This is a genomic window from Paraburkholderia sp. GAS348 (genome assembly GCF_050434205.1).
In the GTDB taxonomy this organism is placed as follows: Bacteria; Pseudomonadota; Gammaproteobacteria; order Burkholderiales; family Burkholderiaceae; genus Paraburkholderia.
Genome location: NZ_JBNPVT010000007.1, coordinates 228,195 through 285,646, shown reverse-complemented (window position 1 = coordinate 285,646; position 57,452 = coordinate 228,195). Strand labels below are relative to the sequence as shown.

The window sequence follows — 57,452 nt, the reverse complement described above, 5'->3', positions numbered from 1 at the left end:
CTCGGCCGCATTCTCGCGGCCATCGGCTATGCCGGCGTGGACGATCTCGACGTCGGCAAGATCGATCTGTATCTGGACGATGTGCTGGTCGCCACTGCCGGCGGCCGCAATCCGGCCTACCGTGAGGAAGACGGCCAGCGCGTCATGAAAAAGAGCGAGATCGGCATTCGCGTGGTGCTTGGCCGCGGCAATGCGCAAGCCACGATCTGGACTTGCGATCTGTCGCATGACTACGTGAGCATCAACGCCGACTATCGTTCGTAACTAGGTTCATTACGCGGCGCTTTGGCCGCTTATCTCTCAGCCATGGACAAACTCGAACAGTTTCTGACCCGGGCCGAAGCCGTGCTCGTCCGCCTCGAAGCGATGCTTCCGCCCGCCGAACCGGAGATCGACTGGTCGGCGGCGGTCGCCTTTCGCTGGCGCAAGCGCCAGGGGCGCGGCTACCTTCAGCCCGTCCCCGCCATTTCGTCGATCACGCTCGGCGACCTGCAGAACATCGATCGCCAGAAAGGGCTGATCGAGCAGAATACGCGTCAGTTCGTGCACAAGCAGCCGGCCAATAACGTGCTGCTGACGGGCGCGCGCGGTACGGGCAAGTCGTCGCTGATCAAGGCTTGCCTGAACGCCTATGCGAAAGACGGCCTGCGCCTGATCGAAGTGGATAAAGACGATCTCCACGATCTCGGCGACATCGTCGATCTGATCGCGCAGCGGCCGGAGCGCTTCGTGGTGTTCTGCGACGACCTGTCGTTCGAAGACGGCGAGTCCGGCTACAAGGCGCTGAAGGTCGCGCTCGACGGCTCGATCGCGGCGCAGTCGGATAACGTGCTGATCTACGCGACGTCCAACCGCCGCCATCTGTTGCCCGAGTACATGAGCGACAACGAGACGTACAAGCACATGGCCGACGGCGAGATTCATCCGGGAGAACTGGTCGAAGAAAAGATCTCGCTGTCCGAGCGCTTCGGGCTGTGGGTCAGCTTCTATCCGTTCAAGCAGGACGACTACCTGTCGATCATCGGCCACTGGCTGCGCTATTTCGGCTGCGACGACGCGGAAGTCGAAGCGGCGCGCGGCGATGCGCTGGTGTGGGCGCTGGAGCGCGGGTCGCGCTCGGGGCGTGTCGCGTGGCAATTCGCTCGCGACTGGTCTGGCCGGAAGACTTCGGCATGAGCGACGCGCAGAAGAACGCGGCTGGCCGCCCGGTGACCGAGGTAGCCGTCGGTGTGCTGATTCAGCCAAACGGACACTATCTGCTGGCGCAGCGCCCGGCCGGCAAGCCGTACGAAGGGTACTGGGAGTTTCCGGGCGGCAAGCTGGAGGCGGGCGAGTCGGTCGAGGCTGCCCTGGCCCGTGAGTTGCACGAAGAACTGGGAATCGACGTTAAGGCGAGCCATCTTTGGCACACGCTTGAACACGACTACCCGCACGCCTACGTGCGGCTGTTCTTCTGCAAGGTGACGCAGTGGTCCGGCGAGCCGCATGGCCGCGAAGGCCAGGCGTTTGTCTGGCAGACGCTGCCGGCGGATGTCTCGCCGCTGTTGCCGGCGACGATTCCCGTGCTGGAATGGCTCGCAGCTGAGAAAAACTAGAAAATTGGCGCGCGGTTGCCGGCGGCGCTGCGTGAGAAGCGTCTGCCGGTGCGGCTGCATTGCATCCCCGCGTGGGTCTGCAGCCTGTCGCGCTCAGTGTGGGTCGTAATCCGCACCAGGCGATTCATCCGCCTGAGCTTCTTCACTCGTGCCGCCTATCTTGTACTTCTCAGCGGCCCAGGCGCCGAGGTCGATCTGCTTGCAGCGGTCGGAGCAGAAAGGGCGGAAGCGGTTTTCAGGGGTCCAGCGGACATCCTTCCCGCAAGTGGGGCATTTGACGACGGTAGGCATACGGTCAGGCAGTCGATCGAAAACGGAATAAGTAACGAATATAGGGGCATTTTTCGCGGCTTCAAAGGTGTAGCCCCGCGATTCAGTTCTTCAAGGTGCGCGTGTCAGGCTGGCTTACAGGCTGCACAACGTGAGTTGGAACGGCACGTCGACATCCACCGCGCGTGGACGCAGATCGCCGTCCTGCACAGTGAATCGCACCCAGAGCATGTACTTGTTAGCGCTGGCCTCCGGAATCACCCGCAATTCAGGTGCCACCCGTACTTGCATCAACTGGTATGAACGGCCTGACAGCATCTGCTGATAGCTGCCCTGCATCGCCATGACTTTGGACGCCTGACCCGATTCGCGCGCGAGGCGCAGCACGATTGTCGCCGCATCGCGCAACGGCAGCAGCGGCGTGACCCATTTGGCGATATCCTGCCGACGCTGATCGGGATGGATCTGCTGCCATGCGTAGTACGAAGGCAAATCGAACTTGCAGGTGCCGCCCGGGATGATTGCGCGGCTGCGGATGCTGGCGAGCCACTCGTTGTCCGCCAGATGCTGGCCGGTCTTGCCCTGCATCTGGGAAAGCCCCGCCAAGGTTTGCTCGATTTCTCCCAGCACCGCCTCCAGCGCGTTCTGCTCGATGCCCGGATTGCCCCGGAACGGCGCCAGGGTTTGCCGCTGGCGCTCGAGTTCCTTCATCAGATCGGACTTCAGATCCGCGCGACCCGCAACCTCTGAGATTTCGAACAACGTTGTCAGTGCGACGTGATGTTCCTTGGCATCTTCCTGAGTCAGAAAGAACGTGAAGCGCTCGAACAGATCTTCGAGCCGCAATAGCGTCCGGATTCGCTCGTTGAAGGGATACTCGTAAAGGATCAAGCGGGCTCGCCTCGGGCGTGGTCGGTGACGGGAATGCAGAACATTCTAATGCCGTGAGACTACCCTAGCAATCACGCACTTTTTCGGCGCGCTTTCACAACTTTTTTCTCAAGTTTCGGGTGGTTTTCCGCGTGCCTTGCGTGCGTGCCGCTGCATGGCTGAGCAAACCACGCCGCAAGCCACGGTCAGCGTATTCTCACGCGCCGGCTAGCGACAGATAGACGCGATGCTGTGCGTCGACTTGCGCCTTGAGGGCATCGAGCGGCGCGTTGTCATTGTCGATGACGTCGTTGGCTGCGGCGAGGCGGGCTTCGCGCGTCGCCTGGCGGGCGATGATCGCCAGCACCTGTTCACGGCTGAACCCGTTGCGACTCATCACGCGTGCGATTTGCGTCTCGACGCTGCAATCGACCGTCAGCACGCGGTTGACACGCGTCTTCCAGCTACCCGACTCGACCAGCAGCGGTACCACGATGATCACGTACGGCCCTTGCGCCTCACGCTGTTCGCGCTCAGTCTCCGCACGAATCAACGGATGCGTGATGCCTTCGAGGCGTTTGCGCGCGCCGTCGTCGCGGAACACCAGCGTACGCATGCGGGCGCGGTCGAGCGAGCCGTCTGCCGCAACGAACGAAGCGCCGAATTCCGCAGCGATCTGCGGCATCGCAATGCCATGCGGCGCCGTGATGCGGTGCGCGATCAGGTCCGTGTCGACAAGCGGCACGCCGTGCGCGGCGAACAGGTCCGCCACGGTCGATTTGCCGCTGCCGATGCCACCGGTCAATCCCACAGCAAACATGCTTCAGCCTCCCAACCCCAGATAAAGCGGTGTGCCGAGAAATAGCGTAACAGCACCGCCCGCTGCGAGAAACGGCCCGAACGGCAGCGGCTCTGAGAAGCGCATGCGGCCGCGCCACGTTGCCGCGAGACCGACCACCGCGCCGGTGACCGCCGCGATCAGCACGATCTGCGGTAGCGCCGCCCAGCCGAGCCAGGCGCCGAGTGCAGCCAGCAGTTTGAAATCGCCATAACCCATACCTTCAACGCCGCGCACCAGCCGGAACAGCCAATGGACGGCCCACAGCACCAGATAGCCGAAGATCGCGCCCAACACGGCATCGTGGAGGCTCGCGAACATGCCGTTGAAGTTGACGATCAGGCCCGCCCACAGGAGCGGCAGTGTCATCGAGTCCGGCAGCAGATGGGTGTCGATGTCGATCGCGCTCATCGCGAGCAGTGCGGCGCATAGTCCGAAGGCGGCGAATGCCATGCCGGTTGGCCCGTACAGCGCGAGCGCCCCGGCCGCGCAGCCGGCGCTCGCGATTTCGAGCAGCGGGTAGCGCAGGCTGATGCGTGTCTTGCATGCGGAGCAGCGCCCGCGCAATAGCAGATAGCTCACCACTGGCAGGTTTTCCCACGCGCTGAGCACATGGCCGCAGTGAGGGCACGCGCTGCGCGGCACCCACAGGTTGTAGCGGGCGGGCAAGCCATCGCCTTCGAGCGGTTCTTCGATGGACTCGCTGACCTCTTCGCGCCACGCACGCTCCAGCATGATCGGCACCCGATGCACGACCACGTTCAGGAAGCTGCCGATCACCAGACCGAAGACGACCGCGAATGCGATCTGCAGGCCGCTGGGCAAACTGCCGAACGCGAGCCCGAGACCGGTTGCGACGTGGCCGGGCAGCAGGCCCGAAAGCAGGTTGGAAGGAGTATCTGGCACGAGCGGAATGGTGGCCTGCATATATAAAGGGTGGGATTCGGCTGCGATGCTACACCACGTTGCCGAGTTGAATAATGGGAAGATACATCGCGATCACCAGGCCGCCGACCAGCGTACCCAGCACGATGATGACAAGCGGCTCGCACAGGCTCGAAAGCATGCCGATCTTTTCGTCTACCTGACGATCGGCGAGCGACGCTACGTCGATCAGCATCGTGTCGAGCGCTCCAGACTCTTCGGCAACCGCCACCGGTTGGACGACCTCCGGTGGAAAGCAGTGCGCCGCGCGCATGGCTGCGGCGAGCCGTTCGCCGCGCCGCAGCCCGGCGGCGATCCGCACGGTGGCGCGATCGAAAAAAGCGTTGCCGGTGGCGTGAGTCAGTGAATCGAACGCGTCCGCGAGCGGTGTGCCGGCCGACAGCAAGGTCCCGAGCGCGCGGCTCCAGCGCGCCGCACACAAGGTGCGCAGCAACGGACCGGCGACCGGCATTGTCAGCGATACGCGTGCGAACCGGATGCGCGCTGCTTCGGAACGTCGTAGCAGAAATGTCACAGCCGAGCCCGCTGCGAAGACCATGACGACCAGCGGAATGCTCCATCGCGCTGCGCCTGCGGACAAGGCCAGCACGAACTGCGTCGGCGCGGGCAGCTTCGCCCCGAAGCCGTCGAAGATCTGCTTGAAGGTGGGGACGACCCAGATCAGCAACGCCGCGGTAATCGCGACGGCGAGCAACAGGATGGCCACCGGATAGGTCAGCGCCGCGCGCACCTTGGCACGCTGCGCTGCGGTACGTTCACGGTCGTCGGCGAGCCGGGCGAGGACCGTCGCCAATGCACCGGCTGCTTCGCCGACCTCGACGAGCTGGCAGTACAGCGCATTGAATTGCGCCGGATGCCGCTGCAATGCCGCGGAGAAACGCAGGCCGCCGGTGATATCGCGCGCCAGCGCGCCGACGATTCGCGGCATGCCGGGCTGGCGCGAACTCTGCGTTTGGGCGAGAAGATCGAGCGCAGGTGCAAGCGGCAAACCCGCGCGCAGCAGACTGGCGAGCTGGCGGGTGAATGTCGTCACATCGGTGGCGCGGGTTTTGGGACGCGGCGCCGGCCCGCTGGCCGCCAGTTCGACGATGAACAGATTGTCGCGCTTGAGCATCACTCGCGCGGCGCTGGCATCCGGCGCGATGAGCGCACCGCTTTTTTGTACGCCGTCGGCGTCGACGCCGCGCCATCTGAAGCGCAAATCGGCGGCTGCTGACTGTGCCGGTGTCGCGGTGTTCATGCGACCTCGGTGGCGGCCAGCGCCTCGGCAAGGCTCGTCGTACCGTCGCGTACACGCGCCAAGGCTGCGTCGCGCAAGGTGGCGACCTGTTCAGTTTGCGCGAGCCGGGCCAATTCGTGGGTGCCTGCGCGTGCCACGATCATCTCGCGCATCGCATCGGAGACAGGCATCACCTGGTGAACGCCGACGCGGCCGCGGTAACCGATGCCGTGGCAAGCTGCGCATCCGGTGGCGCCGAATGGTTGCCAGCCGTCGAGGTGATCGTCGGCGAAACCCGCTGCGCGCAGCGCCGCCGCCGATTCCGGCACGGGTGCGCGGCACGCTGCGCAAAGCCGCCGCACCAGCCGTTGTGCCGTCACCATCCTTAGCGCGGCGGCCAGATTGTAGGGCTCGACGCCGATGTCGAGCAGACGCGCGACGGCAGCCGGTGCGTCGTTCGTATGCAAGGTGGACAGGACGAGGTGGCCGGTTTGCGCTGCCTTCACGGCGACATCCGCGGTTTCGTCGTCGCGGATTTCGCCGACCATGATCACGTCGGGGTCCTGACGGAGAAATGCACGCAGCGCCACCGCGAATGTCAGGCCGGCCTTTTCGCGCACGCTGACCTGATTGATACCCGCCAGCTGAATTTCCGCCGGATCCTCCACCGAGCACAGATTGCGCGCCTCGTCGTTGAGCATGTGCAGGAAGCAGTACAGCGATAGCGTCTTGCCGCTGCCGGTGGGCCCGGTGACCAGCACGAGGCCGTGCGGCGCGCGAATCGCCGCATCGACGGCGTCACGTTGTTGTGGATCGAGGCCGAGCGAGTCGAGCGAAAGATCGGTGGGCAACGCGTCGAGCCTGCGCAACACCAGCTTTTCGCCGAACAGCGTAGGCAGCGAGTTGACGCGGTAGTCTTCGAGGCGGCCGGGCGACGTGGCAATACGCAGCCTGCCGTCCTGCGGCACGCGCCGCTCGGCGATATCCATGCGCGCCAGCACCTTCACACGCGTGATGAACGCGTCGCGCAGATGCGCGGGGGGCTGAGGGATTTCATGCAGTACGCCGTCGATGCGCAAACGCACGCGCCAGCCATGCTCCTGCGGTTCGATGTGCAGGTCCGACGCATTGCGGCGGGTTGCCTCTTGCAACGTGTCGGTCAAGAGGCGTACGGCAGGCGCGTTGTCGGAATCGGCGAGACTCGAGTTGAGGTTGGCACTGACCTTGGCGCCAGCCGCAAAGGCGTTGTGCCTGGGTTTGGCTGGGCTTTCGCTATCGACGGCAACAGGCCGCAACGACGCCGCGCGTTGAGAAGAATCTTGCATGAGAGACCGGTGATGAGCCGCCTGTAGAACACGACGACGCCATCATCCGGTAAAGCCGCGGACGGCACCATTCAGCCGATCAGCTAATGGCGCGCGCGGCGGCCGTGTGCGATACGCATGCGATGCGATGCGATGCCGTGCGGTGCGCAGAGCTTAGCCGCGCGCAGTCTTGGCGGCTTTCGCGCCCGCGCGAGTGGGTGGTTTGAACAGCTTGACGGTGCGAATCGCCTGATCGTCGCTGCGCATCACTTCGAGTTTCATCTCGCCGATCTGCACGCACACGTCGCCATCGGGAATCTCTTCGAGTATCTCGAGAATCAGTCCGTTGAGTGTTTTGGGTCCGTCGGTCGGCAGTGCGAGATGCAGCCAGCGGTTCAGTTCGCGCAGCGGCATGCTGCCCGCAACGATACATTCGCCGTTCTCGTTCCAGCCGCCGCGCGAATTGGCGCCGCGTGGAATCGACGTGGTGAATTCACCGATCAGCTCTTCAATGATGTCTTCCGGCGTGACCATCCCTTGCAGCTCGCCGTATTCGTTGACGACCAGCGCCGTGCGGTGACGGCTCTCCTGGAAGTACTGCAGTTGCTGGAATACCGGCGTGCCGCTCGGCACGAAATACGGCTCGGCCAGCAACTCGCGCAGCGTCTCACGCTCCAGTTCCTGGTTGTGCAGGGCCGCCAGTGTCTTGCGCACGTGCAGCACGCCAAGCACGCGATCGATGTCGCCTTGATAGACGATCAGCTTGTTGTGATAACAGGTTTCCAGCTGATGCAGGATCTGCTCGAACGGCGCGTCGAAGTCGAGCGCTTCGATCCGGCGGCGCGGGATCATCACGTCGTCGACGGAAATGTTTTCGAGGTCGAACAGATTCAGCAGAATGCTGCGGTGCTTGGTGGGCATGAAGCTGCCCGATTCGAGCACGATGGTGCGCAGCTCTTCGGTGGAAAGCCGCTGATCGTGTGCGCCTTTGGTGTTGATATGCAGCACGCGCAAGATGGTGTTCGCGAACAGATTGACGAACCAGACGAGCGGCTTGCCAACTCGCATCATCGGTGCGATCAGCAGGCTGGCCGGCAGCGCGATCTTCTCCGGGAACGTCGCGCCGACGATTTTCGGCGTGATTTCCGCGAACACGATAATCAGAAACGCGACAATGCCGGTCGCGATCGACAGCACTACATTGTTACGGCCAAAGGTATGCAGCGCGATTGAGGTGGTGAGCACCGGGATGATCGTGTTGAACAGATTGTTGCCGATCAGGACCACGCTCAGCAGCTGGTCGGTGTGCGCCAGTAGGCCCTGAGTGGTTTTCGCGCCGAGCGTATTCTGGTTGGCAAGGTGTTTCAGGCGATGGCGGTTGATCGCCATCATCGCCGTTTCGGAAATCGAAAAGAAGCTGGAGCAGATAAGCAGCAGAAAGACGGCGCCGATCTGCGCCCATAAGGGAAGTTGTTCCACGCGTTGTGAAAGTAGGGGACGGGATGGAGAGAATATAGCAGAGCAGGCTGGGCGAGCCGCCGCGCAGGCAGTCCCGGGATTGAAAAGCCTCGAATCACGTGACTTGCCGTTTGAGAACGCGGACCAGCGTGCCGAGCGTGTGCATCAATTCAGGCGACAATTCTGTGTCGGCCATCGCGTCGGGCGTCGCGCCAGCGCCTTCGAGAAAGGCCTTGATGAGCGCGGCGGGCGCTATCGATGATTCTTCTGCCGGCGTCGAGGGTGGGGCGGAATGGACTGGCAGCGCGAAGGGCTCCCGCAACTTGACCGGTCCGTCGTTGCGGAGGGTGTTTTCTGTATGAAATCTTCCGCTGTAGTCCGGTACGGCTGTTCGCATGACGCGGGCGGGTGCTTCGTGCGTTTCGCCAAAGGCGTCCCGATACGCGGCGGGCTGGTTTGGGGATGCAGGCAGCGAGGGTGATTCCGCGGGAGGCGAAGCCGCGGCCTCCAGCTCGGTCGGCTCCGGCGTCTGCGCACTATTCGGTGGCGACGCAATCTTCAAACGCAGGTGGCCGCCGAACTCCGGCACGTTGTCGCGGATTGCATTGCCCGGCGAGCGATCGGGTTGCAGCGCCGTGAAGCCGTTGCTGGGAGGCGCCTCCACCAGGTCGGCGAATAACCCCCCGTTGGCCGATTTGTTCCAGCCCGAGTCGTTCCAGCCCGAGTCGTTCCAGCCCGAGTCGTTCCAGCCCGAGTCGTTCCAGCCCGAGTCGGCCGTTGTTGGGCCAGGCATGCCGAATAGCGCAAGTGGGTCGAGCGGCGTATCGAGAAGGTCGTGGAGGCTGGTGGATAGGGCTGCACCGCTCAGCGGATCGGCGGAATGGCCGGCGGGCAGCGACTTCGTGTGCAGCGACTTCTGCAGAAGATCGGGACCAGCGGCGGCTGGAGATGATCCAAACGATGACCCAATGGGGCAAGCCGCGTCGGCCGGTGGACTCCAGCCTGGCGTCAAAGCACTCGCCTCGGTCTGCAGGACGCACGCACCGATATTGAGGATATCGCCGGCGTTCAGGCTGGCCTGCGCGCCCGGCGCGAGCATCTTGCCGTTAAGCGCAATCGCGGCATGTTCGCTGGTGTTCAGCAGTTGCCAACCGCCCGCGAGCGCCTGTACGGCCGCATGGCGTGGCGCCACCACGCCGTCGTCGTCGGGCAGGACCAAGGTGTTGCCGGCGTCGCGGCCGATCGTCCCGCCGGATGCGTCGAAGACTGCGCTCGCGCCACTTGCGAGCGCTTTGCCGTGACAGGCAATGAGGGTCAATTTGAGGCTGAAGGAGGGCACGAAGAGAGGCTCCTGATGGCAAGCGGCGCTCATGACGGACACGAAAATGCGTTCATTTGCGCCAGCTGGAATGGGTTATAGCTGTTGCTGGCAGTGACGCGCAGCGCCAGCGTTTTTCCGTTGACGTCGAAACTCGCGACAAAGCTCTCGGGCGCCGCGCCCGGCGTGATGCGCGCCTTGTCAAACAGGCGGTGCAAAGCCCAAGGGCCGTGGGTTTGCAGGCTGTTGCTGCCGCTTTGCGTATTGACCAGCAAGCTGACCAGATTGGCGCCGCCCGCGTTGGGCCACTTCACGGTCGCCGGGATTTGCGGGCCGTGTGCATAGCGGATTGTCTGGCCATCGACGTCCAGCACGTACTGCGTGATGCCGGGATCCATTTCGAGCGGCGTCAATTCGATTTGCAGCGACGGCGCCGTCGCGTTGCCGGGGAAGAACACGGTGCGGATCGTATCGGCGTTCTGAAACGAGCCGGCAAGGCGCGCATCGCCCGGCGCGCCGCCGGCCGCGTCACCCCTGAAGGTCCAGCGGCTACGGCTGACGTCGATCTGCGAGGCCAGGTTCTTCTGAAAGAAGCTGTCCATCAATCCGCCGGCGGCGAACAGCCTCGCAAAATCGTCGAGCGCGACGTCGCGAGGCGAGCCGCGCTCGAATGGGTAGCGCCCGGCGATCATGTGCCGGCATTGGCGGCCGATGCCGCCTTGCGCGTCCTGTGCGATGTTGGCCCGTGCGGCGCCGCTGACCTGCGCTGAACCGGTTTGCGACAGATCGCTGAACATCTTGCGCAGGGGCATGGGCAGGCGCCCCGCATCCGCCTGGAGTCTGTTGAATACATCCGTTTGCGGAGGCGTGTTGCCGCTGCTTAACGCAGCGCTCGCGGAGCTCAGATAGCTGTAGAACTCGTCGATCACCCGCAGGTTGCTGTCGAGCGGCCCGCCTGCGGGCGAGGCCGCCAGACGTCTCAGCGGTTCGAAATGTTCGTCGACGATGGCTTCGGGTTTGTCGTCGCCGGAGGGCGGCGGCGCGCCGCGTGCACCGCTGCCGAACAACGCAGTGAGCGATTGCCTTGCTTCGCCGATACGCTTTTGCAATCTGTTTGCAGTCGGCTCCTGCACCGCGCCCGCGCGCAGTAGATTCGTCTCATTCGCCGCGACCAGCAGAAATTGCCTGAGCGGCGAATCGGGCGCCGACAGTGTGCGTGCGATCTGCATGCTCTGTGCAATGGACGTGCTGTCCATCAAGGCCAGATCGTTGAGGTAGCTGTCCCAGACATTGATGTAGTCATTGAAATAGGCGCGTCTGATTTCCCGGGCGAGGCGTGCGCTGTCGCTCGTGGCGTTTGCAGGGATGCCTAGCACCCATGGATCTTCGTCCTTGAGTTTCGCGGCGGCGCCGTCCACGCGTTTTTCAAAAGTGTTCCAGTAGCCATGGGAGGTGTATAGGCTGCTGACGCCGTCGGTGAGCGGCCTGCCGCTTCGACGTCTGAAGACGAGCGCGGCCTGGGGACCGCCGGCGCTCGCGACGCTGACCGGCGCGCCTTGCATCGTCGCCAATAGTTCGCGGCGGAGCTGGTGGTAAGCACGCAGCGCGGGCGAAGCGTGTCCGAGACGTTCGCGCACGCTTTCCACCAGCGGCGCATTGCGCGCGAACGGCGAAGCGACCCTGCGCGACTCGAACAGATTGGCGATGTGCGCTTCGAGTCGTGCGCGCTCGTCCTGCGTCGTATTCGACGGCAACGCCTGCTCGGTATCGAGGATCAGCCATGCCGCGAGGAAGCCGGCGTCGTATCGCGTCGCGTCGTGGAGCATCAGATAGGCTTTCAACGCATCGTACGAATACTCGAGGTCGGTGACCGGTGCATCGGCGAGTATCGATTCGATGCGGGCGGCCGCCTGCGGCAACAGTTTTTCGTCGAGCGCACGATGATAGACGGCCTCGCCTGCATCGCTGATTCGTTTGCCTTGATACAAGCCCAGCCCATACCGCCACAGCGGTGGCGCGTCGACATCGAATTGCTCGCTGTGCGGCAGGCTGTGCAACGCATCGAGCATCGGCGAAAGCGGGGCCACGGCGTCCGGATGGGATACGACGGGCCGGTTGGCGTACAGATTGAAGGCGGCCACATGCGCATTCACTTCGTCGAGATAGGCGCGGTTGTTCAGATAGCTGATCGTCCAGCCGGTGAGGAGCGCCAGCAGAACGCCGCCGGTCAAGGTAGCCACTGCGGCGTGTGCCATCAGGCGGCGGCGTCGCAACGCGCGGCTCACGCCGGCAAATCCTGCGTCGGCGAATACGGCGTCTTGCAGCAGTTGCTTCAGAAAGTAGCTTTGGCTGTGTTTCGGCGCGACGCGTGCCGGCGGCGCAGCCGCCATCTGCAATTGCTGTCGGATCGGCGTCAGCACACCGTCGATTGCCGGGCCGCTCTGCAGCGCGCTGGTGAAGTAGATGCCGCGCGCCACCAGGTTGGTTTCCAGGCGCGACGGCCGAAATAGCGCCACGAGGAAGTCGTCCAACGTTTCCTTGAGGCTCGCGAACTGCTGCGGAAACAGATAGGCGAGCGCACGGCTGTCGGGATCGGGATCCGCGATCAGCACATCGTCCAAGGCGGCGTTCAGCCGCTGCGCCAAACGGTCGAACGCGCCGCCGGGGGCAAAACCGGCGGCGTCGCTCGATGCCGGGTCACCCGCCGCAAAGGTCGTGCCCCATACCTGCGCGCGACCGTCGCGGTTAAGGCCGGAAAAGTACTCGGTAAAGCCGCTGATGCGGTCCATCCGGGTGAAGCATAGATAGACCGGCACGCGGACGTCGAACTTGGCCTGCATCAATTGCAACGGCTTGCGCAGCCGCGTCGCGTAGGCTGCCCGATCGGACTCGCTCATCGCCAGCAGTTCGTCGACGCCGACCATCAACAACGCGCCGTTGACGGGCTGGCGCGGCCGGTATTTGCGCAACAGCCCCAGCAGCTCGCCCCATTCGGCGCCGCGCCGTGCGTCGGCGTCGGCCGCTTCCAGATAGTGACCGGGCGTATCGACGGGCACGGCATGGTTGCTGAACCACCACTCGCAGTGGGGCGTCGGTTCAATGCGGCCGCTGGCGGCGCGCGCGGCTTGTTCTGCGATCGACAGTTCAAGTCCGCTATTAGCGAGCGCCGTGGTTTTGCCCGAACCGGCGCTGCCAACCACGAGATACCACGGCAGCCGGTAGACATACTGACCAGTGAGTCTGTCCAGCCACGCGGCAAACCGGCCTGTGGGGGCGCCCGCGTGACGCAACAGGTGCAGCGCCTCGCGAAAGCGGGCACGCAGTTCAGCAAGCGGTTCGGTGCGGTCGTCGGAGGCAGGGGGGGCGGGCTGGCTAGCCTTGAGTCGGCGCAAAAGCTTGCGCAGATCCTCACTGTCCGCGTGTTGTCGCCAACGCCAGGCAAACCTTGCCCACCAGACGAATAACAGGAACGCGATCAGCACGAGGCGTGAGATGTCGCTTTCCAGCGGCCGCAGTTCTCCGATCGATAGCAATGGCCCGATCATCCAGATCAGTGCGGCGATGACGATCACGCCCACCAACAGCCATAACGCCCTGGACCACAGAAGTCCCCACAAACGCTTTAAAGAATTCATCGGTTGGTCGCTTGCGAAAAGTCCTGTCTGCTTGCAGCGCCGTGAAACAGCACGATTTCCACCCGCCGATTGTGGGCGCGGCCTGCGGCCGTGCGGTTGGTGTCGACCGGCTGTTCGTCGCCGCGCCCCGCCACGGTGAGCGCACGGGTTTTGTCGAAGCCCGCTGCGAGGAGCGATTGCCTGACCGCGGCGGCGCGGGCTTGCGAGAGCGCGAGGTTCGATGCGAATCGCCGGTCGCGGATCGGCTGGTTATCCGTATAGCCGGTAATCACCACATCTGAGCGAAGCCGGCTCAGGACCCCGGCGACACGCGCGAGCACGGGCAGGTAAGCGTCATTGGCGGTGGCCGAGCCGGAATCGAACAGGCCGTCGCCGCGCAGCGCGATCACACTGCGATCCGCATCTTCGCGCACGACAAGCGAGCCGCTGCGTATGTCTGCGTCGAGCAGGCGGGTAAGGTTGACGGGCGGCGCGGCGGCCGCGCGAAACTCGCTTTCCGGAAAATGAATCGCGTTGATCGCCGCGTAGGTTCGATCGGCTTGCGCGTTGGATGCCAGCAGGAAGCCGATGAAACTCGCGCAGCCGATCAGGCCGGCGAACAGCAACAACGTCCACGGCGGCAACCAGCGGCGCGCGCTGAACCCCTGCGTGCGGTCGGTGGCACGCCAATCGGGCGATAGGGGTTGTGCATAACCGCCGCCCGTTTCGTGAAGCAGTTTATGCAGCCGGCGCGTGAGCGTTTCAAGCTGCGCAGCGCCGTTCTGAACCACGCGATAGCGTCCCTGGAAACCCAGCATGAGGCAGAGGTACTGAAGCTCGATGATGTCGCGATGTTCGCGAGGACTGCCCGACAAGCGCGCGAGCAACTGGAAGAACTTCTCACCGCCCCAGGTTTCGTTATGAAACGCGACCAGCAGGCTGTGCGTCGACCATGCGCTGCCGCCGCTCCACGGCGCGAGTGCCGCGGCTTCGTCGAGGGCCGTGCACAGGCAATAGCGCGCACCGACGATGGTTTCGATGGCGACGGCCGCCTGCTGCGCGCGCGCCTGGAAACGCCTGATTTCATCGACCAGATATTCGCGCAGCCGCTCCGGCGTCAACGTCGTGCTGGTGCGGATCTGCGTAAGCGTAGCGAGCAGCGGATTCGCTGCGGCGACGAGCGGGTTGCCGGCGCTAGAGGTTTGTTGGTTTGTCCGCATAGGCTCAGCCGCGAATGGCCCAAAACTCCATCGTCAGGCCCGGCAGATCGCCGGCGACGTGCAAAGCGAGGCCGCTGGATTTCTCCAGTTGCTTCCAGAGTTCGCCGCTCGTATCCAGTTCGAAGCAATGGCGGCCGGCGTGATACGGAATCTGTCGCGGCGCGACCGGCAGCAGGCGCAGCGCAATGCCGGGAAGATGCAGATTGACCAGATCGGCCAGCCGCTCGGCGGGCCCGATCTTGACCTGCGCGGGATAGCGCGTGCGCATGGTCTCGGCGGGGAGATCGGCGTGTACCGACAGCACGAAGCCGGCGCTGCGAATCAGTTCGGGGCTCGGAATCCGTGCAACCCACACGCGATGCGCGCGCTCCTCCAATTCGATCGCAACGGCGTTCTGTTCGAGTACCGTCGACAACGCCCGCCGCAACTCAACCATCAACGGTGCGAAACTGCCTTGCAGATCGTCGTGCCGGTAGTCAGGACGGACCGTCGGCCGGCGCTCGCTGCTCGTGTAAGTGCAGAGATCGAACGCGAGCCGCAGCCATTGACGAAAGAGCTGCTCGGGATGCACGTGGCCGAACGCCTGGGCATGCGAAGTATCGGCTTGAGCGCGGTTGATCAGCGCCAGCAGCAGAAAGTCGCTGACCTCGGCGACGCCGCCGCGCCCCGGGCGTGACAGACGCTGTGCCAGCGCGTCGCCGCGCTGTTCGAGCAGGCCATGCAGTTCGCTGAGGTAATGGCCGAGCACCGAATGCTGTCCGGCTATCAGCATCGGCGGGATGTATTGCTTGTCGAGCACCAGATGGTTATCGCTGCGCCGCTCCACCACCCGCAGCAGGCCGAGCGCCTGCCATTCGCTGCGCAGTTCGGACGCGAGTACCAGCTTCAGGCGCGCCCGGGCGATCTGCACGGTTGCGGGTCCCAGCGCGACCGCATTGCTGTCGGCAATTTCGCGCGTGTGTGCGCTGTACCGGGCGAGCGATTCGACCTGTTCTTCGAAGATCGTGTCTTCGCCGTCCGCACGACGGATTGGCAACGCGAGCACGACGAGCTCGTCTTTTGCGTGAGCGGGGATGTCGAGTGGCGCGGGCAGGTTGTCGGGACCGCTCAGAAGGAAGGGCGTACCGTCGGGGAATACGCCTTGCGCCGTCGACAACGCGACCTTGCCCAACGTGAGCGCACCGGGATCGATCTCGAGACTCAGAAACCCCCAGAATGCCCCCTGCAATCCGAGGCTGCGCTGTTGGACATAGTCTTCGATGTAACGCTCGAACTGCTGGAAATGCTGCGGTCGCAGGTACATGCCTTCCGACCAGACGACTTTGCTGCGGGATGCGCCCGAGTCTTTCTGCGGCAAATATGAGTGCTTCATCAATGTGTCCGATTCATGGTTCTGACCACCAGGCCGCCTTCGCCCAGTTCCACTCGCATGGCGACCCGCGATGACGCGAACGGCCAGAACGAAAAGAAACCGCGGTCCGCGTCGGCTGGCGGCGCGAAAGTGGCCTTCCAGACGTATTTGTTCAATTCCCGATAGCCGGCGACCACGCCGAATTGCCGGACGGCCGGATCGTCCGGCTTCGAGATCAACTTGCGCTCACCAGGTAACAGGATCAACTGCTCAAGCGACACGAGGTCGTCGCCCAAGGCCGTCCTCGCGTGGTCCTGCAAGGAGGAGAAGCTGCTCGCCTCGAATGCGGCCGTCGACTTCAGGCTGTAGATGCCGACGAGAATCGGCGAAGGCAGTCCGCGGCTGTCCGGATTGACTCGCGAACTGGCGTAGAGATAAACATCGCAAGAAGTTTCCGCTGTCTTTGGCGTCGCTGCGCAGCCAGCCGCCAGGATCGCCGGAGTCAGCGCAAGCAACACGCGCCGTCGTGTATGGATCATGCGTGGCTCATCCGTGTATCACCCGGCCAGATTCAGAATATGCGTCTGGCTCGGCGAGGTGCCCGTGCCCTGCGCATTCGTCGAGTTCTGCTGGGTCGGGTCGGTCATGCGGGTGGTCGGCATGCCGTGCAGCAGCACGGTGTTGGCGCCGTTGATGTTGCGTGACGTCGAGCCGACGGTGCCTGACATGACGCCCCCCATCGAGCCGGGCGCGTCGCCACTGGTGACGGGAATGACGGTCGCCAGATTGTGGGCGGGGGCTGCGGCGATCAGGATGTTGCTGACGTTGGGAATCGCCTGCGGACGTTGCGCCGTGTTGCCGTACGCAACCGGCACGCCGAGTGGGGGTGTCAGGTTGACGCTGATGGCGCCGTTGGCGCCGGCGGCGCTCGAGTTGACCATGACCATGAGGTTCTCCTAGCCGAGATGAATTTGCTGGGCGTCGATCTTCGACAGACGTTCGGCAGTCAGCAGTGCATGCTTGCCATGCAGCCGGACGCTCTCGTTGGCGGCGTAGTCGATATGCGCCGCGCGCAGATGGTCGACGGCCTCGATCGTGCGAAAGCTCGTCTTGCTGATCTGCACGACGCGGTCGAATACGGATTCGAGACTCTTGCCGATCAGGCGCAGCACGCCGAATCGTCCTTGCAGTTCGCCGCCGTGGAACGACGCTGTGTCGGCGGTGAGCTCCGCTTCGTTGGCCGCCAGTTCGAGCCGGCTGCCGTGCAATTGCAGTTCGCGTTCGCCATGCAGATGAATGTGCTGTGCGGCCCGAAGCCGGACGCTGCAGGTCGATTCCAGCAGCAGGTCGCCGTCGATGCGAATGCGTGCGCCGCCTGTGGCAGACCGTTCGAAGATCGCCAGCACGTACGCGTGTTCGGGATCGGCATGGCTGACCAGCACACGATCGCCCGGCTCCGGCGCGACCAGGCAACTGAAGGCGCGGCGGCATGGCCGCCTGGCGCCGCCGTACTCCACCAGCAAGCTGTCCTCCTCGAGGATCGCAAGCACGGTGCCGAGGGTTTCGCCGGCCGCTGTGGGTGAGGGTCTTCTCAATTCGGCTACGGTCAAATTCATGGCGACTCCGTGGTTCATGTGTGCAGTCAGTGGGTATCCCGTTGTGCGGACCAGGCTTCAGCCGCGCGTAGTGCAGTGTCGTTGCCGATCACGCCTGCGCGCCCTTGCCAGGCTGCGTCACCGGCGCCGCGGCGGGCGTCGGCGTCGGCATGGCAAATCCGGGTTCGCTCTAACCGCGCCTCGTGGAAGTCCGCGCCGGCGAGTTCGGCATACGACAGATCGGCGCCTTCGAGGCGCGCTCGAATGAAGCGTGATTGGCGAGCGTCGGCGCGCTGGAACACGGCGCCAGATAGATTCGCCGCGGTGAAATCCGTCTCCCGGACCCGCGCTTCGACCCAGATGCTGTCAGGAAAGCGGCCGCCACGGCACTGCGCGCCGCTGACATTCGCGCCGAAAAAGTTGGCGAGCGGCGCGTCGACATCGTCCAGCACAGCGGCTTCGAGCGTGGCGCCCTGGAAGTTGCATTGCGCCAGCTTCGCAGACGTGAAGTCGACGTGGCGCAGATCGGTGTCGATGAACTGGCAACGGTTCAGTGTGTGCCCGCGAAGCGCTTGCCGCGCCAGATTCGATTCGGTGAATACCGTGCTGTCAAACTGTGTCCGCGCGAAACTCACCTCGCGCAAATCCAGTCGATAGAAAAGGCTTTTGCGGATGCCCGCCGCCGAGAAATCGGCGCCGGGCATGGGCGTCTCGTCGAAGACACCGAACTCGATATCCGCGGCATCGAACCGGCAGCCGCTCAGATCGCATTTCAGAAAAGCGAGCCGTGCCGCCCGTATGGCTGAAAAGCGCGTACCGCCGGCGCGCGTCTGGAGCATTCGGCAATCGTCGAGCGTGCTGTCGAGGAAGCTTGCATGATGCAGTTCGCACGTCAGGAAGGCGCTTTTCGACAGGTCCGCACCCGCCAGATCGACGTCGATGAACGTGCACGCGTCGAACACGCATTCGCCAAGCGTTGCCTGCGCGAGCCGTGTGCCGTTGAAGGTGACGTTTGCAAAGATTGCGCCGGAAAGATCGCATTGCTCCAGCGCGAGCGGCCCGAGCGACTGCTTCCCGATGATTTCGCCATGGTGGATCATTTGCTGAAGTTGTTCGCGCGTGAGACTCATGCCGACCTCGACAACGGACAAAGGACGGCTTGCTCGAGATACGCACCGTCGAGCTGGGTGCCGCGATCCATCGACGTTTCCGCGAGATTGGCGCGGAACAGGTTGGCTTCGCGCAAGTTTGTGCCGCGAAGATTCGCACGCCTCAAATAGCCGCCGATCAGGTCGGCGCGCGCCAGATTGGCGGCGCTTAAATCAGTGCGCACCATGTAGCCGTTATCGAGCTTCACACCTTGCAGATTGGCGGCTTCCAGACACGCATCGGAAAAATCGCACTGGTTGATTCGGGTACCGCTGAAATTGGCGCGCTGTGCGCTCACCTGACGCAAATTGACTTCCGTAAGCCGCGCTTGCGTAAAATCCGCATCGGTTAGCACGCTGTCTTTCACGAAGCAGGCTTTGCGCAAACTGGCGCGATCGAAATGGACACCCTTGGCGTCGGTTTCGACGAATCCCAGCCCGACGATGTCAGCCTCCGTAAAGCTGGCTCGTTCGAGACGGCACTGTATGAAGGCCAGTTTGCGGATATGCGCCTGATTGAAACTGACGTCGTGGAAAGTCTGCTCCATGAACACCAGATCGGCCAGCTTAGCTTCGCTGAAATCGACCGCGTCGAAGCGGCAATGTCTGAATTGAGCGCGGTGTATCGACGCTCGCGGCAAGCGGCAGCGCAGAAAAGGCGTGTGCTCGAACAGACTGCGATCGAGTGTGGCTTCGCTGAAGTCGGTGTCCTCACACTGTGCGAGCGACAGATTGGCCTGAGTCAACTGCGCGCGCGCGAAGCGTGCACGAAGCAGCGTCGCGCGTACCAGCACGGCGCTCGTCAGCGTGGCTTCGCTGAAATCGGTGCCGGTCAGGTTTGCGCTTTCCAGCAGCACGCCCGACAGTTGCGCGCCGCGCAGATTCATCCCGCTCAGATCCGCGCCGGTCAGGTCGAGGCCGGCCAGCGATTCGCCATTGGCATACATGGCCGCGACGCGCCGGCGTGCGGTATCCGCTGCCGCCGGATCGAGTCGCGGCGCAGCGTCCTGATAGTGAGCGGCGTGCAGGTACGCCTCGCGCAGTTTGTGGTCGGCGGCGCGCGCCATTTCGAGCAGCGCCGGCTGCTCGGTACGTGAGAGGCATGCGCTCGTGATAGAGGACGGCGGCGGTCCGCGTCGAGCCGGTGCCATTGAGAGCGACGCGGCATGCTTTGCTTCGATCTGCTGGCGCATTGTTTCGAGGGCGGCGCGCTGTTCTTCCGCCTGCTGTTCCTGCTGCTGAACGAACTCCGCCAATTCGTCGAGCCGGGGTGGGCGCTTCGGCTCGGCCGCTGTGGCGATAGCATCGAGCGCGAGTTGGGCGGCTGGGCCGTGCGCCGCCGCGGCCTGTTCGGCTCGCAGTTGGGCGCGGCGCAGAAGATTGCGCTGCACGGCGCTCTGCGATGGCGCGTGGGTGGTTTCGTCTTCGCCGCCGGCGTGCACGAGCATCGACACGGGCACGAGGTCTCGATCGCGCAACGCGTGTAACGCGCCGCGTTTGCTATCCATGCGCAGGTCGAAAACGCGCCGGTAATCCATGGCGGACAGCGGCTGCGCGTTCAGTTCCGCTCCGATCATCAAACAGGCGATGTCTTGCGCATCGAATTCTTCGACTTCGGCCGCGCCATGGAAAATCATCACGACCCGCTCCCGATGAGGGATGAACCATGCCGTGGTCAGACGCATCGGGACCTCGGCGAGTGCGTCTTCGCGTTGACGTTGCACGAAGCAGCGGGCGCGCAACGCTGGCAACCTGCCGGCGATTACGGCGCGCTCGGGGTGCATGTGCGTGATTTCATAGGCGGCGCCGTCGGGCAGGGCCGTATGCGCCGACAACTGCTGATCCAGCGGCGCGACGTTGAAATAGCGATGGTCTATCGTGCGGGGGAAGCCGGGGCAATCCGCTTCGCGCCATGGCTGGTCGAATTGGCCAAGGAGCGCGCTGCGTGGCGGCCAGTCCGGCGCGATCGGTGTAAAGCTGGCCGGCTCGATGCGCTGTTCGCGCCGGTGGATCAGATCTGCCGCATATTCGATATTGGGCAGTAGCCGCGGCGTCGCGCGATCGCCAGATGCGGTCGCGAATCCCCGTCCGCGCGGATTGTCCGCATAGCCTGCGCCGCCGTAGGCGAGCGGCCAGTCGATCGGCAGGGTTTCGAACGGTTCAGCGGCCGTGGCCTCGTCCGCCGCTCGGGTCATCCCGCCGGTCCAGTAGCGGTCGCCCGAGACCCGCAACTGCTTGTCGATGCCCGCGAAGCGGATGCCGACGTGGCACACATGGGAGCGTCCGCAGTACTTGCCGTAGGCATGCCCGGAGACGAGGAATTCGGCATGCGGCTTCGGCAGTGCCGCATCCAGCGTGTAGCCTGACAGCGCTTCACCGACCGTGTCCCATAGTTCCGTTTCGCCCACCAGTCGCGGTGTTTCGCCGAGCGTCGCCATCATCGGAATGGCGATGCCGAGATATTCGCGGCCATCCGACCGGTAAGCGCGGGTCAGAATGCCGAGTGGCGTGGGTTTGATGATTTTCAATTGGATTCGCGCGCGTCGCCGCCCTCAGAACGTGACCGACAGGCCGACTGTGGTGTACGACACGCCCGTCGCCGCGACGCTCGAGCCGGTGCTCGTGACCGAGGAACCAGTCGAGGTGACGGTGCTGCCTGTCGTGGAGACATTCGAGCCGGTCGCGCCGACGTTCGAACCGATCGCTACCACCACGGATCCGAACGCGTCCACCACCGATCCGTTGATGCCGAGCCCTGTGCCCAGAACGCTGATCCGGTTCAAAGTCAACGATTCGCTTGTTCCCAGGACCACGCTGCTTGTATTGCCGTTTACCAGGCTGCTCGTATTGCCGTGGACCGTGCTACTCGTATTGCCGCCGACCGTGCTACTCGTATTGCCGCTGACCGTGGTGCTCGTATTACCGCCGACCGTGGTGCTCGTATTGTTGGTAACCGAAGCATCCGAATTGCCGCCGACGCTCTGGGTCGCGTCGTTGGCGACCTTCATGCTGTAGTCCCTGCCGACACTGCGCCTTTCGTCGTTGGCAATCCTCGCCTGATAGTCGTTGCCGACGTTGCGCGTCTCGTTGTTTGCGACCGACGTGTCGTAGTTGCGTCCGACGCTGCGCTTTGCGTCGTTGGCGATCGTGATCGCCTCATTGCGGCCGATGTCATGCGTCGCGTCGTTTTCGACCGAAACCTCGTAGTCGCGCTCGGCGTGCAGGCTCACCTGTTCGGCGCCTTGCCTGTCCTCGAAACGCAACATGTTGGCGTTGGCGCCGGTGCCGCCCGGCGTGCGCGTCACGAGGCCGCTTTGCGTGGCGGCTTCCGGCAAACCGAACGGCGGCATCTGGTCGGCGTTGTAGATGCGCCCGGTGATGAGCGGGCGGTCAAGTTCGCCGTTGAGGAAATCGACCACGACTTCCTGGCCTATCCGTGGGACATGGATGCTGCCGAAGTTGGCGCCCGCCCAGGCCTCGGATACGCGTACCCAGCAGGAGCTGTTTTCGTCGCGCGTTCCGTAGCGGTCCCAACGGAATTGCAGTTTCACTCGACCATACCGGTCGGTCCATATCTCCTGGCCGGCCGGCCCCACCACAACAGCGGTTTGCGGACCGCTTGCTTTCGGCACCGGCGTGGCGCTTGGCGCGCGATAAGGCAGCGCCGCTGGCTGCGCAATGAAATCGAAGTCATAGCGAGCTTCGCTGCTGCCCGTGGCATAGCCGCCTTCCTGCAAACGATAGCCGACGCCGACGATCAGATAAGCACGGTTCTCCGCCTCTCGCGGGCAGTTGTTCAACGTGAACAGATAGCCTGGCGCGATGGCGCGCAGACGAGTGTGCGCGCGAATGCGGGCGTGGGAAGCCTGCTCTTCTTCGAGCCGCACGCGAGCATAGTGTTCGCCCTGCTCGGCTTCGATATAGCGGCCTTGCCATTGGTATTTGCCGTAGCCGCCGTGCTCCGCGTTCAGCGGATTGACGCGCACCTGGGACAGATCGGCTTGCGGTTTCCTGAAGTCGTAGTCATTGACGGCATAGGCGCCTGAGCGGAGTTCCGTCTCCGGATACCATTGGTCGACACCTTCTTCAGCCGGCAGGGCCAACCGGTCGGGCGGCAGGTAGGGCAGCGTCGCGTAGTTAGGCAGCGTGTCGTGAGCGCTCATGTCGTCGGCGAGCACCAGGACCTGCTGGTCCGCTTCGTGGCGAAAATAATAATAGATGCCTTCCTGCTCCATCAGCCTGCTGATGAACGCAAAGTCGCTCTCCTGGTATTGCACGCAGTAGTCCCATTCGCGGTAGCTTGCGAGCAAACGCTCGTCGACCGGGAAGCCGTATCTGGCCAGCGCTTGCCGAAGAATGTCCACCACCGACAGATTCTGGAAGATGCGGCAGTCGGCCGTCCTTGTCAGGTACCACAACCACGGCCGCAGCGTGACCGTATAGACATACGTGCGGGGCGTGTCAGTCTCGCGGCCGCGGAATGCGCATCGCGCGATGTGTCCGCCGAGATGGCGCACACCGCCGTCGGGCGTGACGATTTCCAACGTCAGTGGCTTGCCGAGCAGACTGTTCATGTCGAGCGAGGCTGATTGACTGATCAGCTCCACATTGAATTCGTACAGCGACGACAACGTTTCCTGGCCGTCCAGCGAACGGAACCTGAGCGCCTGCGGATCGAGTGGCGTGTGAGCGGTAATGATGTGGTTCATGACGGGCCTTGTTAGCGATGGGCACGCGGCGTGAAGAAGCGGAACGGGTAGCGCTTAGCACGGGGCGGTTTGCCGCGGCGGATAGGCTTCGGGCGAATAGACGAAGTCGTCGGCGTCGCGCACGCTCGCGCGCGCGCCGAGCCAGCTGCTCCAGCCCAGTTGCTGGCCGCGGCCCAGCGTGTTGCCGGTGACCTGGCCGGCGGCCATGACCAGCCGCACGTCCCACCTCCATTCGAAGCCAAGGTAATGGCGCACCCACTGCACTAATTGCCATGCGCGGCGCGTGCCTGGCAGCAGGTCCAGGTACTGCTCGCGCGCGAGCGGCCCGAGCCTCAACTCGAACTTCGACTGCACACCGCGCACGGCCATGCCGAGCATCGCGCCGCCGCCGAGCGTGCGCGTGGTGCGTCGTGCGCCCAGCCGGAGGCGCTGCTCCGGTTCGATCGTCATCCAGTGCGGAACAAGCTCGACGATCTCCACCGGCACGCCGAGATGCATGCGCAGAATCTGCTGCAGGCCTTCCGGATTGCGCGTCTGTCGGACCAGATGTCCGGCCATGAAGTAGCGCGCATGCGCGGCAAGCTCGTCGCGCTGAAGTTGCGACGGCTGGCCGCAATGAATCAGGCTTGCGACATAAGCGTCGAAGCGTGCGCCTTGCCCGCGGTCAAGACTGACGGTCGGCTGAGCGTCGGCCCACGCGCGGTAGAACAACAGAATCAACCGATGATGGAACAGGTCGGCGAACGCCGTTAGCGCGGGATCGTCGTGATTGCGCGCGCGGTCGCGGGCATATTCGGTCAGATGCAACGGCAATGGACCGTTTGGACCGAACAGGCCGAAGCTATAAATCGACACGCGCGGCGGGGCGCTTTCAGGTCCTTCAGGTGCCGGGTTAGCCGAGGCCAAGGTCGCGGGGGCGAAGGCCAGCGAGGGCTCCTGACCGATCCGCAGTGGTTCGTCGCCAGGATGGATTGCGCGCCCCATGCGCACAGGCATGCCGGCGCGGGCGTCGAGCCAACGTAACAGCGTGTAGAGGTCGTAGGCGTGCGGCGCAGCGGCGACCTGCTGCCAGAAGCTTTGCAGCGATGGGATGGCAGAGGTGTTCATGCTGTCGGGCGGCATCCGATCCGCGGTTGCCATCGGTTGATGTGTCCGCGCTGCAGCGTCGCGACTGCGAGTTCGCTGAAGCTGTTCAATGACACGTGTCGAGCGAAGAACTGTTCCAGCACCGCGCCGAACAGATAGGTGCTGGCGCCCGCGAACGCCAGTTCGTCGAGCAGCAGTGACACGCAGACGCCGCGGGCGAACATGAGTGGGCCTGGCTGCGGCAACTGGTTATAGACGGCATCGATCTGCACGCTGCGAATGCCGTGGATCTGCGGCGTAATATCGACCTGTGCCGCACCGGCATAGAGTTCGAGCAACTCACGCAGCGCTTGCGCGCCTTGGCCTCCGTCCAGATCGGTGAGGGTCAGATAGTTGAGACTCAGGTGGCTGATCAGCCGCCAGGTCAGCGCGTTATCGGCAAGCGCCGGGCGCGGCGGTGTCGGTCCGCGCAGCACCTTGATGGCCGTGACTGGCGCCGAAATGCGCAAGCTGAAATCGCTGCTGCCCTCGAGCGGTATCAATGCAGCGAGATCGCGGTTGGTGCAGAGCGCCTCCACGGCGAGATTGCGCAGGTCGTCGGAAAACGGAGCCTCGTGCTGGTCGACCAGCGACAGGAACACTTCGCCGCCGCTATAGCCATTCGGCAAGCCGCTGCGCCGGTTTGCGGCACTGGCGAGGCGCGGTTCGCGGCGCACCGAGAAGTAGCGGCCGTGGCTCTCGGGGTCATCCGCGACCATGCCGTAGAACGGCCGAAACCGGCAACGCCTGCCGTCAGGCTGCAAGTGGCCCGTGACCTTCTCGATGCTATGGACCTCGTAGTCGAGCGGGCGCGTGCGGTCCACCACCACGTGATGCTCGTGGTGTCGCGTGGAGACCGCGACGCGATCCGCCTGTTTGGGAAACAGATTGATAGCCGGCGTGCAGAAGAGCGCAAGACTACGGCTATCGACCGAACGTTCGAGGTCGGGCACCGTCTGGTCGAGCAGGATGGTCAGCGAGAACGCATTGCCCTCGATCGTTTGCAGCGCACGCCGCAGATTGCCGATACTGAAAAACAGAAAACGCGCCGGAAAGGCGAAATACTCATGCAGCAGCCGGTGACCATGGAACGAGCGCGTGCTGTGGGGCAGAAGTGCCTGTGCGGCGTCGAATCCCTCATGGCGGATTGCCTCGTGATCGAGCAACGAGCAGCTGTGTTCGGGGTTCGACACGGAATGGCACACCACGCCGACGCTACGTGCGAGCACCAGTTCCAGCAGTTGCAGCGCCTGGCTCTCGGCGCCGCTCAGGAAAAACGTCAGCTTGTCGAGCGGCAGGTTCTTCAGGCTCGCGGCCCCGCAGACTTCTATCCGCACACGCAACGCGCCGCGCACCGTGACGTCTGGACTGAGAAGGGACAGCGGCAGATCACCGGGCTCGCCGCCCAACTTGACGTCGGCGACGCGTAGTGGCCAGAGCGTGACCGCGTGCGCGGTGCGAAATTCGCACGCTGTCTGCTCACCCTGCGCCAGGTGGGCGCGCAGTGGTGTGCCTGCCGCGAGCGTATAGCCTTCATGCAAGCTGCCTTCGCGCAGGTTCGGCTGTACGGCGGCGATTGTCATGGAGGGGAGAGGAGCCAGGTAGTTCGGGTAGACGACGTCCAGCAGCCGCTGTGAGAAGCGTGGGAACTCGGCGTCCATCTTCAGTTGAATACGGGCGGTCAGAAAGCTGAAGCCCTCGAGAAGCCGCTCCACATACGGATCGTTCACCTCGGTGCCGTGCATGCCGAGGTGGCCGGCCGTCTTCGGGAAAGTCTTGGCGAACTCGGCGCCAAGCTCGCGTAGATAGACGAGCTCGCGGTTGTAGTAGTCGAGCAGGCGCGGGTCCATCACCCGTTCCCCTGCGAGCGCAGCGCGATATGACCGCTTTCGAGGTCGATTTCGGAACGCAGAAGGAGGGTCTGCGGCGCCAGGCTCGAGCACAGTTGCCCGTGGATCTCGAGCGACAGCGTACTCCGCTGGGGCTCTGCGGAAGACCCGGCGATGCAGCGTACTTCAACGCTTTCTGCAAGAATGCGTGGCTCGAATTGGACAATCGCCTCGCGAATCGCGCTTTCGAGGCTGACCCAGTCCAGCGCCGACACTCGCGCACCGGCCAACGCGCCCAAACCGAAGTTGACGACCGAGCGCCTCACGTGCGGATAGGCGGCAAGGTCGTCCGTGGCTTCGAGGTTGGTGCTGTTCAGGAGCCAGTTCAGGTCGCGCAAAAGCGATTCGCGCAAGCGCGCACGCGGCGACGCGAATCCGCTGTCGGCACCTGCCGCTATTGGCGAATGTTCGCCGCTCAGGCGGTCGAGCAAGCACGGGGAGGCTTCCAATCGGGAGTCGCGCGGTGTTGCCGCCGGGTCTCGTTGTAGGCGCAAGGAATGTGGCTTATTCACTGGGTTCTCGTCGGCTTCAGTCGGTGCAGGCAACGTTGTCCACTTGACCGCACCGCCCACTCAGGATGAAATGTTGCTTAAACTTCCCGGTTTTCCTTGATGTCCCACGCGAGCACGCTTTCGCCTCCGCGGGTGCCCTGGTCGGTCTGCTCCCAGTATTGCTTCCTCACCTTGGCGGCCTGGAACGCATAGGTCACGTTGACCGCTTCGGAGCCTTTTGCCGCACCCTGCTGGACCGACGTCACAAGGACCTCGGACAGCGTGATGCGCAGATACTCGATTTGCGAACCGCCTGCTTTGCACACGGAAATCTCGACCTTCGGCAAGTGCTTGCCATTGGCGCAAAATTTGAGCACTGCGGGCGCCGCCTTGTCGATGAAGGTTTCGACCAGCAGATCGTTGAAGCTGACCTTGCCGATGCCGCCGCCACTGCCCGTTGCCATGCTGCCGGGCTGGGCTGCCCCCCATGAATAAGACTGGATGTCGGTCCATCCCTTGTGATTGGCGTCTTTGGATTCGCCCGTCACCCCGTCTACCCGCATGTACATATCCACTGACATTTTTCAGCCTCCTTGTGAATGAATCGAACTCGATGGTTAAGGCCGGTGCGCAGGCATGTCGCCGTCTTTCAGCGCCGGCAGTTTTGAAACCAGTCTCAGTGAGACGGTTAGTCCCTCTAATTGATAGTGCGGACGCAAAAAGAATTTCGCGCCGTAATAGCCGGGATTGTCTTCAATGTCTTCCACGACGACGTGCGCGGCCGCCAGCGGTTTTCGCGCCTTGGTATCCTGGGACGAGTTGACCGGATCGCCGTCGACATAAGTCATGATCCAGTTGTTCAGCCACGATTCCATTTCGCCGCGTTCCTTGAACGAACCGACTTTGTCGCGCACGATGCACTTGAGGTAATGCGCGAAGCGGCAGCACGCAAACAGATAAGGCAGGCGGGCGGCGAGTTTCGCGTTGTCGGTGGCCGTTGAATCGTGGTATTGCGCCGGCCGCTGCAGCGATTGCGCACCGATAAAGGCGGCGAAGTCGGAGTTCTTCCGGTGCACGAACGGCATGAAGCCGTTCTTTGCCAGTTCGGCTTCGCGTCGGTCACTGATGGCAATTTCGGTTGGGCACTTCATGTCGACGCCGCCGTCGTCGGTCGGAAACGCGTGGGTGGGCAGATCCTGCACGGCGCCACCCGACTCCACGCCGCGAATCGAGGTGCACCAGCCGTAGTGCTTGAACGACCGGTTGATATTCGTTGCCATGGCATAGGCCGAATTGATCCACGCGTAGCGCCGGTGGTTGGCGCCGTCCGTGTCTTCCTCGAAATTGAAGGCATCGACCGGATTGGCGCGGGCGCTATACGGCAGACGCGCAAGAAAGCGCGGCATGGTCAGCCCGAGATAGCGGGAATCGTCCGACTCGCGGAGATGGCGCCATGCGGCGTACTCACTGTTCTGGAAGATTTTGGTCAGGTCGCGCGGGTTCGACAGTTCCTGCCACGATTCCATTTGCATGACCGCCGGCGACGCGCCGGTGATAAACGGGCAGTGTGCGGCAGCGGCGATCTTCGCTATTTCGCCGAGCGTTTCGACGTCAGGCGGACTATGGTCGAAATAGTAGTCGCCCACCAGACAGCCTAGCGGCTCGCCGCCGAACTGGCCGTATTCTTCTTCATAGACTTTCTTGAAGATTGGACTTTGATCCCACGCGACGCCTTTGTAGCGCTTGAGCACGCGCCTCAGTTCCGTCTTCGTGACCGGCATGCAGCGGATCTTCAGCAGTTCGTCGGTCTCGGTGTTGTTCACCAGATAGTGCAGTCCGCGCCATGATGATTCGAGCTGCTGGAAAGCCTCGTCGTGAATGATGGTGTTGATCTGCTGGGACAGCTTGCGATCGATCTCGGCAATGATGGCCTGGATTGTCTGGTAAGCGTCGTTCGAGATAACCACCGCGTTTTCCAATGCCTGCAGGGCAAGCGTTCTGACGGCCCCGTCGATCGCTGTCTGCGTTTGTTCGGTGCGCGGATTGAACTGCTTCATCAGTACAGCTGAAAAAGTATCTGCCGAAAAGGCCGTGGTGGACGATTGCTGCTCGATGGATTCTGCGTAGTTCATAAGGATTCCCGGAACGTACCTGGATGAATGCGTTCGTGCCTGTGCGACTACTGCTTGTCGGCCGTTTCGTTGCCGGCGGCTTCCGGCCCGACGGGACCGGACGGAGCGGCGAGCGTCTTGAGCAGGGCCGGATTCCTGAGCGCCTGGGTGATCAGTTCTTCCGCGCCGCTCTTGCCATCCATATAGGAAAGCAGGTTCGACAATTGCGAGCGCGCTTGCAACAGTTGATCGAGTGCCGGTACCTGCCTCGCGATTGTGGCTGGCGAGAAATCCTCCATGCTCCGGAAGGTCAGATCGACTGCCAGCATGCCTTCCCCGGAGATGTCGTTTGGCACGCGAAGCGCGACGCGCGGCTGGATCGACTTGAGCCGGTCGTCGAAGTTATCGATATCGATTTCCATGAATTTGCGCGCTTCGAGGTCCGGCAGAAGCGTGGTGGATTGACCTGCCAGGTCGGCGACGACGCCCATGACGAACGGGATTTCGACTTTGCGCTCGCTGCCGTAGAGCTCGACGTCATACTCGATCTGGACGCGAGGTGCGCGATTACGGGCAATGAACTTCTGTCCAGTTGCGTTTGCTGGGGTTGCTTTCGATCCGTTCGAAATGGCCATTTCAAGCTCCACTGTTTTCACTGGCTGTGATTTGCGCTGCGTGGGCGCCGCTCAATTGACCGCAACACCTGATAGCCGCTCCGGCTGGCCTGTCAGAACATCAAGTTGCGGCAACGCGGCCGGCGCCAACTCGCGCACGATTTCATAAAAAGTCATATGCATCAGACGCTGAGCCCGTCGCAACAGGAGGGGGACCGGATGGCCGGGTTCCGCTCGCTCCAGATACACGCACGCGTTTTCCAGTGCGGCGATGACATCTTCACGCGTTCGTATCGACATCGATCCGGCAGCCGCTGTGTGAACGTTGCCGGCATGTGGGCGCTCGGTGGGCGTGGCGCTCGCCGGCACTGGCAGCGGCGATTCGGCACACCACGAGGACGAGGCAATGTCGGATGGTTCGCCGATCGCCTGATAGACAACACGCAACGGACCCTCTACCGCGATTGGGTCGGGTACCCAGGAGGAATCGAGGTGTGCGGAGATCTGCCGCTGGATGCGTTCGATCGCGTACAGCAGTTGTTGAATCACCATGGATTCCTCGCGCGCGCCTTTGAGCGTGGCCCGCAACTCCGTTTGCAGGGTGACGTCCGACGCAGGAAATCCGCACACGGTTGCCGATTGTTTCCGTTCGAGAATGGCAGCGGCGTCGCGCAGGGAGAGTTGACCGAACCGCCAGAGCAGCAGCGGGGCGCCGCGTGCACTGCGGCCAAGTGCCTGCTGGTCAGTCAGCGCCGCGATTGCGTTGAGCCGCGGCAACGGATCGAATTCGCCCGCTGTTTCAAGTTGGGGGTGGACATGCTCCCAGTATTGATCGAGGACATAGGCGGCGAGCGACAGGCCTCGGGCATATCCGGCAAGGCCGGTCATCTTCGTCCAGGCAAGCGTCAATAACGCGATGACGCGCAAATCCACGGTGCGGCTGAGCAATGCAACGGCCAATGTCTCCACATGCGGCCAATCCGGCGCGACAGCTGGAATCGGGGCTTCGCCAAATTGCTGCTCGCGACTGCCGGTTGCAACCTGCTGCAACGTGGTGAACGCTGCGTCATATTCCAGGTCGGCACCACACGGCTGTTCAAGACTGATGGGTCCGATTTGATTGCTCAGTACGGTATTCATCTCTGTTTGCTTGGGTCTGGATACTGACTAATTTGGGGGGGCGCGTATTTGGAATTAATCTGATTGATAAATTGGTTATTGGGAATTGTTAAGATGATTTCTCAATTAATCGCAATTTTCCGCGTCTCTTTTAAGAACGGATTGGAATCTTCTTAAAACCCGCTGGGCCGCTTGGGGACGTTTCCCCGCCGAGCGGCGCGGCCAGGCTCAGCTGGCAGGCGACGCATAGGGGTAGCGATGGCAAAAGGTCAATTTAATCAGGATGCGGAAATGGTGTGTGCGATTAAATGTATTGGGGCTGATGTTATTGCGGCTTTGCCAATATGGCAAGCTAATTTTTATTATTTCATAAGGAGGATTTTATGAATTTATTAGGATAGGCAAAAGTTAGCTTGGCGTAGATATTAAGCGCGTGATTCGTCGTCCGGTATTGATGGCTATTTGAGGCTGCGATAAATATGGGACGACAAGGGAATTGGCGCAGCAGTCTGTCCGGTTCGATCGGAATGGTTCGGACTGTAGACGACCCCAGCCGATAGGGGTATGGCCGGGCAGGCCATATGATGTCGGGCGCTTTACTTGAGTAAATGTCGCAAGGTGGGGGTGGGGCCGACGCTGCGTGGCTCGCTTCTGCATCAAGCAACTGATCCTTGCCCGCGAGAGGAGGCATCCCGTTGAGGGTGGGGCGGTGCAAAAAATGCGACCCAAAACAAAAAACCGCCAAGCAAGCTGGGCGGTTTTTCGAGCCTTGAACTAACAGGGCAAATCTGGTCGGGGTGAGAGGATTCGAACCTCCGGCCTCTACGTCCCGAACGTAGCGCTCTACCAGGCTAAGCTACACCCCGATTTGGTACTGGACTCCTACGGTGTTTCAGTCTCGTTCAAGACTGTCTTGCCGTCGAGTAAGAACATAATTCTAGCAGGCTATCTTTGAAAATGGAATCAGGAAATGAAGAAATTGCTGCAGCTGCGGCCAGCGCTTCCTGCTTCGCGCACTCAAGCGTGTGATCCAGTGCCCCGGAGCGCGTGATCGCTTCGAAAATGGTGTCGAAACGGTCCGTGCCGCCTTGCTCGATGGCTTCCCGCGCGAGCGCCGACTGCTCGGGCGTGCCGCGTTCGATCAGATAAATCAGCGGGAGCGTGGGTTTGCCTTCGCGCAGATCGTCACCAGCGTTTTTGCCCATCGATTCAGCTGTGCCCGTGTAGTCGAGCCAGTCGTCCATGATCTGGAACGCGGTGCCGATGCGGCGGCCGAATTCCGCGGCAGCGGCTTCCGTCTTCGCGTCCGACCCGGCCAGCACCGCGCCGAGTTGCGCGGCAGCCTCGAACAGCTTGGCGGTTTTGTAGCGGATCACCTGCATGTAGCGCGCTTCGTCCACGTCGGCGTCGTGCATGTTCAGCAACTGCAGGACTTCGCCCTCGGAGATGATGTTGGTCGCCTCCGACAGGATTTCCATCACGCGCATCTTGCCCACGCCGACCATCATCTGGAACGAGCGCGAATACAGGAAGTCGCCGACCAGAACGCTCGCGGCGTTGCCGAACAGCGCGTTGGCGGTCTGGCGGCCGCGCCGCAGATCGGACTCGTCGACCACGTCGTCGTGCAGCAGCGTGGCCGTGTGGATGAATTCCACCACCGCGGCCAATTCGTGCCGATGCCCGGTGGTCTCGCCCAGCGCGCCCGCCATCAGCAGCAGCAGCGCGGGCCGCAGCCGCTTGCCCCCGGCGCTGATGATGTACTCGGATATCTGATTGATCAGCATCACGTCAGACGCCAGACGGTGCCGGATGACGCGATTGACCTGCTGCATGTCTTCGGCGATCGGAGCGAGCAGGCTGGCGGCGTTGGAGGAGGGGGTGGCAGTCGACGACATGATGGCTGAATTGGGTAGTGCCGCGAATTATAAGGCGAATCGCGACAGTTCCGGGTCGCAGGCTGCGGCACGGCGCGACAGAGGCAGCGGCTGGGCCGCGTACCGGGGCTGGACGGCAAGGCGCCGGGCGGTGCGCGCGGCGCCTCTCAATGAGTTTTGACCGAGCAGCTAACTCTATGTATAATCACGGGTTTCCGCGCGCGGTGCGTGGGAAAAATGAACACAGAGTGAGGTTCTCAATGTACGCGGTCATAAAAACCGGTGGCAAGCAGTATAAAGTTGCCGTCGGCGAAAAACTTAAAGTAGAACAGATACCGGCAGACATTGACGCTGAAATCACGCTCGACCAGGTTCTCGCAGTGGGCGAAGGCGAATCGATTAAGTTCGGTACGCCGCTGGTCAGTGGGGCTTCCGTCAAGGCTACCGTCGTGTCGCAAGGTCGTCACGCAAAAGTGACCATCTTCAAGATGCGTCGCCGGAAGCACTACCAGAAGCATGGCGGCCACCGCCAGAACTATACCGAACTGCGCATCGACGCGATCAACGCGTAAGCGCAACGGTTAAGGAGCAAATCAAATGGCACACAAAAAGGCAGGCGGATCATCCCGCAACGGCCGCGACTCTGAATCGAAGCGTCTCGGCGTCAAGGTTTACGGCGGTCAGGCCATCAACGCTGGCGGCATCATCGTGCGTCAACGTGGCACGCGCATGCACCCGGGCGAAAACGTCGGTATCGGCAAGGATCACACCTTGTTCGCGCTGACGGACGGCCACGTCAATTTCTCGACGAAGGGCGCAGCGAAGAAGCACATGGTCAACGTCGTCCCGGCAGCAGTCTGAGTTTAATCAGGCACGGGCTTCAGGACCGGAAAAAGGCCCCGCGAAGTTCGCGGGGCTTTTTTTATTGCAGCGTTTTTTGTCCGAAGAATTGGCGGATTGCATGGCCATATCGGCGCGGTTAGCCGATCGGCTGATTGCTCACCGCACGGCGAGCGCGGCAAAATAGCGGCATCTGAAAGCATCAACCCAGCAGCACCATCTAGCAGCACACCACGGGACGGAGTTACGCATGAAGTTCATTGACGAAGCGAGGATTGAAGTCATCGCCGGCGACGGAGGGGATGGCAGCGCGTCGATGCGCCGCGAGAAATTCGTTCCGTTCGGCGGCCCGGATGGCGGCGACGGCGGCCGGGGCGGCAGCGTGATCGCGGTCGCAGACCGCAACATCAACACGCTGATCGACTACCGCTACGCGAAAAAACATTTGGCGCGCAACGGCGAAAACGGCCGCGGCGCGGACTGCTACGGCAAGGGCGGCGACGACATCACGCTGCGCATGCCGGTCGGCACGACCATTACCGATATGGAAACCGGCGAGCTGATCGCCGACTTGACCGAGCACAACCAGAGCGTGCAGATCGCGCAAGGCGGCGCGGGCGGTCTCGGCAACCTGCATTTCAAATCCAGTACGAACCGCGCGCCGCGTCAGAAAACCGACGGCAAGCCCGGCGAGCGCCGCATGGTGCGCCTCGAATTGAAGGTGCTGGCCGACGTCGGTCTGCTCGGCATGCCGAACGCCGGCAAGTCGACCTTCATCGCGTCGGTGTCGAACGCGCGGCCGAAGATCGCGGATTATCCGTTCACAACGCTCGCGCCGAATCTCGGCGTGGTGCGTGTCGGGCCGAGCCGCAGCTTCGTAATTGCCGACATTCCTGGTTTGATCGAAGGCGCGGCGGAAGGCGCCGGTCTCGGCCACCAGTTCCTGCGTCACCTGCAGCGTACCGGCCTGCTGCTGCATATCGTCGACCTCGCGCCGTTCGACGATGCAGTCGATCCGGTCGCGGAAGCCAAGGCGATTGTCAACGAGCTGCGCAAGTACGACGAGCTGCTCTATGAGAAGCCGCGCTGGCTGGTGCTCAACAAGCTCGACATGGTGCCCGAAGACGAGCGCGAAGCACGCGTGTCGGCATTCCTCGAAGGCTTCGGCTGGGACGGCCCGGTATTCGAAATCTCGGCGTTGACAGGCCAGGGTTGCGAGAGTCTTTGCTACGCGGTGTATGACCACATCGCCGCGCATTCGGACGCGCAGCGCGCGGCCGAAGCCGAAGATCTCGCCGCTGACGTGCGCTTCCGCGAGAAACCGGAAGCGCCGGCCGCCGCTGCGGACGACGCCGGCGTCGACCCGCAGTAATAACAAGCCTGAGCGCCGGCGCCCGCGAGGGCCGCCGGCATGCATCACGCGTCATCTTGGGAGACCGCGCACAATGCGTTCCGTCATCGCAGATTCACGGCGATTGGTAGTGAAAGTCGGCTCGAGCCTCGTCACGAATGACGGGCGCGGCCTCGATCATGCTGCAATCGGCCGCTGGGCCGCTCAGATTGCCGCACTGCGCGCGCAAGGCAAGGAAGTGGTGCTGGTCAGTTCGGGCGCCATTGCCGAAGGGATGCAGCGGCTCGGCTGGACCAAACGGCCACGCGAAATCGACGAATTGCAGGCGGCCGCGGCTGTCGGTCAAATGGGCCTCGCGCAGGTCTACGAAAGCCGCTTTGCCGAACATTCGATCCAGACCGCGCAAATTCTGCTGACCCACGCCGATCTGGCCGACCGCGAACGCTATCTGAACGCTCGTTCCACGTTGCTGACGCTGCTGCGTCTGGGCGTTGTGCCGATCATCAACGAGAACGACACGGTCGTCACCGACGAAATCAAGTTCGGCGACAACGACACGCTAGGCGCATTGGTCGCGAATCTGATCGAAGGCGATGCGCTCGTTATCCTCACCGATCAGCAAGGGCTTTTTACCGCCGACCCGCGCAAGGATCCGAATGCAACGCTCGTCCAGCAGGCCGATGCCGGTGCACCGGAGCTCGAAGCGATGGCGGGCGGCGCGGGTTCGAGCCTGGGCCGCGGCGGCATGTTGACCAAGATTCTTGCGGCCAAACGCGCGGCGCACAGCGGCGCCAATACGGTGATCGCGAGCGGGCGCGAAGCGGACGTGCTGTCACGGCTGGCCTCGGGTGAGGCGATCGGCACGCAGCTGATCGCGCGCACTGCACGCATGGCGGCGCGCAAGCAATGGATGGCCGATCATCTGCAGGTGCGCGGCCATGTGGTGATCGACGACGGCGCGGTTGAAAAACTGACCGAGGGCGGCAAGAGCCTGCTGCCGATTGGTGTCGTCGGTGTGCAGGGCGCGTTTGCGCGCGGCGAAGTGATCGCTTGCCTGAGCGCGACAGGGCGTGAAGTCGCGCGCGGTCTGACTAACTACAGCAGTGCGGAAACCAAGCTGATCCAGCGGCGTCCGAGCGGCGACATTGAATCGGTGCTCGGCTATATGCTGGAGCCCGAGGTGATCCATCGCGACAATCTTGTGCTGGTCTGACTCCCGGGCAAGGTTCGCACGACAGAAAAAAGCCGTTCCGGCATGTGAGCTGGAACGGCTTTTTCACGTTCGCGGCGGCTTCCACTTTCGAAGAAGTCCGCTCGCGAAAACTGCCTTAGTGAACCAGCGACGTCTGCGTGCGCTTGTAGCGGATGTTCTCGACAATCTGCTTGGCGTTGCCCGTGGGCATCTTGTTCGCACACAGGTAATCCTGATACAGCGCTGCCTGATAGGCGTTCAGCGCGCCATTTTCAATGCGCCTGAAGTCGTTGGCGACGGTCTGGTCCCAGCCGTCATGATCGGCGTTCAGCCCCGCGTACTGGCGCCATTCATACGTATCGCAGCGAATCCCTTCGTAGTTCACGTTGCGTGCGCCGCTTGGGCTCGTTACGACGACGGTGTAGCGCACCACGCCATCGGTGCCGACGGTAAGCGAATTTCTATCGATCGCGAACTGCAGCGGTGTGTTGCCGGAAACATCGAAAGGCAGCAGATTCGAGTCCTGCGGCAGGGGCGGCAACGTATCCACCTTGTTTTCAACCCAGTTGCTCGGCCGGTCCAGCAGGTAGGCAAACGTGCTGTCGTCTTTATTTGAGGGTTTGCTGGCGCAACCAGCCAGCAGGGCGCCAGTGGCGACACACGCCACGACGAGAGCAAGTGCTTTCAATATGGTTTCCTCGAAAGACTGGCGCGGCTCGTCGAGCCGCGCCAGCGGAGGCGGCGTGGACAGCCGCACAGAGTTGTTAATTGCGTACGCCAGGGCGGAACAGCGAGCCTGCGGCGGTTTCGCGCTCCGATTCGTCTTCGTGTTCCGACGCGGAGCCAACTTCGGCTACCGACCCGGAGCCCGGACCGCAATCAGACGCGATCGTCGTGTGAATCGACGTTTCGATGCTGAGAGTGCTCACCGAGGCGGTGACCCTCATCATCGTCGAATCCGGCGGACTTTCCATTGACGACGCTATCCGTGGATAACGCGGCCCATGGTGCCCACCAGGTTTTTCCGCACGCGGCGCAGCCCGGCGCATGAAACGGGATAGCTCCGTCAGCGCCAACTGATACACATCCCGCTTGAACTCGATCACACAGTCGAGCGGCACCCAATACTCGTTCCAGCGCCACGCATCAAACTCAGGGTGGTCGGTGGCGCGCAAGCATATGTCGCAATCGCGTCCAACCATCCGGAGCAAAAACCAGATTTGTTTCTGGCCGCGGTAATGACCGCGTACTTCGCGCTTTATGAACTTGTCAGGCACCTCATAACGCAACCAGTCGCGCGTGCGACCGATCACCTTGACGTGCTCAGGAAGCAGCCCGGTTTCTTCGTGTAACTCCCGATACATCGCTTGCACAGGGGTCTCTCCGTACTTGATGCCCCCTTGCGGAAACTGCCAGGAATGTTCACGGAGCCGTTTGCCCCAAAACACCTCGTTGTGCGCGTTCAAGAGGATGATGCCGACGTTCGGGCGAAAGCCTTCACGATCCAGCATACAACCACCTTCGAATCCTTTAAAATTGCTTTGATTATAAACAGATAACGGACCCGACGCACCGATTCGCACCAGATTGGAACGATTCGCCGCAAAAGGCCCGCGTTTGCGGTAGCCTGTCAGTCTTTCCGTGCCTTATCCCCTGCTGCAAAGGCTTTGCGCGGCGGCTTCAGCGCCGCGGTCGGGCCGGCTTTGCCGGGGTTTTGCCTGGTATGCGCAGTCGTCTGCCGGGGCTGAGCCGGGTCTTGGCCAGACTTTTGGCCGGGTGCTCGGCGAGTCCGTGCCGGCATCAAGCCGGGTCTGTGTCGATTTCCCCACCGTTTTCACCTTTCGGGCGGTCCCTCCGGAGCCGCCGCTTTTGGAAAATCTGAATGAAAGCTTCCCGTTTCTTTATCGGCACGCTGAAAGAAGCGCCCGCCGACGCCGAGATCGTCAGCCACAAGCTCATGGTGCGCGCCGGCATGATTCGCCGCGTCGCCGGTGGCATCTATAACTACCTGCCGGTCGGCCTGCGTTCGATCCGCAAGGTGGAAGCCATCGTGCGCGAAGAAATGAACCGGGCGGGCGCGATCGAATTGTTGATGCCGGCAGTGCAGCCGGCTGAACTGTGGCAGGAGTCGGGCCGTTGGGAAAAATACGGTCCTGAACTGCTGCGCTTCAAGGATCGCAAGCAATCCGATTTCGTGATCGGACCGACCCATGAAGAAGTGGTCACGGATATCGCGCGCGGCCAGATCAAGAGCTATCGCCAGTTGCCGGTGAATTTCTATCAGATCCAGACGAAGTTCCGCGACGAGATCCGTCCGCGTTTCGGCGTGATGCGTGGCCGCGAGTTCATCATGAAAGACGCGTACTCGTTCGACAAAGACGCGGAAGGCCTGCGCGAGTCGTATCGCAAGATGTACGACGCGTACGTGCGCATCTTCACGCGCCTCGGCCTGGATTTCCGCGCCGTGGCAGCGGACAACGGCTCGATCGGCGGCAGCGGCTCGCATGAATTCCACGTGATCGCCGATACCGGCGAAGACGCGATCGCGTATTGCCCGACCTCGGAGTTCGCCGCGAACGTTGAAGCGGCCGAAGCGTTGCCGCTGTACGCGGAGCGTGCGGCGCCGACCGAAGAGATGAAGAAGACCGCAACACCGGGCAAGGCGAAGTGCGAAGCCGTGGCTGAGCTGCTGAACATTCCGCTCGAGCGCACGATCAAGTCGATCGTTCTCGCCACGGAAAACGAAGGCGCCGAACCCACCATCTGGTTGCTGATGCTGCGCGGTGATCACGATCTGAACGAGATCAAGGCAAGCAAGCTGCCGGGCCTCGCCGACTTCCGCATGGCCACCGAAGCCGAAATCATCGAGACCTTCGGCACGCCGCCGGGCTACCTCGGCCCGCTCAACACGAAGAAGCCGGTCAAGGTCGTGGCGGATCGCACGGTCGCGAACATGAGCGACTTCGTCGTCGGCACGAACGAGGTGGACTATCACACCACCGGCGTGAACTGGGGCCGCGATCTGCCGGAACCGGTCGTCGCTGATATTCGCAACGTGAAGAAGGGCGACCCGTCGCCGGACGGCAAGGGCGTGCTCGACATCTGCCGCGGTATCGAAGTCGGCCACGTGTTCCAGCTCGGCACGAAGTACTCGGAAGCGATGAACGCCACGTGCCTCGACGAAACCGGCAAGCCGCGCCCGATGGAAATGGGCTGCTACGGTATTGGCGTCACGCGTATTCTGGGCGCGGCGATCGAACAGAATTTCGACGACAAGGGCATCGTCTGGCCGGAGTCGATCGCGCCGTTCGAGGTCGTGCTGTGCCCGATGGGTTATGACCGAAGCGAAGCCGTGCGCGAGCAGGCCGACAAGCTGTACGCGGAGTTGGTCGAAGCGGGCGTCGACGTGATCCTCGACGATCGCGGCGAGCGTCCCGGTGTGATGTTTGCCGACTGGGAGCTGATCGGCGTGCCGCATCGTCTGGTGATCGGCGATCGTGGTCTTAAGGACGGCAAGCTCGAGTATCAAGGCCGCCGCGACGCAGAAGCGACGCTGCTGCCGGTCGAAGACGCCGCCCAAACGGTGATCGGCAAAGTTCGCGCCGCGTTGGCGGGCTAAGCGGAGCGGACGGTGGAGTACACCTTCGTATCTGCGACCGTCCTGCTGATTCTGATCACCGATCCGCTCGGCAATATTCCGCTCTTCATCAGTTGTCTGCGCGGGGTGGCGCCGAAGCGGCGCACGATCGTCATCCTTCGTGAGGTGGCGATCGCCTTCGCGATCCTGCTGGTGTTCATGGTGGTCGGTGACAGCTTCCTGCGCATGATGAGTCTGACCGACCAGTCATTGCGCATCGGCGGTGGAATCGTGCTGTTTCTGATTGCGCTCAGGATGGTGTTTCCGCATCCGGACGGTGCGTTTGGCGGCGACACGCGTGGTGGCGAGCCGCTCATCGTGCCGCTCGCCATTCCGGCGCTGGCGGGCCCGTCGGCGCTCGCAACGGTGATGCTGCTGACGTCGCAGGCGCCGGGCAAGATGTTCGAGTGGATCGGTGCACTGACCGTCACGATGATCGTCTGCGCGATCGTGCTGATGCTCTCTGAGCGGATTCAGGCGTGGCTAGGCGAGCGCGCGATGATGGCTTTCGAACGGCTGATGGGGTTGGTGCTGGTGGCGATCTCGGTCGAGATGATGCTCGGCGGGATCCGCTCTTTTGTGCATCAACTTTGAGTGAGATCCGGCGCGGCTCCAAACCACCCTCAAGCCCCTTCGGTCAACGCCCGAATAGTCGGCAGGTTGCGCCAGTAGCCCTTGGCGTCCATCCCGCAACCGAACACATAGCGGTCCGGCACTTCGAAACCACAGTAATCCGGGCGCAGCGGCTTCGCCTTCGGAATGATCTTTTCGCACAGCACCGCGCTCAGGAAACGCTTCGCGCCCATTGCGAGGATGCGGTCGCGGATCGCGGCCATCGTCTCGCCTTCGTCGAGGATGTCGTCGAGCACCAGCACGACGCGATCCTTCACCGACTCAGCCGGCGCCACGCGCCACTGCATCTCATTGCCGCCCTTGGTGGTGTTGCGATAGCGGGTCAGGTGGATGTAGTCGAACTCGAGCGGGAAATCGAGGTGCGGCAGCAGCATGCCGGTGAACACCGCCGCGCCGCCCATCACCGACAGCACGAGCGGGAAGTCCTCGCTCATCTCGTTGCGGATGGCGGCAGCCATGCCGCTGATCGACGCGTTGACGTCGTCGGCCGAAACGATTTCTTCGGAGTGGCTAAAAATGTGGAGAGCTTCTTCGCGGTTCATGACGTCTGACGGGCGGTAACTGTATACATAGTGTGGGAGAGAACGACGGTGCGCGGTACAGAATAAACCCGCACAAATCCGGAGTCAGCGCGCGTGCCGTTGTTCATGCACGGAAGCACGCGCACCGCCGTCTTGCTAAAGCTTAGCGCATGCCGGGCATCATGCCCTTCATGCCGCGCATCATCTTCTGCAGGTTGCCCCCCTTCAGCTTCTTCATCATCGTGCGCATCTGGTCGTACTGATTCAGCATGCGGTTGACTTCCTGCACCTGCACGCCCGCGCCGGCGGCGATGCGACGCTTGCGGGTGGCCTTGATCAGCTCGGGCTTCGCGCGCTCCAGCGGCGTCATGGAATTGATGATGCCTTCCATGCGGCGCATCTGCGATTCGGCCATGCCCATATTGGCGCCGGCGGCGGCCTGCTGGAACTGCGCGGGCAGCTTGTCCATCAGCGACGACAGGCCGCCCATGCTCTTCATCTGCGTAAGCTGCGCGCGGAAATCGTTGAGGTCGAAGTCGCCGCCTTTCTTGACCTTGTCGGCGAGTTTTTGCGCGGCCTGGACATCCACGCCGCGTTGCGCTTCTTCGACGAGGGCGAGAATGTCGCCCATGCCGAGAATCCGGTTCGCCATGCGATCCGGATAGAAAATTTCGAGGCCGTCGAGCTTTTCGGCGACGCCGACGAACTTGATCGGCTTGCCGGTCACGTGACGCACGGAAAGCGCCGCGCCACCGCGCGAGTCACCGTCGAGCTTGGTGAGGACCACGCCGGTGAGCGGCAATGCGTCGCTAAAGGCCTTCGCGGTGTTGACCGCATCCTGGCCGAGCATCGCGTCGACCACGAACAGCGTTTCCGCCGGTTTCAGCGTGCTGTGCAGCGCGGCGATTTCGGCCATCATGGCTTCGTCGATACCCAGGCGGCCGGCCGTGTCGACCAGCAGCACGTCGTGGTAGTGGCGCTTGGCCCAATCCACCGCGGCGAGCGCGATATCTACCGGCTTCTGATCCGGTTCCGAGGGGAAGAAATCCGCACCGACCTGTTCCGTCACCATCTTCAACTGCGCGATAGCAGCCGGGCGGTAAACGTCGCACGAGACGGTCAGGACCTTCTTCTTGTACTTTTCGCGCAGGAGCTTGGCGAGCTTGCCGACCGTCGTGGTCTTACCGGCGCCTTGCAGACCCGCCATCAGGATGACGGCCGGCGGCGTGACGGCGAGATTCAGTTCGACCGCCTTGCCTTCATAGTCGCCGCCGATGATCGCGGTGAGCTCGCGCTGCACCACGCCGACCAGCGCCTGGCCCGGCGACAGGCTGCTGATCACCTCCTCGCCGAGCGCCTTTTCCTTCACCTTGGCGATGAACTCGCGCACGACGGGCAGCGCCACGTCCGCCTCGAGCAGCGCGAGGCGCACTTCGCGCAGCATTTCCTGGGTGTTCGCCTCGGTGAGCCGGGCTTCGCCGCGCAGCGTCTTGACGACGCGCGCCATCCGTTGAGTCAGATTGTCGAGCATGGGGAGCGATGAACAGTGCGGCCGGAGCGGGGCGCGATGCAGGAGACGTCGCGGAGCAAGGGCCTAGTGTAAACTTCGAATATGGATATTGTACTGTATGCCCTCACTGCACTCCTCTACGGCGGTCTCGCCGTGGCCGGCTGGCGCTCGCACCGGCACGCCGCCTTGCGCCCCATGCTCGAGAGCGTGCCGCCGGTGCCCGTCGCCACGCGCATGCCGGCCTCGTTAGCCGCCTCGGGCATGAGCACCTCGGGCCGCGCGCTGCTGTTTGTCGCGCTGCTCGCCCACGGCGTGCTGCTGCATACCACCATCTTTCCTCAAAACGCGATGGTGTTCGGTTTCGCGTTCGCGCTGTCGGCGATGTTCTGGCTCGGCGCCGGCATCTACTGGATCGAGAGCTTTTTCTTTCCGCTCGACGGCCTGCGCCTGCTGGTGTTGCCGCTCGCCTGCGTCGCTTCCTTATTGCCGCTGGCGTTCAATGGCGTGCGCGTGCTGCCGTATTCGGCCGCGCCAATGTTCAAGCTGCACTTCCTGATCGCCAATATCGCGTACGGTTTGTTCGCGATCGCGGCGCTGCACGCCATTCTGATGCTGCTGGTCGAGCGGCGTCTGCACGCGATGCGCGGCGGCGTGTCGCAACGGAATGTGGCTGCGGCGGGCAACGGCTGGCTGTCGAGCTGGCTCGACACACTGCCGCCGCTGCTGACGTTGGAAAAGCTGCTGTTCCGTCTGATCGGCGCCGGCTTCGTGCTGCTCACGTTGACGCTGCTCTCGGGCATCCTGTTCAGCGAGCAACTGGTCGACCGCGCTTTGCGGCTCGATCACAAGACTGTCTTCGCGATTCTTTCCTGGGTGATGTTCGGCGCGCTGCTGACCGCGCGCAAGGTTTCCGGCTGGCGCGGCCGTGCGGCATTGCGCTGGGTGCTGGCGTCGTTCGTCGCGCTGCTGCTGGCGTACGTCGGCAGCCGTTTCGTATTCGAGGTGCTGTTGCACCGTGCTGTAGTGTGAGTGTTCTGCCATGCGACAAATTTTCCTGCTGATCCTGTTGTTCATCGTCGGCCAATGGCTGGTCAAGGCGCTGCGTCGTCATGACGCGCAAGCGTCGCAACGCACGGGCGCCGGTGCGAATGGCGCCGCGGGCGCCGGCGGTGCAAGAGGCCAGAGCGGTCCGAATGGCGGCGCGCGTGGGCCCAACGCGCCGCAAGCGCAGCCGCAGCTTGCCGAGCCGATGATCCGTTGCGCCGAATGCGGCGTACACGCGCCGAAGAGCGACTCCGTGGTGGTGGCGGGGCAGCCGTTCTGCAGCGCCGCGCACGCGCAGCGTCACGGCGCGCGACCCACGGGCCGCGACGCTCGATGAGCGTCGCGTTCACCGTCGATGCCGACGGTTGGGTCAGCGCCGCACGCAAACTGCCATCGCCGAATTTCGAAGCGCGGCCCGAAGCGGCCGTGCCGACGTTGATCGTCGTGCACAACATCAGCCTGCCGCCGAACGAATTCGGCGGCACCGCAATCGCCGAACTGTTCCAGAACACGCTCGACTGCGACGCCCACCCGTACTACGACACGCATCTGCGCGGCGTGCGGGTGTCGGCGCACTTCGTGATCCATCGCGACGGCGCGCTCGAGCAATTCGTGTCCTGCAACGAGCGCGCGTGGCACGCCGGCACGTCGAGTTTTTTCGGCCGCGAGCGCTGCAATGATTTCTCGATCGGCATCGAATTGGAGGGCAGTGACACGACTGCTTTCGAAGCGGCGCAATACCGCACGCTCGGCGCACTTGTGACGGCGCTCAAGGCTCGCTATCCGGTAGAGGCGCTCGCCGGCCACTCGGACATTGCCCCCGGCCGCAAGACCGATCCAGGGCCTCATTTCGAGTGGCGGCGTCTGCAGCGCGACACCGCGTTAGCCGATCAGTACTTCCCCTATCTCAAGTTTTCCAAAACGCCGTAACGACCCTTCGCGCGACTTCGCGTGATGCGAGGAGAACAAGGCGCTGCCTTGTTCTCCGGGGAGTCCGCTTCCGGCCGCGCGATGCAAAAGTCAAGACTTCGAAAGCAAATAAATCGATTTGACCTGTCTCGAATCTCCACTATACTTGGTGCCACAAATTCAGTTTCGCACTATATCTTGTGGTGTGCTGTGCATAACCATGTGAATAACTGAGTGCACAACTGGGTGCATAAGTCAGCGGCGCCCCGCTCTCCGAGCATGGCGCCGCAAGCATTCCAGGCAACGAAAAAAATTCCTGTGGCGCGGCCGGAGAGACCACCGGCAGCATCCAGAAGCATTCAGGAAAGGGGCTCGGCTAGTGATCGCGACATACATGATGAAGACCGTTATCAATTCGAACCAGACTTCATCGCTGTCGTATCCCGCCACCCGGCTCAGCCGGCCTTTTTCCTGCACCCCATCGCTTGCGCACGCGGCGGCGCAGCGTTCGTTTTAATCCGCGGCTTTCTCCGCAACATTTCCAAGACCAGGAGCTTTGCACATGCAAACCACCGACAACGTGACGACCCGGTATGAGGGCTCACCGACTGGCCAGGCCTTCGGCCAGGCACAAGGCGCACAAGCGCTCGCGCCGCAAGTGAGCTACGCCGACTACAAGGTGATCCGTCGCAACGGCAGCGTGGTGTCGTTCGAACCGTCGAAAATCGCCATCGCCGTGACGAAGGCATTTCTGGCCGTCAACGGTGGTCAAGGCGCGGCGTCGGCGCGCGTGCGCGAACTGGTCGAGCAACTCACGCAGAACGTGGTGCGCGCACTCGTGCGCAGCCGTCCGAACGGCGGCACGTTCCATATCGAAGACATCCAGGATCAGGTCGAACTCGCGCTGATGCGCGGCGGCGAACACAACGTCGCGCGTGCGTACGTGCTGTATCGCGAGAAGCGCACCCAGGCACGCGGTCATGACGACCAGATCGTCGCCAACACGCCGGGTCTGAACGTCACCGACAACGGCGTGACGCGTCCGCTCGACATGGCTGCGCTGCGCGGCATCATCGAACTGGCTTGTTCGAACCTGGGCGACGCCGTGAGCGCCGATCCGATCATCGCGGAAACGGTGAAGAACCTGTACGACGGCGTGCCGATGAGCCAGGTCTACGACTCGGCAATTCTGGCTGCCCGCACGATGATCGAAAAGGACCCGGCATACAGCCAGGTCACCGCACGCATCCTGCTGCACACGATCCGCCGCGAAATCCTCGAAGAGGAAGTCACGCAAACGGAAATGGGCGAGCGCTACGCCGAGTACTTCCCGCAGTTCATCAAGCGCGGCGTGCAAGCCGAACTGCTCGACGACAAGCTGCTGCAGTTCGACCTGAAGCGCCTCGGCGCCGCACTCGACAATAACCGCGACCTGCAATTCGGCTACCTCGGTCTGCAAACGCTGTACGACCGCTACTTCCTGCATCACGACGGCGTGCGCATCGAAATGCCGCAGGCATTCTTTATGCGTGTGGCGATGGGTCTGTCGCTGAACGAGATCGACCGCGAAGCGCGCGCGATCGAGTTTTACAACGTGCTGTCGAGCTTCGACTTCATGTCGTCCACGCCGACGCTGTTCAACTCGGGCACCCGCCGCTCGCAACTGTCGTCGTGCTACCTGACGACGGTCGACGACGACCTCGACGGCATCTACGAAGCACTGAAGGAAAACGCACTGCTGTCGAAGTTCGCCGGCGGCCTGGGCAACGACTGGACGCGCGTGCGTGCGCTCGGTTCACACATCAAGGGCACCAACGGCAAGTCGCAAGGCGTGGTGCCGTTCCTGAAGGTCGTCAACGACACGGCTGTCGCGGTCAACCAGGGCGGCAAGCGCAAGGGCGCGGTCTGCGCGTACCTGGAAACGTGGCACCTGGACATCGAAGAATTCCTCGAACTGCGCAAGAACACGGGCGACGACCGTCGCCGCACCCACGACATGAACACGGCGAACTGGATTCCCGACCTGTTCATGAAGCGCGTGCACGAAGGCGGCGACTGGACGCTGTTCTCGCCGTCCACCTGCCCGGATCTGCACGACAAGTTCGGCGCCGAATTCGAAACGGCTTACACGGCTTACGAAGACAAGGCCGCGCGCGGCGAGATCAAGCTGTTCAAGAAGCTGCCGGCGGCGCAACTGTGGCGCAAGATGCTGGGCATGCTGTTCGAAACCGGCCACCCGTGGATCACGTTCAAGGATCCGTGCAATGTGCGTTCGCCGCAACAGCACGTCGGCGTCGTCCACTCGTCGAACCTGTGCACGGAAATCACCCTGAACACCAGCGACGCCGAAATCGCCGTCTGCAACCTGGGCTCCGTGAACCTCGTCGCTCACCTGAAGGAACAGGCCGACGGCACGCTGGCGCTCGACCACGACAAGCTGAAGCGCACCATCAGCGTCGCGATGCGCATGCTCGACAACGTGATCGACATCAACTACTACGCGGTCGCCAAGGCGCGTAACTCGAACCTGAAGCACCGTCCGGTCGGCATGGGCATCATGGGCTTCCAGGACTGCCTGCACCTGCTGCGCACGCCGTACGCGTCGCAAGAGGCTGTCGCGTTTGCCGATACCTCGATGGAAGCGGTCTGCTACTACGCTTACTACGCGTCGACGGAACTGGCGCAAGAGCGCGGCCATTACTCCAGCTACCGCGGCTCGCTGTGGGATCGCGGCATCCTCCCGCAAGACTCGGTGAAGCTGCTGGCCGACGCGCGCGGCGGCTATGTCGAAGTCGATTCGAGCGAATCGATGGACTGGACCGAACTGCGCTCGCGCATCGCCACCTACGGCATGCGCAACTCGAACTGCGTGGCGATCGCGCCGACGGCGACGATCTCCAACATCATCGGCGTGTCCGCCTGCATCGAACCGACGTTCCAGAATCTGTATGTGAAGTCGAATCTGTCGGGCGAATTCACGGTGGTCAACGACTACCTGGTGCGCGACCTGAAGGAACGCGGTCTGTGGGACGAAGTGATGGTCGCCGACCTGAAGTACTTCGACGGCACGCTCTCGCGCATCGACCGCATCCCGGCCGACCTGCGCGCGATCTACGCGACCGCGTTCGAACTCGATCCGGTGTGGCTGGTCGAGGCGGCTTCGCGCCGTCAGAAGTGGATTGACCAGGCGCAGTCGCTGAACATCTACATGGGCGGCGCGTCGGGTAAGAAGCTCGACGAGATCTACAAGCTCGCATGGGTGCGCGGTCTGAAGACGACCTACTACCTCCGCACGATGGCGGCGACGCACGTCGAGAAGTCGACGGTGGCGCACGGCGCGTTGAACGCGGTGAGCTCGGGTGGCGGCGAAGGGTCGGGCGGCGCTGCGGGTGGCGCAGCAGGCGGCTTCGGCATGAGCGGCGGCGCAGCTTCGGGCGGCATCCGGGCAGCGGCGGCAGCGCCGGCAGTTGCAGTCGAAGCAGCGCCGGAAGCGGATGGTCCGGTATGCATGATGCGTCCGGGTGATCCTGGCTTCGACGAGTGCGAGGCTTGCCAGTAAGAGCCCTGGTAACTGCCAGGTGAGCACGAAGCAGGCGGCAGGATCGCTGCCTGGCTGAGGGTTGTAGGTAAAGACCCGCATGCGGCGATCCGCAAGCCTGATAGAAGTGATGCAGAAGTGAAGTAGACGAGCGGCGCAACGTAACGAAATCGGAAACGAAATCGACCTTGTGCCGCTCATCGAAAAGCAGCGAAGCATGGCAAGCAACTGAAGCCGTGCAGCGGCAGGCAAGTAGTAGATGAAGCAGTCAGCAGTCGGCAGCAAAGACGAGGCGCTCGACATGAAGCGCTCAGCAAACGCTCCGGCCGATGGTCGATCGACACAGCCGGCCCGATGCATCGCCCGACATTGCATTGCACTTCACCTCGCTAACACTGACGACCAGGCAACCGCGAGGCAACCGCCACGTCGGCGAGGCAGCAGGAAGCAATCGCAAATCACTGCAAGCACGCTCCGCAATACAGATAGATAGAGCAGCGAAACGTCGCTTCGACACATTGCTCTTCGAGCTCGCGAAGCACCTCGACGACACACGTTCAACACGCTTCACATGAGGCGTCGCACACAGTCTGTTGAACAAAGTGTTGTATGAACGTAGCAACGCGAATCGAAAACAGGATTTTTCATCAGCGAACTCTTTTATCGCTCGTGAAAAGATGGTACAAACCGTTCTAAATTGATGGTGACATTTATGCTCAACTGGGATGACGAGATCACTGCCGTAACTCCCTCGAGCGCTACGCAACAGAATGTGTTGCGCAACGCTGCGGGATCGGCTGTCGGTTCGCAAGTCGGAACGCGTTCCGCTCCTCACGCTCCCTCGGCTCAAGACATCTTCGCGAACGACATCGCTGTCGCTCCCGTGGCTCAAGTTGCCCACGCTGCTGCTGGAACGGCTGCCGTTTCCGAAGCGCGGGTCAATGTCGCCGACAAGCGCATCATCAACGGCCAGACCGACGTCAATCAGTTGGTGCCGTTCAAATACAAGTGGGCCTGGGAAAAGTATCTGGCTGGTTGCGCCAACCACTGGATGCCGCAAGAAGTGAACATGTCGCGCGACATCGCCCTCTGGAAAGACCCGAACGGTCTGACCGAAGACGAGCGCCGCATCGTCAAGCGCAACCTGGGCTTCTTCGTGACGGCTGACTCGCTGGCCGCCAACAACATCGTGCTGGGCACCTACCGCCACATCACGGCGCCCGAATGCCGCCAGTTCCTGCTGCGCCAGGCGTTCGAAGAGGCGATCCACACGCACGCTTACCAGTACATCGTCGAATCGCTGGGCCTCGACGAAGGCGAAATCTTCAACGCGTATCACGAGGTTTCCTCGATCCGCGCGAAAGACGAATTCCTGATTCCGTACATCCACGTGCTGACCGACCCGGCCTTCAAGACCGGCACGCTCGAGGCAGACCAGACTCTGCTGCGCTCGCTGATCGTGTTCGCATGTGTGATGGAAGGCCTGTTCTTCTACGTCGGCTTTACGCAAATCCTGGCGCTGGGCCGCCAGAACAAGATGACCGGCGCGGCGGAACAGTACCAATACATCCTGCGCGACGAGTCGATGCACTGCAACTTCGGCATCGACCTGATCAACCAGATCAAACTCGAAAACCCGCAACTCTGGACGGCTGAGTTCCGCGCGGAAATCCGCGAAATATTTCAGCAAGCGGTCGAACTTGAATATCGTTACGCAGAAGATACGATGCCGCGCGGGGTGCTCGGCCTCAATGCGTCGATGTTCAAGAGCTATCTGCGCTTCATCTGCAACCGCCGTTGCCAGCAGATCGGTCTCGATCCGCTGTACCCGAACGAGGAAAACCCGTTCCCGTGGATGAGCGAGATGATCGACCTGAAGAAGGAGCGCAACTTCTTCGAGACGCGAGTGATCGAATATCAGACTGGCGGCGCGCTGACCTGGGAGTGATCCGGTCCGAGTCGCAGATGCATTCATTTTGGGGATGCCGGCGGGCTTCGGCCGCGGCAATTTAGTTAGGAGCAGAACCGCCTGATGCAAATCGTGCCCGGTGCGCCGCGTGCCTTCGCGGCCCACAAACATGGCTGGCACTTTGCGAACCCTTCAGTGGGATGGGCAAACTTCCCCCCGGAAAAAGCCGCTGGCGTTAGCGCCAGCGGCCCGATCAAGCAATTGCCGGCGTTGAGATCCAGCGCCGACCAGATCTGGCGCGCGGTGCCCAAGGGCACGGCGCGCCTTACCGCATTCATTAGCGTAAGCGCGCAGCACCTGCGTACGCCGATGAATAGCCCGCTTCGTAGCGCGCGCCCTGAGAAGCGTCCGCGGGAAGCGGGTTTTGACGAAGGGTGGTGTTTGAACTGACTCTCATCTGAAAACCTGAAGGAGAAAATGATGGCAACTGCAAAGAAAGCGGCAGCTAAGAAACCCGCAGCAAAGAAGGCTGCGCCGGCTAAGAAGGCCGCACCGGCGAAGAAAGTCGCTGCAAAGAAAGTCGCAGTGAAGAAGGTTGCAGCGAAGAAGGCAGCACCGGCTAAGAAGGTTGCAGCGAAGAAAGCTGCTCCGGCCAAGAAGGTTGCTGCCAAGAAAGTCGCAGTGAAGAAGGTTGCGGCGAAGAAGGCAGCGCCGGCAAAGAAGGTTGCAGCGAAGAAAGCTGCTCCGGCCAAGAAGGTTGCTGCCAAGAAAGTCGCAGTGAAGAAGGTTGCAGCAAAGAAGGCTGCGCCGGCGAAGAAGGCCGCACCGGCTAAGAAGGCTGCTGCCAAGAAGGCTGCGCCTGCTAAAAAGGCTGCTGCCAAGAAAGCTGCGCCTGCGAAAAAGGCTGCGGCTAAAAAGGCTGCGCCTGCCAAGAAGGCTGCCGCGAAGAAGGCCGCTGCTCCTGCCAAGAAGGCTGCCCCTGCGAAGAAGGCTGTCGCCAAGAAGGCGGCTCCTGCTCCCGCTGCGACTGCTGTCTCGAGCGCAGCACCGGCGGCAACGGTGAAGACCGCGCTGAACCCGGCAGCGGCATGGCCGTTCCCGACGGGCAGCCGTCCGTAAGCGGTAAATGAGCGGTAGAAGTACTTCGACACGTCGTAGCCCGTGTCGATGATCGAGTAGCGCTTAAGTAGCAGCATGACCGAGCGCTACTCGGTCAGGGTCCCGTTGCCGGGTTTCTGGCGACGGGATTTTTTTTGGTTTGTCGAAGGTGCGGGCTTTGAGAAACCAGTCCAGAACCTGCAGGCGAAAAAACGCTTGCACGGCAACCATGTTGCATGGGACCGGAGTAAGTGCTCTGCATGGGACCAGAGTAAGCGCTAAAGCGCCAACTCTGGTCGACAGCTCTGCATGGGACCAGAGTAAGCGCTAAAGCGCCAACTCTGGTCGACAGGGCAGGGCATGCGCTAGAGGTCGTCGCGGTGGCGCGTGAAGCGCGACCGCGCGAGAGGGGAAACCTAGTGCGTGACGCGCGTGACGCCGCCGCTGGAAAGCAGGCGGACGCGTTCGCCGGCGCGGAAGATCTCGCCGGTGGCGCTTTGGGTGATGGCGCGCATGTCGCCGTTATCGAGTCGCACGGTGATCTCGAGACCGTCGTGCACCGCGGCACCGTTCTCGACCGCATTGCCTGCCACCGCGCCAGCCAGGCCGCCGATGATGCCCGTGACGATCGAGCCGCGGCCGCCGCCGATCGCGCTGCCGGCCACCGCACCCAACGCGCCGCCGCCGATTGCGCCGAGGCCACTCGGCTGGCCGTTGTTCGAACTGATCTTCACGGCCCGAACGCTGTCGACCGTGCCCATGCGGACCGTTTCTTCGCGCTGTGCCTGCGACGCCGTGTAGACGTCGGCAGAGCTGCTGTTGTACGCACACCCCGACATGGCCAGCGAACCGGCGATCAAGGCGGCCACGACCAGGCGACTCGTTGTTCTCATTCCCTAACTCCAATAGCTTGCGGTATTACGGCAGGTCGTATCCGAACGCCTGCTTGAACCGTTCGTTGATCTCCGCCCGGCTGGGCGCGTAGTTTTGCGGGCCCTGGTGTTCGATCTTCAGCGCGCCCATCAGGCTCGCCAGGCGCCCGGTGGTCGACCAGCCGAGCTTGTTCTCGATGCCGTACAGCAAGCCGCCGCGGAACGCGTCGCCGCAACCTGTAGGATCGAGCACCTGCTGTGCCTTGACCGCCGGAATCTTTTCGATGCCGCCGGCGTGATGGATCTGCGCGCCTTGGTCGCCGAGCGTGATAATCAGCGCCTCGACCTTGCCGGCGATCTCTTCGATCGACCAATCTGTTTTGTTGCTCACCAGCTTGGCTTCGTAATCGTTGACCGCTACGTAAGTGGCAAGTTCAATCATGCGGCGCAGCGAGTCGCCATCGAACAGCGGCAAACCTTGGCCCGGATCGAAGATAAACGGCACACCGGCCGCTGCCAGATGCTCGGAATGCTGGATCATGGCGTCGTAACCGTCTGGCCCGACGATGCCGAGCGTGATGCCCTTCGCTTCGTCGGCGCGGTTCAAGTGCGCCTGCATCATCGCACCCGGGTGGAACGCCGTGATCTGATTGTTTTCGAGGTCGGTGGTGATCATCGCCTGGGCCGAGTAGGTGTCCGGCACCACGAGCACGTTTTCCGTCGACAGGCCGAGCTGCTTGAAGCGGTCCATGTAGAGCTGGGCGTCCACCGCGCCGAGCGTCCCCATGATGCGCGCATGGCCGCCGAGCAGATGCAGCGAGTAGGCGATATTGCCCGCGCAGCCGCCGAACTCGCGGCGCATCGTCGGCACGAGGAAGCTCACGTTCAGAATGTGGACCTGCTCCGGCAGGATGTGCTCCCGAAAGCGGCCTTCGAAGGTCATGATGTTGTCGTAAGCGAGCGAACCGCAAATCAGCGTAGCCAAGGCGAGCGTTCCTGTAAAAATCGATAAAGAGAATGGGCGCTACGATGTGACAGCGCCGCGCATGAAGCGCGGCGCCGAGGTTCGTGCGCGAAGGTTTTACTTCAGCGCGGCGAGTGCTGCGTCGTAGTTCGGCTCGTTCTTGATTTCGCCGACCAGCTCAGCGTGCACGACCTTGTCGTTCTCGTCGACGACCACCACGGCGCGTGCCGTCAGACCCGCCAGCGGGCCGCTCGTCACGTCGACGCCGTAGGCCTGCGCGAACTCATGGCCGCGGAACGTGGACGCCGTCACGACGTTCTCGATGCCTTCGGTCGTGCAGAAGCGCGATGCGGCAAACGGCAGGTCGCCCGACACGACGATCACGGCCGTGTTGCTCAGCTTGGCTGCAGCCTCGTTGAACTTGCGGGTCGACGTGGCGCAGGTCGGCGTGTCGAGGCTCGGGACGATATTCAGCACCTTGCGCTTGCCGGCGAAGTCGGCCAGCGACAGCGGCTTCAGATCCTTGCCGACCAGCGAGAAGGCGGGGGCATTCTGGCCCACGCTCGGGAACGTGCCGGCTACTTCGATCGGGTTGCCACCCAGCGTAACTTGACTCATGTTGTCGTGCTCCGAAAATTCGTCAGTAATGACGGTGAACACGCCCGGTCAGTGCCGGGCGCGCGAGGGTGCGTTACGGATAAAAAATCTGTACGCGGAAATTGGACGCGACCGCATTGCCCGTGTCGAGATGGACGATCATGGTCTGGGTCGTGTGCGCCGGCAGGCCGGCTGCAATCGGCGTGCCGGGCGCGACGTAGTCTTGCGGCCACAGCACGCGGCGCACCGCGACATTGTTCTGGTCGTCGAGTAGCGTGAGCTCGATGGCCGGGTAGGCCAGCGCAATATTGAAGCGGTTGCGCAGCGGCATCTTCAGTTCGAGCTTGTGCGGGCCGTCGATCTGCCGCAGATCGGAAGGCTCGACCTGCAGACCGTCAATGTCGTGCGGCGGCGTGATCTGGCAGCCGAGCTGCGCGCAGGCCTTTGCATAGAGCGTCTGCGAGCGTGGGAAGTAGATCTGCACAGTTTCGCGTTGCCACCAGGCGAGTTGCGCGAGCAGGGCGATAACCAGCAGCGTTGCGGCCACCGAGCCGGAAATGATCCAGCCGAGGTGGCGCGGTTCGGCCGGGCGCGTTTCACGCACCACCGGGAAGGGATCGGCGCCGTCATGCACCGGCTTGACCGCGAAGGGTTCGCCGCTCGATCCAAAGGTGGCTGTGCCCGGGCCGCCCGCACCTGAGCCGAGGCCTGCGCCGAGGCCGCCGGCGCCAGCCGCGCCCAAGCCAGCCGCACCCAAGCCAGCCGCACCCAAGCCAGCCGCACCCAAGCCAGCCGCATCCAAGCCGGCCGCACCCAAACCGGTCGCACCTGAGCCAGCCGCACCTGAGCCGGCCCCACCTGAGCCAGCCCCACCTGAGCCAGCCCCACCTGAGCCGGCCGCGCCAAAATACGGCTCATTATCAGGAATGCCATGCAAGGGGCGCGGCTCCTTCAGAACCTGTTCGTCGGCATCAGAAGGATGTTCAGAAGGACGCTCGGTCTTGTGCCAGACCCGTGGTGCTTCCTCCGCAGCCGGATTGGCCTCGTGAGCGAAAGGCTCGCGCGGCACGTCGGCGGGTGCGTCGGTCTCGTAAGCGAACGGGGTGCGTGGCGCGTCCGCGAGAATGGGTTCGTTGTCGGGAGGAGTCGGCCTGGTGAAGGCGCTCGCCGGCAGTTCCGGCTCGGTAGCATGACGCGGCGTGACCGCGACGCCTGCGCCGGTGGAGACCGGCGGAGCCGGCAGATTGCGGGCGTTGTGAAGCAGGCGGTTGTCGATCGCGGCGTCGGGCGCCGCTGCCCACGGGTTCCATGCCTCGGCGCTGAAATCAGGGTCTTTGGGGCGTACACCGGACAAAGCCTCGATCGCAGCCGCTGCGGCAACCGGCTTGGCGGTGGAAAAATCGCCGTCCTCGTTCAGTTCGAACAGGCTGCTCGACGCGTCGAATGTTTCATGGCACTGCCCGCAGCGCACGAGGCCGCGGCGCAGCGCGAGCTGCGCCGGTTGCAGGCGGAAGACGGTTTCGCAGAAGGGGCAACGCGTTGCCAGGAGCATATTGAGCCGGTAAGCCGAGAGGCTGTTGATTGGACAATACGCCCTATTCTAATGGCTTTCGCGGCGTGTTCCCGTGAGACATACCCAACCTTCGTGTTCGCGCCATACGCCGATGTCGATCCATCGTGCATAGACCTGCGCCACTTCGTCCGCCTGGCGCGCCAGGATGCCTGACAGCGCGATCCGGCCGCCCGGCTTGACCTTCGACGACAGCATCGACGCCATCAGCTTGAGCGGATTGGACAGGATATTGGCGACCACGATATCGAATTCGCCGGTGGGGCATTCGTCGGGCAAGCCGTACGTGACTTCCGCCCGGTTGCGCTCGCTGTTGTGACGCGCCGATTCGACCGCTTGCGGGTCGATATCGATGCCATACACCGGATTGGCGCCGCACTTTCTGGCGAGGATCGCGAGGATGCCTGAGCCGCAGCCGTAGTCGAGAACGGATTGCTCCGGCTTCACCGATTGCTCCAGCCATTCCATACACAGACGTGTAGTGGGATGGCTGCCGGTTCCAAATGCGAGGCCAGGATCGAGTTCCAGCACGAGAGCGTCGGGGTCCGGTGCGTCGTGCCACGAGGGCACGACCCAGATGCGCTCGCCGATTGGAATCGGATCGAATTGAGACTGTGTGAGACGTACCCAATCCTGCTCTTCGACTTCGCGCACGGTGAACGAAGGTGCGGGGTCGAGGCCCAGCTCATTGGCCGCCGCGGTGAGCAGCACCGCCGGCTCGTGTTCCGGTGCGAGCAGCGCGATCACCCGCGAACGCTGCCACGCCGTGCGATCCGGCGTGAGACCGGGCTCGCCGAACAGCGGCTGCTCGTCGGGCGTGTCGGCGTCTGCATCTTCAACCGATACGGACAGCGCGCCCAACTCGAGCAGCGCGTCGGAGAACTCCTCCGCGTGCTCGCGTGCCAGCTCGGCGATCAGTTCCCGGTAGCTCATGACTTACGCTTCTTCCGGCGCGGCCTGCTGCTTCGCGGCCAACCGGTTTTCGAGGTAATGAATGCTGGTGCCGCCTTCGACGAACTTCGCGTCCAGCATCAGCTCGCGGTGCAGCGGGATGTTGGTCTGAATGCCTTCGACCACCATTTCCGACAACGCGATGCGCATCCGCTTGATCGCTTGCTCGCGCGTTGCGCCGTAAGCGATCAGCTTGCCGATCATCGAATCATAGTTCGGCGGCACGAAATAGCCATTGTAGGCGTGCGAATCGACGCGGATGCCGGGGCCGCCCGGCATATGCCACGACGTCAAACGTCCCGGCGACGGCGTGAATTTGAACGGATCTTCTGCATTGATCCGGCATTCGATCGCATGACCCTTGAACACGATGTCGCGCTGACGGAAGGCGAGCTTCTCGCCCGCTGCGATGCGGATCTGTTCCTGCACGATGTCGACGCCGGTGATCAGCTCGGTCACCGGATGCTCGACCTGCACGCGCGTGTTCATTTCGATGAAGTAGAACTCGCCGTTTTCGTACAGGAATTCGAACGTGCCCGCGCCGAGGTAGCCCATCTTCTTGCAGGCGTCCGCGCAACGATCGCCGATGCGTTCGATCAGGCGCCGCGCGATGCCTGGCGCCGGCGCTTCTTCGATCACTTTCTGGTGACGGCGCTGCATCGAGCAATCGCGCTCGCCCAGCCAGATCGCGTTCTTGAACGAATCCGCCAGGATCTGGATTTCGACGTGCCGCGGGTTCTCCAGGTATTTCTCCATGTAGACCTGCGGGTTGCCGAAGGCACGGCCGGCTTCTTCGCGCGTCATGTTGACCGCGTTGACCAGCGCCGCTTCGGTGTGGACCACGCGCATGCCGCGACCACCGCCGCCGCCGGAGGCTTTGATGATCACCGGATAGCCGACCTGGCGGGCAATCTTCACGATCTCTTTCGGATCTTCCGGCAATGCGCCTTCAGAACCCGGCACGCAAGGCACGCCGGTTTTGATCATGGTTTGCTTGGCCGTCACCTTGTCGCCCATCATCCGGATCGTTTCCGGGCGCGGGCCGATGAAGGTGAAGCCGGACTGCTCGACGCGCTCGGCGAAGTCGGCGTTTTCCGACAGGAAGCCGTAGCCGGGGTGGATCGCTTCGGCGTCCGTCACTTCTGCCGCGCTGATCAGCGCCGGCATGTTCAGGTAGCTCAGATTCGAAGGCGCCGGGCCGATACAGACCGCCTCGTCCGCGAGCTTCACGTACTTGGCTTCCTTGTCGGCTTCCGAATAGACGACGACCGTCTTGACGCCCAGTTCGCGGCAGGCGCGCTGGATACGAAGCGCGATCTCGCCACGATTGGCAATGAGGATTTTTTCAAACATAGCGGATTTTCGACTCATCAATAGGCGCCTGGTTGGTCACAATACAGGCTGCCCCAGAGGATCGGTCGCGCGCCTCGGGAGGGCAGGCGCGCGGGCGGCAGGCGCAAAAAAGCGCAAAGCGTGCCGCGTTAGCCGACCACGAACAACGGTTGGCCGTACTCGACCGCCTGACCGTTTTCGACGAGGATTTCCTTCACCACGCCGGACTTGTCCGACTCGATTTCGTTGAGCAGCTTCATCGCTTCGATGATGCAGATCGTCTGGCCTTCCTTGACCGTGTCGCCCA

Annotated in this window: 53 protein-coding genes and 1 tRNA gene (2 of these 54 cut by a window edge); 17 read left to right on the top strand and 37 right to left on the bottom strand. The window is 62.7% G+C overall.

The annotated features are described in order from the left end of the window. The 3 genes in view from argJ to mutT are tightly spaced (at most 42 nt apart) and all read left to right on the top strand, a layout consistent with a single transcriptional unit that may run on beyond the window. On the top strand, positions 1–264 hold the 3' portion of the coding sequence (gene argJ / locus P3T22_RS15465; protein WP_063498095.1) for a bifunctional glutamate N-acetyltransferase/amino-acid acetyltransferase ArgJ. The gene continues 978 nt to the left of window position 1, outside the view; only the last 264 of its 1,242 coding nucleotides appear in the window; its start codon lies beyond the left edge, outside the window; its stop codon occupies positions 262–264. A gap of 42 nt (positions 265–306) precedes the next feature. Then, a complete protein-coding gene (locus tag P3T22_RS15460) occupies positions 307–1,176 on the top strand; it encodes an ATP-binding protein (RefSeq protein WP_429325382.1) in 870 nt (289 codons plus the stop codon). Next, the gene (mutT, locus tag P3T22_RS15455) at positions 1,173–1,595 is read left to right on the top strand and encodes an 8-oxo-dGTP diphosphatase MutT (protein ID WP_429325381.1); all 423 of its coding nucleotides are present in this window, start codon (positions 1,173–1,175) and stop codon (positions 1,593–1,595) included. Before P3T22_RS15460 ends, mutT begins: the two co-directional genes overlap by 4 nt. A 93-nt stretch (positions 1,596–1,688) precedes the next feature. Here mutT and yacG read toward each other — a convergent pair whose 3' ends face one another. From yacG to tssA, 24 genes are all read right to left on the bottom strand, one after another. Continuing rightward, positions 1,689–1,886 (bottom strand): DNA gyrase inhibitor YacG, encoded by a 198-nt coding sequence (gene yacG, locus P3T22_RS15450; protein ID WP_082855124.1) that lies wholly within the window; start codon positions 1,884–1,886, stop codon positions 1,689–1,691. 114 nt (positions 1,887–2,000) lie between these two features. After that, positions 2,001–2,756, bottom strand: coding sequence for a cell division protein ZapD (gene zapD / locus P3T22_RS15445; RefSeq protein WP_063497415.1), 756 nt, complete (start codon positions 2,754–2,756; stop codon positions 2,001–2,003). 196 nt (positions 2,757–2,952) lie between these two features. Then, entirely contained in the window at positions 2,953–3,555 is a 603-nt protein-coding gene (coaE, locus tag P3T22_RS15440; RefSeq protein WP_063497414.1) for a dephospho-CoA kinase, read from the bottom strand. 3 nt (positions 3,556–3,558) lie between these two features. Then, on the bottom strand, positions 3,559–4,500 hold the full coding sequence (locus tag P3T22_RS15435; RefSeq protein ID WP_063497413.1) for a prepilin peptidase: 942 nt from the start codon (positions 4,498–4,500) through the stop codon (positions 3,559–3,561). 28 nt (positions 4,501–4,528) lie between these two features. Continuing rightward, on the bottom strand, positions 4,529–5,758 hold the full coding sequence (locus P3T22_RS15430) for a type II secretion system F family protein (protein WP_429325380.1): 1,230 nt from the start codon (positions 5,756–5,758) through the stop codon (positions 4,529–4,531). Beyond that, positions 5,755–7,062 (bottom strand): GspE/PulE family protein, encoded by a 1,308-nt coding sequence (locus P3T22_RS15425; RefSeq protein ID WP_429325379.1) that lies wholly within the window; start codon positions 7,060–7,062, stop codon positions 5,755–5,757. Before P3T22_RS15425 ends, P3T22_RS15430 begins: the two co-directional genes overlap by 4 nt. A gap of 153 nt (positions 7,063–7,215) precedes the next feature. Then, positions 7,216–8,520, bottom strand: coding sequence for an HlyC/CorC family transporter (locus P3T22_RS15420; protein WP_063497410.1), 1,305 nt, complete (start codon positions 8,518–8,520; stop codon positions 7,216–7,218). Positions 8,521–8,614: 94 nt separating this feature from the next. Beyond that, a complete protein-coding gene (locus P3T22_RS15415; RefSeq protein WP_429325378.1) occupies positions 8,615–9,838 on the bottom strand; it encodes an FHA domain-containing protein in 1,224 nt (407 codons plus the stop codon). 29 nt (positions 9,839–9,867) lie between these two features. Continuing rightward, positions 9,868–13,452, bottom strand: a complete 3,585-nt coding sequence (gene tssM, locus P3T22_RS15410) for a type VI secretion system membrane subunit TssM (protein ID WP_429325377.1) — start codon at positions 13,450–13,452, stop codon at positions 9,868–9,870. Continuing rightward, complete coding sequence (tssL, locus tag P3T22_RS15405) at positions 13,449–14,651, bottom strand: type VI secretion system protein TssL, long form (protein ID WP_429325376.1); 1,203 nt, start codon at positions 14,649–14,651, stop codon at positions 13,449–13,451. Before tssL ends, tssM begins: the two co-directional genes overlap by 4 nt. 4 nt (positions 14,652–14,655) lie before the next feature. Continuing rightward, positions 14,656–16,023: a type VI secretion system baseplate subunit TssK gene (tssK, locus tag P3T22_RS15400; protein WP_429325375.1), complete on the bottom strand. Its 1,368-nt coding sequence runs from the start codon at positions 16,021–16,023 to the stop codon at positions 14,656–14,658. Then, entirely contained in the window at positions 16,023–16,541 is a 519-nt protein-coding gene (gene tssJ, locus P3T22_RS15395; RefSeq protein ID WP_429325374.1) for a type VI secretion system lipoprotein TssJ, read from the bottom strand. Before tssJ ends, tssK begins: the two co-directional genes overlap by 1 nt. 18 nt (positions 16,542–16,559) lie before the next feature. Continuing rightward, on the bottom strand, positions 16,560–16,949 hold the full coding sequence (locus P3T22_RS15390) for a DUF4150 domain-containing protein (protein WP_429325373.1): 390 nt from the start codon (positions 16,947–16,949) through the stop codon (positions 16,560–16,562). A 9-nt stretch (positions 16,950–16,958) separates the two neighbouring features. Next, positions 16,959–17,618: a DUF3540 domain-containing protein gene (locus tag P3T22_RS15385; RefSeq protein WP_429325372.1), complete on the bottom strand. Its 660-nt coding sequence runs from the start codon at positions 17,616–17,618 to the stop codon at positions 16,959–16,961. A 26-nt stretch (positions 17,619–17,644) separates the two neighbouring features. Then, complete coding sequence (locus P3T22_RS15380; protein WP_063497402.1) at positions 17,645–18,727, bottom strand: pentapeptide repeat-containing protein; 1,083 nt, start codon at positions 18,725–18,727, stop codon at positions 17,645–17,647. After that, complete coding sequence (locus P3T22_RS15375) at positions 18,724–21,273, bottom strand: DUF2169 family type VI secretion system accessory protein (RefSeq protein ID WP_429325371.1); 2,550 nt, start codon at positions 21,271–21,273, stop codon at positions 18,724–18,726. The genes P3T22_RS15380 and P3T22_RS15375 overlap by 4 nt, the downstream gene beginning before the upstream one ends. A gap of 24 nt (positions 21,274–21,297) precedes the next feature. Beyond that, positions 21,298–23,454: a type VI secretion system Vgr family protein gene (locus P3T22_RS15370; RefSeq protein ID WP_063497400.1), complete on the bottom strand. Its 2,157-nt coding sequence runs from the start codon at positions 23,452–23,454 to the stop codon at positions 21,298–21,300. Positions 23,455–23,508: 54 nt separating this feature from the next. Continuing rightward, a complete protein-coding gene (tssG, locus tag P3T22_RS15365; protein WP_429325370.1) occupies positions 23,509–24,561 on the bottom strand; it encodes a type VI secretion system baseplate subunit TssG in 1,053 nt (350 codons plus the stop codon). Then, the gene (tssF, locus tag P3T22_RS15360) at positions 24,558–26,429 is read right to left on the bottom strand and encodes a type VI secretion system baseplate subunit TssF (protein WP_063497398.1); all 1,872 of its coding nucleotides are present in this window, start codon (positions 26,427–26,429) and stop codon (positions 24,558–24,560) included. Before tssF ends, tssG begins: the two co-directional genes overlap by 4 nt. After that, positions 26,429–26,980, bottom strand: a complete 552-nt coding sequence (gene tssE, locus P3T22_RS15355) for a type VI secretion system baseplate subunit TssE (protein ID WP_429325369.1) — start codon at positions 26,978–26,980, stop codon at positions 26,429–26,431. The genes tssF and tssE overlap by 1 nt, the downstream gene beginning before the upstream one ends. A 77-nt stretch (positions 26,981–27,057) precedes the next feature. Beyond that, positions 27,058–27,540 carry an Hcp family type VI secretion system effector gene (locus P3T22_RS15350; protein WP_063497397.1) on the bottom strand — a complete coding sequence of 161 codons (483 nt, stop codon included), beginning with the start codon at positions 27,538–27,540 and terminating at the stop codon, positions 27,058–27,060. Positions 27,541–27,576: 36 nt separating this feature from the next. Then, entirely contained in the window at positions 27,577–29,091 is a 1,515-nt protein-coding gene (gene tssC / locus P3T22_RS15345; RefSeq protein WP_063497396.1) for a type VI secretion system contractile sheath large subunit, read from the bottom strand. A gap of 47 nt (positions 29,092–29,138) precedes the next feature. After that, positions 29,139–29,705: a type VI secretion system contractile sheath small subunit gene (tssB, locus tag P3T22_RS15340; protein ID WP_063497395.1), complete on the bottom strand. Its 567-nt coding sequence runs from the start codon at positions 29,703–29,705 to the stop codon at positions 29,139–29,141. A 51-nt stretch (positions 29,706–29,756) separates the two neighbouring features. Further along, a complete protein-coding gene (gene tssA, locus P3T22_RS15335) occupies positions 29,757–30,824 on the bottom strand; it encodes a type VI secretion system protein TssA (protein WP_429325368.1) in 1,068 nt (355 codons plus the stop codon). Between the two features lie 237 nt (positions 30,825–31,061). On the opposite strand from tssA, the gene P3T22_RS15330 reads away from it, so the two are divergent. Continuing rightward, entirely contained in the window at positions 31,062–31,190 is a 129-nt protein-coding gene (locus P3T22_RS15330) for a hypothetical protein (protein ID WP_256390436.1), read from the top strand. A gap of 402 nt (positions 31,191–31,592) precedes the next feature. On the opposite strand, the gene P3T22_RS15325 is transcribed toward P3T22_RS15330, so the two are convergent. Next, positions 31,593–31,669: transfer RNA gene (locus P3T22_RS15325), tRNA-Pro, on the bottom strand. Positions 31,670–31,705: 36 nt separating this feature from the next. After that, positions 31,706–32,698, bottom strand: coding sequence for a polyprenyl synthetase family protein (locus P3T22_RS15320; protein WP_063497393.1), 993 nt, complete (start codon positions 32,696–32,698; stop codon positions 31,706–31,708). Between the two features lie 239 nt (positions 32,699–32,937). Here P3T22_RS15320 and rplU point away from each other — a divergent pair, with 239 nt between their 5' ends. From rplU to proB, 4 genes are all read left to right on the top strand, one after another. Beyond that, positions 32,938–33,249, top strand: coding sequence for a 50S ribosomal protein L21 (gene rplU, locus P3T22_RS15315; RefSeq protein WP_007180329.1), 312 nt, complete (start codon positions 32,938–32,940; stop codon positions 33,247–33,249). Between the two features lie 25 nt (positions 33,250–33,274). Continuing rightward, the gene (gene rpmA, locus P3T22_RS15310; protein ID WP_007180330.1) at positions 33,275–33,538 is read left to right on the top strand and encodes a 50S ribosomal protein L27; all 264 of its coding nucleotides are present in this window, start codon (positions 33,275–33,277) and stop codon (positions 33,536–33,538) included. Positions 33,539–33,767: 229 nt separating this feature from the next. Beyond that, complete coding sequence (cgtA, locus tag P3T22_RS15305; protein ID WP_429325367.1) at positions 33,768–34,889, top strand: Obg family GTPase CgtA; 1,122 nt, start codon at positions 33,768–33,770, stop codon at positions 34,887–34,889. Positions 34,890–34,962: 73 nt separating this feature from the next. Further along, a complete protein-coding gene (gene proB, locus P3T22_RS15300; RefSeq protein WP_063497391.1) occupies positions 34,963–36,081 on the top strand; it encodes a glutamate 5-kinase in 1,119 nt (372 codons plus the stop codon). A gap of 115 nt (positions 36,082–36,196) precedes the next feature. Here the strand turns inward: proB and P3T22_RS15295 are convergent, their stop codons facing one another. Together P3T22_RS15295 and P3T22_RS15290 are read right to left on the bottom strand one after the other, a co-directional pair. Beyond that, the gene (locus P3T22_RS15295) at positions 36,197–36,748 is read right to left on the bottom strand and encodes a CNP1-like family protein (RefSeq protein ID WP_429325366.1); all 552 of its coding nucleotides are present in this window, start codon (positions 36,746–36,748) and stop codon (positions 36,197–36,199) included. Positions 36,749–36,824: 76 nt separating this feature from the next. Continuing rightward, entirely contained in the window at positions 36,825–37,571 is a 747-nt protein-coding gene (locus P3T22_RS15290) for an RNA pyrophosphohydrolase (RefSeq protein WP_063497390.1), read from the bottom strand. A gap of 371 nt (positions 37,572–37,942) precedes the next feature. Between P3T22_RS15290 and P3T22_RS15285 the strand changes: the two genes are divergently transcribed. Together P3T22_RS15285 and P3T22_RS15280 are read left to right on the top strand one after the other, a co-directional pair. Further along, positions 37,943–39,679, top strand: a complete 1,737-nt coding sequence (locus P3T22_RS15285; protein ID WP_063497389.1) for a proline--tRNA ligase — start codon at positions 37,943–37,945, stop codon at positions 39,677–39,679. 12 nt (positions 39,680–39,691) lie between these two features. Next, positions 39,692–40,291, top strand: a complete 600-nt coding sequence (locus tag P3T22_RS15280) for a MarC family protein (protein ID WP_063497388.1) — start codon at positions 39,692–39,694, stop codon at positions 40,289–40,291. A 29-nt stretch (positions 40,292–40,320) separates the two neighbouring features. Here P3T22_RS15280 and P3T22_RS15275 read toward each other — a convergent pair whose 3' ends face one another. Both P3T22_RS15275 and ffh read right to left on the bottom strand, forming a co-directional pair. Next, the gene (locus P3T22_RS15275) at positions 40,321–40,872 is read right to left on the bottom strand and encodes a hypoxanthine-guanine phosphoribosyltransferase (protein WP_012434394.1); all 552 of its coding nucleotides are present in this window, start codon (positions 40,870–40,872) and stop codon (positions 40,321–40,323) included. 142 nt (positions 40,873–41,014) lie between these two features. After that, positions 41,015–42,382: a signal recognition particle protein gene (ffh, locus tag P3T22_RS15270; protein WP_063497387.1), complete on the bottom strand. Its 1,368-nt coding sequence runs from the start codon at positions 42,380–42,382 to the stop codon at positions 41,015–41,017. Between the two features lie 81 nt (positions 42,383–42,463). Here ffh and P3T22_RS15265 point away from each other — a divergent pair, with 81 nt between their 5' ends. From P3T22_RS15265 to P3T22_RS15235, 7 genes are all read left to right on the top strand, one after another. Beyond that, entirely contained in the window at positions 42,464–43,390 is a 927-nt protein-coding gene (locus P3T22_RS15265) for a cytochrome C assembly family protein (RefSeq protein WP_063497386.1), read from the top strand. 10 nt (positions 43,391–43,400) lie between these two features. Then, a complete protein-coding gene (locus tag P3T22_RS15260) occupies positions 43,401–43,742 on the top strand; it encodes a PP0621 family protein (protein ID WP_063497385.1) in 342 nt (113 codons plus the stop codon). Further along, positions 43,739–44,335, top strand: coding sequence for a 1,6-anhydro-N-acetylmuramyl-L-alanine amidase AmpD (gene ampD / locus P3T22_RS15255; RefSeq protein WP_063497384.1), 597 nt, complete (start codon positions 43,739–43,741; stop codon positions 44,333–44,335). The genes P3T22_RS15260 and ampD overlap by 4 nt, the downstream gene beginning before the upstream one ends. Before the next feature lie 541 nt (positions 44,336–44,876). Next, complete coding sequence (locus P3T22_RS15250) at positions 44,877–47,873, top strand: ribonucleoside-diphosphate reductase subunit alpha (RefSeq protein ID WP_063497383.1); 2,997 nt, start codon at positions 44,877–44,879, stop codon at positions 47,871–47,873. A 691-nt stretch (positions 47,874–48,564) separates the two neighbouring features. Next, positions 48,565–49,800, top strand: a complete 1,236-nt coding sequence (locus P3T22_RS15245) for a ribonucleotide-diphosphate reductase subunit beta (protein WP_063497382.1) — start codon at positions 48,565–48,567, stop codon at positions 49,798–49,800. Between the two features lie 84 nt (positions 49,801–49,884). Beyond that, positions 49,885–50,211, top strand: coding sequence for a hypothetical protein (locus P3T22_RS15240; protein ID WP_063497381.1), 327 nt, complete (start codon positions 49,885–49,887; stop codon positions 50,209–50,211). A gap of 30 nt (positions 50,212–50,241) precedes the next feature. Continuing rightward, positions 50,242–50,880 carry a histone H1-like DNA-binding protein gene (locus P3T22_RS15235; RefSeq protein WP_063497380.1) on the top strand — a complete coding sequence of 213 codons (639 nt, stop codon included), beginning with the start codon at positions 50,242–50,244 and terminating at the stop codon, positions 50,878–50,880. 395 nt (positions 50,881–51,275) lie between these two features. On the opposite strand, the gene P3T22_RS15230 is transcribed toward P3T22_RS15235, so the two are convergent. The 7 genes from P3T22_RS15230 to accB form a co-directional block, all read right to left on the bottom strand. Then, a complete protein-coding gene (locus tag P3T22_RS15230; protein ID WP_063497378.1) occupies positions 51,276–51,752 on the bottom strand; it encodes a glycine zipper 2TM domain-containing protein in 477 nt (158 codons plus the stop codon). 25 nt (positions 51,753–51,777) lie between these two features. Then, positions 51,778–52,716 (bottom strand): carbohydrate kinase family protein, encoded by a 939-nt coding sequence (locus P3T22_RS15225; RefSeq protein WP_063497377.1) that lies wholly within the window; start codon positions 52,714–52,716, stop codon positions 51,778–51,780. Positions 52,717–52,812: 96 nt separating this feature from the next. Beyond that, positions 52,813–53,313 carry a thiol peroxidase gene (gene tpx, locus P3T22_RS15220; RefSeq protein ID WP_063498092.1) on the bottom strand — a complete coding sequence of 167 codons (501 nt, stop codon included), beginning with the start codon at positions 53,311–53,313 and terminating at the stop codon, positions 52,813–52,815. Positions 53,314–53,386: 73 nt separating this feature from the next. Then, positions 53,387–54,844, bottom strand: a complete 1,458-nt coding sequence (locus P3T22_RS15215; protein WP_429325365.1) for a zinc-ribbon and DUF3426 domain-containing protein — start codon at positions 54,842–54,844, stop codon at positions 53,387–53,389. A 48-nt stretch (positions 54,845–54,892) separates the two neighbouring features. After that, positions 54,893–55,795, bottom strand: coding sequence for a 50S ribosomal protein L11 methyltransferase (gene prmA, locus P3T22_RS15210; RefSeq protein ID WP_063497375.1), 903 nt, complete (start codon positions 55,793–55,795; stop codon positions 54,893–54,895). 3 nt (positions 55,796–55,798) lie between these two features. After that, complete coding sequence (gene accC, locus P3T22_RS15205; protein WP_063497374.1) at positions 55,799–57,166, bottom strand: acetyl-CoA carboxylase biotin carboxylase subunit; 1,368 nt, start codon at positions 57,164–57,166, stop codon at positions 55,799–55,801. A 128-nt stretch (positions 57,167–57,294) separates the two neighbouring features. Continuing rightward, positions 57,295–57,452, bottom strand: the 3' end of a protein-coding gene (gene accB, locus P3T22_RS15200) for an acetyl-CoA carboxylase biotin carboxyl carrier protein (protein ID WP_063497373.1). 313 nt of this gene lie beyond the right edge of the window; the window shows 158 of its 471 coding nt (coding positions 314–471); its start codon lies beyond the right edge, outside the window; the stop codon is at positions 57,295–57,297.

Coding starts and splice junctions, on each gene's coding strand:
- P3T22_RS15460 (WP_429325382.1), top strand. CDS start 307: ATGGACAAACTCGAACAGTTTCTGACCCGGGCCGAAGCCGTGCTCGTC.
- mutT (WP_429325381.1), top strand. CDS start 1,173: ATGAGCGACGCGCAGAAGAACGCGGCTGGCCGCCCGGTGACCGAGGTA.
- yacG (WP_082855124.1), bottom strand. CDS start 1,886: ATGCCTACCGTCGTCAAATGCCCCACTTGCGGGAAGGATGTCCGCTGG.
- coaE (WP_063497414.1), bottom strand. CDS start 3,555: ATGTTTGCTGTGGGATTGACCGGTGGCATCGGCAGCGGCAAATCGACC.
- P3T22_RS15435 (WP_063497413.1), bottom strand. CDS start 4,500: ATGCAGGCCACCATTCCGCTCGTGCCAGATACTCCTTCCAACCTGCTT.
- P3T22_RS15430 (WP_429325380.1), bottom strand. CDS start 5,758: ATGAACACCGCGACACCGGCACAGTCAGCAGCCGCCGATTTGCGCTTC.
- P3T22_RS15425 (WP_429325379.1), bottom strand. CDS start 7,062: ATGCAAGATTCTTCTCAACGCGCGGCGTCGTTGCGGCCTGTTGCCGTC.
- tssM (WP_429325377.1), bottom strand. CDS start 13,452: ATGAATTCTTTAAAGCGTTTGTGGGGACTTCTGTGGTCCAGGGCGTTA.
- tssL (WP_429325376.1), bottom strand. CDS start 14,651: ATGCGGACAAACCAACAAACCTCTAGCGCCGGCAACCCGCTCGTCGCC.
- tssK (WP_429325375.1), bottom strand. CDS start 16,023: ATGAAGCACTCATATTTGCCGCAGAAAGACTCGGGCGCATCCCGCAGC.
- tssJ (WP_429325374.1), bottom strand. CDS start 16,541: ATGATCCATACACGACGGCGCGTGTTGCTTGCGCTGACTCCGGCGATC.
- P3T22_RS15390 (WP_429325373.1), bottom strand. CDS start 16,949: ATGGTCATGGTCAACTCGAGCGCCGCCGGCGCCAACGGCGCCATCAGC.
- P3T22_RS15385 (WP_429325372.1), bottom strand. CDS start 17,618: ATGAATTTGACCGTAGCCGAATTGAGAAGACCCTCACCCACAGCGGCC.
- P3T22_RS15380 (WP_063497402.1), bottom strand. CDS start 18,727: ATGAGTCTCACGCGCGAACAACTTCAGCAAATGATCCACCATGGCGAA.
- P3T22_RS15370 (WP_063497400.1), bottom strand. CDS start 23,454: ATGAACCACATCATTACCGCTCACACGCCACTCGATCCGCAGGCGCTC.
- tssG (WP_429325370.1), bottom strand. CDS start 24,561: ATGAACACCTCTGCCATCCCATCGCTGCAAAGCTTCTGGCAGCAGGTC.
- tssF (WP_063497398.1), bottom strand. CDS start 26,429: ATGGACCCGCGCCTGCTCGACTACTACAACCGCGAGCTCGTCTATCTA.
- P3T22_RS15350 (WP_063497397.1), bottom strand. CDS start 27,540: ATGTCAGTGGATATGTACATGCGGGTAGACGGGGTGACGGGCGAATCC.
- tssC (WP_063497396.1), bottom strand. CDS start 29,091: ATGAACTACGCAGAATCCATCGAGCAGCAATCGTCCACCACGGCCTTT.
- tssB (WP_063497395.1), bottom strand. CDS start 29,705: ATGGCCATTTCGAACGGATCGAAAGCAACCCCAGCAAACGCAACTGGA.
- tssA (WP_429325368.1), bottom strand. CDS start 30,824: ATGAATACCGTACTGAGCAATCAAATCGGACCCATCAGTCTTGAACAG.
- P3T22_RS15330 (WP_256390436.1), top strand. CDS start 31,062: ATGGCAAAAGGTCAATTTAATCAGGATGCGGAAATGGTGTGTGCGATT.
- P3T22_RS15320 (WP_063497393.1), bottom strand. CDS start 32,698: ATGTCGTCGACTGCCACCCCCTCCTCCAACGCCGCCAGCCTGCTCGCT.
- rplU (WP_007180329.1), top strand. CDS start 32,938: ATGTACGCGGTCATAAAAACCGGTGGCAAGCAGTATAAAGTTGCCGTC.
- rpmA (WP_007180330.1), top strand. CDS start 33,275: ATGGCACACAAAAAGGCAGGCGGATCATCCCGCAACGGCCGCGACTCT.
- cgtA (WP_429325367.1), top strand. CDS start 33,768: ATGAAGTTCATTGACGAAGCGAGGATTGAAGTCATCGCCGGCGACGGA.
- proB (WP_063497391.1), top strand. CDS start 34,963: ATGCGTTCCGTCATCGCAGATTCACGGCGATTGGTAGTGAAAGTCGGC.
- P3T22_RS15290 (WP_063497390.1), bottom strand. CDS start 37,571: ATGCTGGATCGTGAAGGCTTTCGCCCGAACGTCGGCATCATCCTCTTG.
- P3T22_RS15285 (WP_063497389.1), top strand. CDS start 37,943: ATGAAAGCTTCCCGTTTCTTTATCGGCACGCTGAAAGAAGCGCCCGCC.
- P3T22_RS15275 (WP_012434394.1), bottom strand. CDS start 40,872: ATGAACCGCGAAGAAGCTCTCCACATTTTTAGCCACTCCGAAGAAATC.
- ffh (WP_063497387.1), bottom strand. CDS start 42,382: ATGCTCGACAATCTGACTCAACGGATGGCGCGCGTCGTCAAGACGCTG.
- P3T22_RS15265 (WP_063497386.1), top strand. CDS start 42,464: ATGGATATTGTACTGTATGCCCTCACTGCACTCCTCTACGGCGGTCTC.
- P3T22_RS15260 (WP_063497385.1), top strand. CDS start 43,401: ATGCGACAAATTTTCCTGCTGATCCTGTTGTTCATCGTCGGCCAATGG.
- ampD (WP_063497384.1), top strand. CDS start 43,739: ATGAGCGTCGCGTTCACCGTCGATGCCGACGGTTGGGTCAGCGCCGCA.
- P3T22_RS15250 (WP_063497383.1), top strand. CDS start 44,877: ATGCAAACCACCGACAACGTGACGACCCGGTATGAGGGCTCACCGACT.
- P3T22_RS15245 (WP_063497382.1), top strand. CDS start 48,565: ATGCTCAACTGGGATGACGAGATCACTGCCGTAACTCCCTCGAGCGCT.
- P3T22_RS15240 (WP_063497381.1), top strand. CDS start 49,885: ATGCAAATCGTGCCCGGTGCGCCGCGTGCCTTCGCGGCCCACAAACAT.
- P3T22_RS15235 (WP_063497380.1), top strand. CDS start 50,242: ATGGCAACTGCAAAGAAAGCGGCAGCTAAGAAACCCGCAGCAAAGAAG.
- P3T22_RS15230 (WP_063497378.1), bottom strand. CDS start 51,752: ATGAGAACAACGAGTCGCCTGGTCGTGGCCGCCTTGATCGCCGGTTCG.
- tpx (WP_063498092.1), bottom strand. CDS start 53,313: ATGAGTCAAGTTACGCTGGGTGGCAACCCGATCGAAGTAGCCGGCACG.
- P3T22_RS15215 (WP_429325365.1), bottom strand. CDS start 54,844: ATGCTCCTGGCAACGCGTTGCCCCTTCTGCGAAACCGTCTTCCGCCTG.
- prmA (WP_063497375.1), bottom strand. CDS start 55,795: ATGAGCTACCGGGAACTGATCGCCGAGCTGGCACGCGAGCACGCGGAG.
- accC (WP_063497374.1), bottom strand. CDS start 57,166: ATGTTTGAAAAAATCCTCATTGCCAATCGTGGCGAGATCGCGCTTCGT.